At 70.7% G+C, this 56244-nt stretch carries 53 protein-coding genes (2 of these 53 cut by a window edge); 28 read left to right on the forward strand and 25 right to left on the reverse strand.

Features of this window, described 5'->3' with window-relative positions; all coding sequences use genetic code 11:
* From KQY30_RS22175 to KQY30_RS22185, 3 genes are all read right to left on the reverse strand, one after another.
* Positions 1–187, reverse strand: partial view of a lipopolysaccharide biosynthesis protein gene (locus KQY30_RS22175; protein WP_254407654.1) — the start only. It extends 1928 nt beyond the left edge of the window; the window shows 187 of its 2115 coding nt (coding positions 1–187); the start codon lies at positions 185–187; its stop codon lies off the left edge, out of view.
* Positions 188–416: 229 nt separating this feature from the next.
* Positions 417–1661 carry a DegT/DnrJ/EryC1/StrS family aminotransferase gene (locus KQY30_RS22180; protein WP_302185330.1) on the reverse strand — a complete coding sequence of 415 codons (1245 nt, stop codon included), beginning with the start codon at positions 1659–1661 and terminating at the stop codon, positions 417–419.
* 99 nt (positions 1662–1760) lie between these two features.
* On the reverse strand, positions 1761–2732 hold the full coding sequence (locus KQY30_RS22185) for an RNA polymerase sigma factor SigF (RefSeq protein ID WP_217308340.1): 972 nt from the start codon (positions 2730–2732) through the stop codon (positions 1761–1763).
* A gap of 233 nt (positions 2733–2965) precedes the next feature.
* On the opposite strand from KQY30_RS22185, the gene KQY30_RS22190 reads away from it, so the two are divergent.
* The 4 genes from KQY30_RS22190 (at position 2966) to KQY30_RS22205 (ending at position 6328) form a co-directional block, all read left to right on the forward strand.
* Complete coding sequence (locus KQY30_RS22190; protein ID WP_046504326.1) at positions 2966–3334, forward strand: STAS domain-containing protein; 369 nt, start codon at positions 2966–2968, stop codon at positions 3332–3334.
* Between the two features lie 259 nt (positions 3335–3593).
* Positions 3594–4049: an ATP-binding protein gene (locus KQY30_RS22195; RefSeq protein ID WP_046504324.1), complete on the forward strand. Its 456-nt coding sequence runs from the start codon at positions 3594–3596 to the stop codon at positions 4047–4049.
* Positions 4050–4308: 259 nt separating this feature from the next.
* On the forward strand, positions 4309–4986 hold the full coding sequence (locus tag KQY30_RS22200) for a response regulator transcription factor (RefSeq protein WP_046504321.1): 678 nt from the start codon (positions 4309–4311) through the stop codon (positions 4984–4986).
* 67 nt (positions 4987–5053) lie between these two features.
* On the forward strand, positions 5054–6328 hold the full coding sequence (locus tag KQY30_RS22205; protein WP_217308341.1) for an ATP-binding protein: 1275 nt from the start codon (positions 5054–5056) through the stop codon (positions 6326–6328).
* A gap of 57 nt (positions 6329–6385) precedes the next feature.
* Here the strand turns inward: KQY30_RS22205 and KQY30_RS22210 are convergent, their stop codons facing one another.
* Complete coding sequence (locus KQY30_RS22210; RefSeq protein WP_217311244.1) at positions 6386–6931, reverse strand: GtrA family protein; 546 nt, start codon at positions 6929–6931, stop codon at positions 6386–6388.
* A gap of 215 nt (positions 6932–7146) precedes the next feature.
* Here KQY30_RS22210 and KQY30_RS22215 point away from each other — a divergent pair, with 215 nt between their 5' ends.
* From KQY30_RS22215 to KQY30_RS22225, 3 genes are all read left to right on the forward strand, one after another.
* Positions 7147–8298 (forward strand): 5-(carboxyamino)imidazole ribonucleotide synthase, encoded by a 1152-nt coding sequence (locus KQY30_RS22215; protein ID WP_217308342.1) that lies wholly within the window; start codon positions 7147–7149, stop codon positions 8296–8298.
* On the forward strand, positions 8295–8846 hold the full coding sequence (gene purE, locus KQY30_RS22220) for a 5-(carboxyamino)imidazole ribonucleotide mutase (protein ID WP_217308343.1): 552 nt from the start codon (positions 8295–8297) through the stop codon (positions 8844–8846). Before KQY30_RS22215 ends, purE begins: the two co-directional genes overlap by 4 nt.
* 119 nt (positions 8847–8965) lie before the next feature.
* On the forward strand, positions 8966–10141 hold the full coding sequence (locus KQY30_RS22225; RefSeq protein WP_217311245.1) for a dipeptidase: 1176 nt from the start codon (positions 8966–8968) through the stop codon (positions 10139–10141).
* A 365-nt stretch (positions 10142–10506) separates the two neighbouring features.
* Here the strand turns inward: KQY30_RS22225 and KQY30_RS22230 are convergent, their stop codons facing one another.
* On the reverse strand, positions 10507–10878 hold the full coding sequence (locus KQY30_RS22230; protein WP_217308344.1) for a VOC family protein: 372 nt from the start codon (positions 10876–10878) through the stop codon (positions 10507–10509).
* A gap of 122 nt (positions 10879–11000) precedes the next feature.
* On the opposite strand from KQY30_RS22230, the gene KQY30_RS22235 reads away from it, so the two are divergent.
* Positions 11001–11519 carry a CGNR zinc finger domain-containing protein gene (locus KQY30_RS22235; RefSeq protein ID WP_217308345.1) on the forward strand — a complete coding sequence of 173 codons (519 nt, stop codon included), beginning with the start codon at positions 11001–11003 and terminating at the stop codon, positions 11517–11519.
* 269 nt (positions 11520–11788) lie between these two features.
* Here the strand turns inward: KQY30_RS22235 and KQY30_RS22240 are convergent, their stop codons facing one another.
* Positions 11789–13135 (reverse strand): UDP-glucose/GDP-mannose dehydrogenase family protein, encoded by a 1347-nt coding sequence (locus KQY30_RS22240; RefSeq protein ID WP_217308346.1) that lies wholly within the window; start codon positions 13133–13135, stop codon positions 11789–11791.
* Between the two features lie 185 nt (positions 13136–13320).
* On the opposite strand from KQY30_RS22240, the gene KQY30_RS22245 reads away from it, so the two are divergent.
* Positions 13321–14493, forward strand: coding sequence for an acyl-CoA dehydrogenase family protein (locus KQY30_RS22245; protein WP_217308347.1), 1173 nt, complete (start codon positions 13321–13323; stop codon positions 14491–14493).
* A gap of 13 nt (positions 14494–14506) precedes the next feature.
* Here the strand turns inward: KQY30_RS22245 and KQY30_RS22250 are convergent, their stop codons facing one another.
* From KQY30_RS22250 to KQY30_RS22270, 5 genes are all read right to left on the reverse strand, one after another.
* Positions 14507–14974 carry a hypothetical protein gene (locus KQY30_RS22250; protein WP_217308348.1) on the reverse strand — a complete coding sequence of 156 codons (468 nt, stop codon included), beginning with the start codon at positions 14972–14974 and terminating at the stop codon, positions 14507–14509.
* 85 nt (positions 14975–15059) lie between these two features.
* A complete protein-coding gene (locus KQY30_RS22255) occupies positions 15060–15284 on the reverse strand; it encodes a DUF397 domain-containing protein (RefSeq protein WP_217308349.1) in 225 nt (74 codons plus the stop codon).
* Between the two features lie 96 nt (positions 15285–15380).
* Positions 15381–16211, reverse strand: coding sequence for a helix-turn-helix transcriptional regulator (locus tag KQY30_RS22260; protein WP_254407276.1), 831 nt, complete (start codon positions 16209–16211; stop codon positions 15381–15383).
* On the reverse strand, positions 16208–16732 hold the full coding sequence (locus KQY30_RS22265; RefSeq protein ID WP_217308351.1) for a DUF6879 family protein: 525 nt from the start codon (positions 16730–16732) through the stop codon (positions 16208–16210). The genes KQY30_RS22260 and KQY30_RS22265 overlap by 4 nt, the downstream gene beginning before the upstream one ends.
* Positions 16716–16907: a hypothetical protein gene (locus tag KQY30_RS22270; RefSeq protein WP_217308352.1), complete on the reverse strand. Its 192-nt coding sequence runs from the start codon at positions 16905–16907 to the stop codon at positions 16716–16718. Before KQY30_RS22270 ends, KQY30_RS22265 begins: the two co-directional genes overlap by 17 nt.
* A 386-nt stretch (positions 16908–17293) precedes the next feature.
* Between KQY30_RS22270 and cutA the strand changes: the two genes are divergently transcribed.
* Positions 17294–17617 carry a divalent-cation tolerance protein CutA gene (cutA, locus tag KQY30_RS22275; RefSeq protein WP_217308353.1) on the forward strand — a complete coding sequence of 108 codons (324 nt, stop codon included), beginning with the start codon at positions 17294–17296 and terminating at the stop codon, positions 17615–17617.
* Positions 17618–17620: 3 nt separating this feature from the next.
* Here the strand turns inward: cutA and KQY30_RS22280 are convergent, their stop codons facing one another.
* Positions 17621–18724: an XRE family transcriptional regulator gene (locus tag KQY30_RS22280; RefSeq protein WP_254407277.1), complete on the reverse strand. Its 1104-nt coding sequence runs from the start codon at positions 18722–18724 to the stop codon at positions 17621–17623.
* Positions 18725–19175: 451 nt separating this feature from the next.
* Here KQY30_RS22280 and KQY30_RS37475 point away from each other — a divergent pair, with 451 nt between their 5' ends.
* From KQY30_RS37475 to KQY30_RS22290, 3 genes are read left to right on the forward strand one after another with little or no spacing between them, the layout of a single operon-like run.
* Entirely contained in the window at positions 19176–19448 is a 273-nt protein-coding gene (locus KQY30_RS37475; RefSeq protein ID WP_367997483.1) for a DUF6415 family natural product biosynthesis protein, read from the forward strand.
* Positions 19448–19900 carry an ATP-binding protein gene (locus KQY30_RS22285; protein ID WP_217308354.1) on the forward strand — a complete coding sequence of 151 codons (453 nt, stop codon included), beginning with the start codon at positions 19448–19450 and terminating at the stop codon, positions 19898–19900. Before KQY30_RS37475 ends, KQY30_RS22285 begins: the two co-directional genes overlap by 1 nt.
* Complete coding sequence (locus tag KQY30_RS22290) at positions 19897–20178, forward strand: hypothetical protein (RefSeq protein ID WP_217308355.1); 282 nt, start codon at positions 19897–19899, stop codon at positions 20176–20178. The genes KQY30_RS22285 and KQY30_RS22290 overlap by 4 nt, the downstream gene beginning before the upstream one ends.
* A gap of 86 nt (positions 20179–20264) precedes the next feature.
* Here KQY30_RS22290 and KQY30_RS22295 read toward each other — a convergent pair whose 3' ends face one another.
* Both KQY30_RS22295 and KQY30_RS22300 read right to left on the reverse strand, forming a co-directional pair.
* Positions 20265–20627: a DUF1330 domain-containing protein gene (locus tag KQY30_RS22295; protein ID WP_217308356.1), complete on the reverse strand. Its 363-nt coding sequence runs from the start codon at positions 20625–20627 to the stop codon at positions 20265–20267.
* Positions 20624–20974 (reverse strand): nuclear transport factor 2 family protein, encoded by a 351-nt coding sequence (locus tag KQY30_RS22300; protein ID WP_217308357.1) that lies wholly within the window; start codon positions 20972–20974, stop codon positions 20624–20626. The genes KQY30_RS22295 and KQY30_RS22300 overlap by 4 nt, the downstream gene beginning before the upstream one ends.
* 133 nt (positions 20975–21107) lie before the next feature.
* Between KQY30_RS22300 and KQY30_RS22305 the strand changes: the two genes are divergently transcribed.
* The gene (locus KQY30_RS22305; protein WP_217308358.1) at positions 21108–21887 is read left to right on the forward strand and encodes a helix-turn-helix domain-containing protein; all 780 of its coding nucleotides are present in this window, start codon (positions 21108–21110) and stop codon (positions 21885–21887) included.
* Between the two features lie 221 nt (positions 21888–22108).
* Here KQY30_RS22305 and KQY30_RS22310 read toward each other — a convergent pair whose 3' ends face one another.
* Positions 22109–23347, reverse strand: a complete 1239-nt coding sequence (locus KQY30_RS22310) for an LCP family protein (protein WP_217308359.1) — start codon at positions 23345–23347, stop codon at positions 22109–22111.
* Between the two features lie 286 nt (positions 23348–23633).
* Between KQY30_RS22310 and KQY30_RS22315 the strand changes: the two genes are divergently transcribed.
* Positions 23634–24182 carry an acyl-CoA thioesterase gene (locus tag KQY30_RS22315; protein WP_046494184.1) on the forward strand — a complete coding sequence of 183 codons (549 nt, stop codon included), beginning with the start codon at positions 23634–23636 and terminating at the stop codon, positions 24180–24182.
* Between the two features lie 124 nt (positions 24183–24306).
* Here KQY30_RS22315 and KQY30_RS22320 read toward each other — a convergent pair whose 3' ends face one another.
* The gene (locus KQY30_RS22320; RefSeq protein WP_217308360.1) at positions 24307–25320 is read right to left on the reverse strand and encodes an aldo/keto reductase; all 1014 of its coding nucleotides are present in this window, start codon (positions 25318–25320) and stop codon (positions 24307–24309) included.
* Positions 25321–25536: 216 nt separating this feature from the next.
* Here KQY30_RS22320 and KQY30_RS22325 point away from each other — a divergent pair, with 216 nt between their 5' ends.
* Positions 25537–26418 (forward strand): AraC family transcriptional regulator, encoded by an 882-nt coding sequence (locus tag KQY30_RS22325; protein ID WP_217308361.1) that lies wholly within the window; start codon positions 25537–25539, stop codon positions 26416–26418.
* A 137-nt stretch (positions 26419–26555) separates the two neighbouring features.
* Here KQY30_RS22325 and KQY30_RS22330 read toward each other — a convergent pair whose 3' ends face one another.
* Positions 26556–28103, reverse strand: a complete 1548-nt coding sequence (locus KQY30_RS22330; protein WP_254407657.1) for an LCP family protein — start codon at positions 28101–28103, stop codon at positions 26556–26558.
* Positions 28104–28325: 222 nt separating this feature from the next.
* Here KQY30_RS22330 and KQY30_RS22335 point away from each other — a divergent pair, with 222 nt between their 5' ends.
* Entirely contained in the window at positions 28326–29363 is a 1038-nt protein-coding gene (locus KQY30_RS22335) for a glycosyltransferase family 2 protein (protein ID WP_217308362.1), read from the forward strand.
* 153 nt (positions 29364–29516) lie between these two features.
* On the opposite strand, the gene KQY30_RS22340 is transcribed toward KQY30_RS22335, so the two are convergent.
* The 4 genes from KQY30_RS22340 to KQY30_RS22355 form a co-directional block, all read right to left on the reverse strand.
* Entirely contained in the window at positions 29517–31322 is a 1806-nt protein-coding gene (locus KQY30_RS22340) for an LCP family protein (protein WP_217308363.1), read from the reverse strand.
* 99 nt (positions 31323–31421) lie between these two features.
* Positions 31422–33305, reverse strand: coding sequence for an LCP family protein (locus KQY30_RS22345; RefSeq protein ID WP_217308364.1), 1884 nt, complete (start codon positions 33303–33305; stop codon positions 31422–31424).
* Between the two features lie 220 nt (positions 33306–33525).
* On the reverse strand, positions 33526–34791 hold the full coding sequence (locus KQY30_RS22350) for an LCP family protein (protein ID WP_367997432.1): 1266 nt from the start codon (positions 34789–34791) through the stop codon (positions 33526–33528).
* A gap of 350 nt (positions 34792–35141) precedes the next feature.
* Positions 35142–35894, reverse strand: a complete 753-nt coding sequence (locus tag KQY30_RS22355) for a TIGR03089 family protein (protein ID WP_217308366.1) — start codon at positions 35892–35894, stop codon at positions 35142–35144.
* 137 nt (positions 35895–36031) lie between these two features.
* Between KQY30_RS22355 and KQY30_RS22360 the strand changes: the two genes are divergently transcribed.
* The 3 genes from KQY30_RS22360 (at position 36032) to KQY30_RS22370 (ending at position 39986) form a co-directional block, all read left to right on the forward strand.
* Positions 36032–37483 carry a peptidoglycan recognition protein gene (locus KQY30_RS22360; protein WP_217308367.1) on the forward strand — a complete coding sequence of 484 codons (1452 nt, stop codon included), beginning with the start codon at positions 36032–36034 and terminating at the stop codon, positions 37481–37483.
* 166 nt (positions 37484–37649) lie between these two features.
* On the forward strand, positions 37650–38732 hold the full coding sequence (locus tag KQY30_RS22365) for an NDP-sugar synthase (protein ID WP_254407278.1): 1083 nt from the start codon (positions 37650–37652) through the stop codon (positions 38730–38732).
* Between the two features lie 231 nt (positions 38733–38963).
* Positions 38964–39986 (forward strand): DNA-3-methyladenine glycosylase, encoded by a 1023-nt coding sequence (locus KQY30_RS22370; protein ID WP_217308369.1) that lies wholly within the window; start codon positions 38964–38966, stop codon positions 39984–39986.
* Positions 39987–40088: 102 nt separating this feature from the next.
* On the opposite strand, the gene KQY30_RS22375 is transcribed toward KQY30_RS22370, so the two are convergent.
* The 3 genes from KQY30_RS22375 to KQY30_RS22385 form a co-directional block, all read right to left on the reverse strand.
* The gene (locus KQY30_RS22375; protein WP_254407279.1) at positions 40089–41492 is read right to left on the reverse strand and encodes a coenzyme F420-0:L-glutamate ligase; all 1404 of its coding nucleotides are present in this window, start codon (positions 41490–41492) and stop codon (positions 40089–40091) included.
* An 80-nt stretch (positions 41493–41572) separates the two neighbouring features.
* Positions 41573–42529, reverse strand: coding sequence for a 2-phospho-L-lactate transferase (gene cofD / locus KQY30_RS22380; RefSeq protein WP_046499280.1), 957 nt, complete (start codon positions 42527–42529; stop codon positions 41573–41575).
* Between the two features lie 64 nt (positions 42530–42593).
* Positions 42594–43097, reverse strand: coding sequence for a cysteine dioxygenase family protein (locus KQY30_RS22385; protein WP_217308371.1), 504 nt, complete (start codon positions 43095–43097; stop codon positions 42594–42596).
* Between the two features lie 729 nt (positions 43098–43826).
* Between KQY30_RS22385 and KQY30_RS22390 the strand changes: the two genes are divergently transcribed.
* The 3 genes from KQY30_RS22390 to KQY30_RS22400 all read left to right on the forward strand — a co-directional run bounded on the left by KQY30_RS22390 (position 43827) and on the right by KQY30_RS22400 (position 50041).
* The gene (locus KQY30_RS22390) at positions 43827–44090 is read left to right on the forward strand and encodes a WhiB family transcriptional regulator (protein ID WP_014046372.1); all 264 of its coding nucleotides are present in this window, start codon (positions 43827–43829) and stop codon (positions 44088–44090) included.
* Positions 44091–44591: 501 nt separating this feature from the next.
* Complete coding sequence (locus KQY30_RS22395; RefSeq protein WP_217308372.1) at positions 44592–48497, forward strand: glycosyltransferase; 3906 nt, start codon at positions 44592–44594, stop codon at positions 48495–48497.
* Positions 48494–50041 (forward strand): DUF5719 family protein, encoded by a 1548-nt coding sequence (locus KQY30_RS22400; RefSeq protein ID WP_217308373.1) that lies wholly within the window; start codon positions 48494–48496, stop codon positions 50039–50041. The genes KQY30_RS22395 and KQY30_RS22400 overlap by 4 nt, the downstream gene beginning before the upstream one ends.
* A 41-nt stretch (positions 50042–50082) precedes the next feature.
* Here the strand turns inward: KQY30_RS22400 and KQY30_RS22405 are convergent, their stop codons facing one another.
* Positions 50083–50511: a metallopeptidase family protein gene (locus KQY30_RS22405; protein ID WP_217311248.1), complete on the reverse strand. Its 429-nt coding sequence runs from the start codon at positions 50509–50511 to the stop codon at positions 50083–50085.
* Between the two features lie 274 nt (positions 50512–50785).
* On the opposite strand from KQY30_RS22405, the gene KQY30_RS22410 reads away from it, so the two are divergent.
* The 5 genes from KQY30_RS22410 to KQY30_RS22430 form a co-directional block, all read left to right on the forward strand.
* Positions 50786–51211, forward strand: a complete 426-nt coding sequence (locus tag KQY30_RS22410; protein WP_217308374.1) for a DUF3499 domain-containing protein — start codon at positions 50786–50788, stop codon at positions 51209–51211.
* 251 nt (positions 51212–51462) lie between these two features.
* Positions 51463–53079 (forward strand): L-lactate permease, encoded by a 1617-nt coding sequence (locus KQY30_RS22415; protein ID WP_217308375.1) that lies wholly within the window; start codon positions 51463–51465, stop codon positions 53077–53079.
* Positions 53080–53242: 163 nt separating this feature from the next.
* On the forward strand, positions 53243–54685 hold the full coding sequence (locus tag KQY30_RS22420) for a phosphomannomutase/phosphoglucomutase (protein WP_217308376.1): 1443 nt from the start codon (positions 53243–53245) through the stop codon (positions 54683–54685).
* Between the two features lie 250 nt (positions 54686–54935).
* A complete protein-coding gene (locus KQY30_RS22425; RefSeq protein ID WP_217308377.1) occupies positions 54936–55118 on the forward strand; it encodes a Trm112 family protein in 183 nt (60 codons plus the stop codon).
* A 78-nt stretch (positions 55119–55196) separates the two neighbouring features.
* On the forward strand, positions 55197–56244 hold the 5' portion of the coding sequence (locus tag KQY30_RS22430) for an SIS domain-containing protein (RefSeq protein WP_217308378.1). The gene runs 92 nt beyond the window's last position; only the first 1048 of its 1140 coding nucleotides appear in the window; its start codon is at positions 55197–55199; the stop codon falls past the right edge of the window.

The following is a 56244-nucleotide window of genomic DNA, read 5'->3' on the forward strand; positions in this document are numbered from 1 at the left end:
AGCGGACGACCGCGCCGATCATGGTGGTGGCGGTGATCGAGGCGAGCAGCCGCATGGCGGCGATGGCGGCGGAGCCCTGGCCGACCGCCTCGGGTGTGTAGTAGCGGGCGGCGACCAGCCAGAAGCCGAGGCCCAGCGCGGCGGAGACCCCGGTGGAGAGCATCAGGGCATAGGCGTTACGGAACATCGAGTCGCCGCCGGAGCCCCCGGTGTCCGCCGGTCCGGCCGCGGGGCCGGGGCCGGATCCGGGCGTGGGACTGGTGCCGGATCCGGCCGACGGCTCAGTCGGCTCAGTGTCCGGCCCGGCCGTCGGCCCGCTGTCGGGCCCGGCTGCCGGACCGGAGGCGGATCCCGCGGCCCGTCCGGGGGCGGGCCGTCCCCGGCGCGCCTTCCGTAACCGGGCGGTGTCAGCGGTGTCAGCCACCGCCGCCGGGCCCTTCCCCCTCCCCGCCCGTCATGTCCGGCGGCTCGGCCCCCAGCGCGGTGAGCACCGGGATCACCCGGTCCGCCAGGCGCGGGTCCACCGGCAGCGCGTGCCGCGCGAAGCGGGCCGCCGGTCCCGGCGCGGGCGAGGGATCGGTGAACTCCCCGCCCGCGTAGGCGTCCAGCGGCGGATCGTAGAGATAGCCGGTGGTGATGCGGTGCCGGGCGAGGGCGGCGATCGCCGCGTCACGGTCCCGGACCAGCAGCGGCACCCGGAAGAGCGGCTGTACGGGCCCTCCGCCGGCGGCCGGGGCGCCCCAGGGGGTGGCCAGCAGTTTCTCCGTACCCCGCCGGTGCGCGTCGAGCCGCGCGTCCAGACCGGCGAGGAGCCGTTCCGTACGCGCGAGCCGCACCCGGCCCGGTCGGCGGCGGTAGTCGTGCAGATCGACCCGGATCCACGGGTGGAGGGCCGGGAGCCCGGCGCCGTCCGCCATCGCCCGTCCCAGCGCGGCGGGCCGCAGCGGCATCCTGATCTCCGTGCGCTCCCGCCGTCCGAGCAGCCGCAGCGCGGCGCGCGCGGCCCGGACCAGCCGCAGTCCGCGGACCCCCGCCTCGGCGTACGGCCGGACCGCGTAGGCGAGTTCGGAGTGCGGTCGGGCCGGTTCGAGCAGGGCGTCCCGGGCCCGCGCCAGTGCCGTACGCGGGCCCGGATCCGCGACCGCGAGGAAGCCGCCCGTCCCGGCCCCCACATGCTTGGAGAGGCTGAACACGGACGCGTCGCCGAACGTGCCGACCGGCCGTCCCGCCACCTCGCTGCCGAGCGCGTGCGCGGCGTCCTCGATCAGCGGGATCCCCAACTCGTCGCACCGGGCCCGCAGTTCCGGCGCCGGGTCGGGATTCCCGTACAGATGGGTGGTCAGTACGGCGGACAGCCCGCGCCACACCGGCTCCGGCACCGCGGCCGGGTCGAGGGACCCGTCCCGCTCGTTCACCGGCGCCTGTACGGGACGCAGCCCGGCCGCCAGCACCACGAAGAGGATCACGTCATCGGTAACCGGCGACATGAGGATCCGCCCGCCGCGCGGGCACCAGTGGCGCAGCGCCACATACAGCCCCAGACGGCATGAGGGCATGTACACACACTCCCGGCCGAGGCGCTCACGCATCAGCGTCTCCAGCGCGGCGTACGGACCATGTGCCGTCTGCGCGGCATGTGTTGAGCGCACACCAAGAGCCATACGGTTCCCCCCTGCCCCCGGCTCAATGTGTCCCATACCGGACGCCCCGTCAATGGGGCGCTGGGCGGCGGCGGGCGGGGTCCCGGGCAGGCGCCGGTGCTACTCCTCCAGCGTCAGGCCCTCCCTGAGCCTGGTGAGGGTGCGGGAGAGCAGCCGGGACACATGCATCTGCGAGATGCCCAGTTCCTCACCGATCTCCGACTGGGTCATATTGGCGACAAAACGCAGGGAGAGGATTTTACGGTCCCGCTGCGGAAGGCACGCGATCATCGGCTTCAGCGACTCGACGTACTCGATGCCTTCGAGGCCGTGGTCCTCGTAGCCGATCCGGTCGGTGAGCGCGCCCTCGGTCTCGTGCTCCTCGGGCTGCGCGTCCAGCGAACTCGCGGTGTACGCGTTGCTCGCCGCCATGCCCTCGACGGCCTCCTCGTGCGAGATGCCGAGGCGGTCGGCGAGTTCGCTGACGGTCGGAGCGCGGTCCAGCCGCTGGGACAGTTCGTCGCCGGCCCGCGCCAGATCGAGCCGGAGTTCCTGGAGTCTGCGCGGCACCCGCACCGACCAGGAGGTGTCGCGGAAGAAGCGCTTGATCTCGCCGACGATGGTCGGCATCGCGAAGGTGGGGAACTCGACGCCCCGGCTGAGCTCGAACCGGTCGATGGCCTTGATCAGCCCGATCGTGCCGACCTGGACGATGTCCTCCATCGGCTCGCTGCGGCCACGGAACCGGCCGGCGGCGAACTTGACCAGGGCGACGTTGAGTTCGACGAGGGTGTTGCGGACGTACGCGTACTCGTGGGTGCCCTCTTCGAGGGATTCCAGCCGGGCGAAGAGGGTCTTGGACAGGGCTCGCGCGTCCATGGCGCGGACTTCGTCGAAGGGCGGGATCTCGGGCAGGCCCGCCGGCCCGGCCGGACTCTCCAGCCCGGCCGGACCCTCGGTGGCCGTATCGGTGTCCATGGCCGGATGTCCGGGGACGTGCTGCGTGGGGACGTGTTGTGCGGGGAGCGTTGCTGCCGACGGCGCGTGGGGGGTACGCGATGCGTCGAGCCGGGGTGACATGGTCTCCTCCATCGTTCTCGGCGTGTGGGGGCCGCCGATGGTCGGTCGGGTGTCTCTCCTGGCCTTCTAGCCCTACCCGCTCCTTCCCTCCGTTGCAAGTGTAAATTGCTTAATTTGTCCGTATTGAGGGGGACTTCGAGTACCGGTGGCGTGATGAAAGGCGTAAAGTTCGAGCGGCGATGGCAGGTGACAGACCCCATCCGCGACCCCATCCGGCACATCCGACAACGGCGAAGAGGACGGGCATGGACCGCCAGACGGTCGGCAGCACGAACCGGGGCCGGCTCCGCGTCGAGGTCAGGACCGAGGGCCGGAGCGAGATAGTGGCCGTGGCGGGTGAGCTCGATCACCACACGGCGGAGCTGTTGCGGGCGCCCCTGGACGATGCCCTCGGGCGCGGCCGGGCGCGGCTGGTCATCGACTGTTCTGAGCTGGAGTTCTGTGATTCCACCGGACTCAATGTGCTGCTCGGTGCCCGCCTGAAGGCGGACGCCGCCGGGGGAGGGGTTCATCTGGCCGGCATGCTGCCCGTCGTGGCGCGGGTCTTCGAGATCACCGGCGCGGATGCCGTTTTCACCGTGCATGACACGCTCGAAGACGCCCTGGCCGACTGAGCGCGGGCCTCTCTTCCCGTCCGTCGCGAGCGGACACCGTTCTCTCATGGGAGAAGTGGGTGTTGTCACGATTCGGACGGGCAGAAGATCCCGGGCAGGCCGCACGGGAACCCGCACTCTCTGTAGTGATGTACTTCTCTCTGTGCTGATGTCCTGCGCTGATGTGCGGATGTGGCTGATGCGCGGATGTGTTGATGAAGTTGATGAACTTCTGTGTCGATGAACTCGTGAACTGGTGAATCGGTGAGGTGAAGCGCTGATGAGCACCACCCGGCAGCCTCAGCCGGGCGACCTCGGCCCCGAGCCGCGGGAGCGGACGCTCGCGCTCTTCGGTGCCAGCGGTGTCGTCCCGCTGTCGCGCGACTTCACCCGCCAGGCGCTGCACGACTGGGGATGGCTCCCCGCCTCGACCGCGGACCGGCGGGCGGCGGCGGAGGATGTCCTGCTGGTCGTCTCCGAGCTGGTGACCAACGCCTGTCTGCACACCGAGGGGCCCGAGGGGCTGCGGGTGAGCTGCACGGCCAAGGTGCTGCGGCTGGAGGTCACGGACCGCGGTACGGGCCAGCCGGCACCCCGTACCCCGCACCGCGCGGGACGGCCCGGCGGGCACGGCATGTTCATCGTCCAGCGGCTCTGCCTGGACTGGGGAGTGCTGAGGACCCCGGGCGCGGCGGGCAAGACGGTGTGGGCGGAGCTGGCCGCGCCTCCGGCGTGACGCGCGTATACGTCCTGGTGTGGGCACGTACGCGAATGTGAACGCGCACACCCGGGCCCGACGTTGGCACCGGGGGCCTGGGCTGCGCTGCCGGGGGCCTTGCCCCGGTGCCGCGGCCGGGGCGCGGGGCCGGCACCGTGGTCGGCACCGGGCAGACCGATCCGTACAGCGATCCGTACACCGGGCTGTACCGGGATCGTTCCTGGCCGGCTCGGTACGCGCGGCCCGGGGGCCGCCCTCCGCGGACTACCATCACCCCATGACCCGTGTACTGCTCGCCGAGGACGACGCTTCCATCTCGGAGCCGCTGGCCCGTGCCCTGCGTCGGGAGGGTTACGAGGTCGAGGTCCGCGAAGACGGCCCGACCGCGCTGGACGCCGGCCTCCAGGGCGGTGTCGATCTGGTCGTCCTCGACCTGGGCCTGCCCGGTATGGACGGCCTCGAAGTCGCCCGCAGGCTGCGCGCCGAGGGCCACGCCGTACCGATCCTGGTGCTGACCGCCCGCGCCGACGAGGTCGACACCGTGGTCGGCCTGGACGCCGGGGCCGACGACTATGTGACCAAGCCCTTCCGGCTCGCCGAACTGCTCGCGCGGGTACGGGCGCTGCTCCGCCGCGGTGCCGCCGACCCCGTCCCCGCCCCCGCCACCCATGGCGTACGGATCGATGTCGAGTCCCACCGTGCGTGGATGGGCGACGAGGAACTCCAGCTCACCGCCAAGGAGTTCGACCTGCTGCGGGTCCTTGTGCGGGACGCCGGCCGGGTCGTCACCCGTGACCAGCTCATGCGCGAGGTCTGGGACACCACGTGGTGGTCCTCGACCAAGACCCTGGACATGCACATCTCCTGGCTGCGCAAGAAGCTCGGCGACGATGCCGCGAATCCGCGCTACATCGCCACCGTGCGGGGCGTCGGCTTCCGTTTCGAGAAAAGCTGACGCCGTGGGCGCCGAGAAGAGCTGACGCCCACGGGCCGTCACCGCACCACCCCGCCCGGAGGGCACCATGCGCCGTCGTCTGATCAGCTCCACGCTCGCCGTCGTCCTGGTGGTCATCGCCGTCTTCGGGTTGTCGCTCGTCATCGTCGAGACGCGGACGATCAGCAGCAGCGCCCAGGAGAGCGTGAACTACGAGGCCGGGCGTCTGGTGAGCATCGTCGACAGCCGGCTTCTCGGCGGCGACAGCATCTCCGCCAAGATCCTCTCCGAACAGATCGACGCGACCCGTTACGCCAGGATCGAGATCCCCGGGCGGGCCCCGGTCGAGATCGGGGAGCGCCCCGCGGGCAGTGTCATCCGCGGCAGGGCCGAGGGCGAGGAGGGCGAGACCGTCGTCGTCGAGGAGGCGCGCTCCACCATTACCCGCGAGGTCGGCAGAACCCTGCTGATCATCGGCGCGGTCGCCCTGCTGGCCGTCGTCGCCGCCGTTCTGCTCGCCGTACGGCAGGCCAACAGGCTGGCCTCCCCGCTCACCGATCTCGCGGAGACCGCGGAGCGCCTCGGCTCGGGCGACCCGCGCCCCAGACACCGGCGGTACGCGGTGCCCGAGCTGGACCGGGTCGCCGATGTCCTCGACTCCAGCGCCGAGCGCATCGCCCGCATGCTCACGGCCGAGCGGCGGCTCGCCGCGGACGCCTCGCATCAGCTCCGTACGCCTCTGACCGCGCTGTCCATGCGGCTGGAGGAGATCTCCGCCACCGATGACCTGGACACCGTGAAGGAGGAGGCGATGATCGCGCTGGCCCAGGTGGAGCGGCTGACGGATGTGGTGGAGCGGCTGCTCACCAATGCCCGCGACCCGCGGACCGGCTCGGCCGTCGCCTTCGATCTCGACGAGGTCGTCAAGCAGCAGATCGAGGAGTGGCGCCCGGCCTACCGCAGCGCCGGGCGCGCCATCGTCTGCTCGGGCCGGCAGGGCATGCGGGCCGTCGGCACCCCGGGCGCGGTGGCGCAGGTGCTGGCCGCGCTGATCGAGAACTCACTGATGCACGGTGGCGGTACGGTCGCCCTGCGCACCCGGGTCACCGGAAACCAGGCCGTGATCGAGGTGACCGACGAGGGTCCCGGCGTACCGGCCGACCTCGGGGCGCGTATTTTCGAGCGGACCATCAGCGGGCGCAACTCGACCGGGATCGGGCTGGCGGTGGCCCGTGATCTGGCCGAGGCGGACGGCGGGCGGCTGGAGCTGCTCCAGCAGCAGCCGCCGGTCTTCGCGCTGTTCCTGAGCCGGGAGGCGGGTGCGCGCAAGGCGCAGAAGGATCAGGACCGCCCGGTCCGCTGAGGTCGGCTGACGAGGTCGGCCGAGGTCCGCCGATTCAGGCTCGCCCGGTCCGCTGTGTCAGGACCGTCCGGTCCGCTGACGTGCCAGTGCCCGGTTCCTCGCGCTCACGTTCCTCGTGGCCGTCGCTCCCGATGCCCGGGTCTGCGCGGTGGCCGCCGCCGGCTCCGTACCGGGCAGGGTCCTGAACACCCAGGTGCGGTACGACCAGAAACGGAAGAGCGTGGCGACACCGATGCCCAGGAACTTGAACACATTGCTCTGGAGCGGGCTGTCCCAGCCGAATCCGTATGTCGCGGTGTACAGCACGCCGTTCTCGATCACCAGACCGGCCGCGCTGAACAGCAGGAAGAGCGAAAGCTCCTTCGTACGGCGGTTCTTGTCACGGTCCCGGTACGTGAAGTAGCGGAAGCCCACATAGTTGAAGGCGATCGCCACGATCGTGGCCAGGACACTGGCCCGTACCACCGGCAGTTGGGTCGTGTGCCGTACGAGATTGAAGACCAGCAGATTGACCAGCAGGCCCGCGCCGCCCACCGCCCCGAACTTGGCCACCTCGCGTACGAGCCGGTCCAGTCGCACGCGGAGTGCGCCCCGTTCGCTCATATGCCCGCTCAGCCCCGTCCGGTCGACGTCAGTTCCGACCATGCTAACCAGCGCCTCTGAGAGCCGCCTGAGCGACCGTACGTTACGTAAAGCGACGGTACGTAACAGCTCGCAGCGGGTGACGACGGGCACCGGCAGGCGCCCGCGGCCCGGTGCGACGGGGGCCGCCGACGCGCTCGCGGTCAGGGTCCGCCGGCTGCGGATACCCTGGGTGCGTGACATTCCCGGTAGTCGGCATGGTCGGCGGCGGTCAGCTCGCCCGTATGACCCACGAGGCGGGCATCCCCCTCGGCCTCAGATTCAAGCTCCTCAGTGACACCCCCCAGGACTCCGCGGCCCAGGTGGTGAGCGAGGTCGTCATCGGCGACTATCGCGATCTGGACACGCTGCGTGACTTCGCACGCGGTTGTGACGTGATCACCTTCGATCACGAACATGTTCCGATCGAGCATCTGCGGGCGCTGGAGGCGGACGGTATCCCCGTACGACCGGGTTCCGAGGCGCTGGTGCACGCCCAGGACAAGGGCGTGATGCGCGCCCGTCTGACCGAGCTGGGCGCTCCCTGCCCGCGTCACCGGATCGTCGCCGACCCCGCGGATGTCGCGGCCTTCGCGGCCGAGGTGGGCGGCTTCCCGGTGGTCGTCAAGACGGTGCGCGGCGGCTACGACGGCAAGGGCGTCTGGCTCGTACGGTCGGAGAGCGACGCCGAGCAGCCGTTCCGGGCCGGGGTGCCGGTGCTCGCCGAGGAGAAGGTCGATTTCGTACGGGAGCTGGCCGCGAACATAGTCCGCTCCCCGCACGGACAGGCCGTGGCCTATCCGGTGGTCGAGTCGCGGCAGGTCGACGGCGTGTGCGACACGGTCATCGCCCCCGCGCCCGGGCTGCCGGACGAACTGGCGGGCGAGGCCCAGCGGCTCGCGCTGCGGATCGCCGCCGAGCTGGGGGTCGTCGGGCATCTCGCGGTGGAGCTGTTCGAGGTCCGCGGCGAGGACGGGACGCCCGGCATCCTCGTCAACGAACTGGCGATGCGCCCGCACAACTCGGGCCACTGGACCCAGGACGGCGCGATCACCTCGCAGTTCGCCAACCATGTACGGGCCGTGCTCGACCTGCCGCTCGGCGATCCGCGCCCGCGCGCCCCCTGGACGGTCATGTGCAATGTCCTCGGCGGCGACTATCCCGACATGTATGCCGCGTATCTGCACTGCATGGCCCGCGACCCGCAGTTGAAGATCCATATGTATGGCAAGGACGTGAAGCCCGGCCGCAAGGTGGGGCATGTCAACACCTACGGCGACGACTTGGACGACGTGCTGGAGCGCGCCCGCCACGCCGCCGGCTACCTCCGAGGAACGATCACAGAATGAGCTCTTCTCTCGCCGGACCTCCGCACGCAGGCCCTGTCGTTGGCGTGGTGATGGGCTCGGACTCCGACTGGCCCGTCATGGAGGCCGCCGCGAAGGCCCTGCACGAGTTCGAGATCCCGTACGAGGTCGATGTGGTCTCCGCGCACCGGATGCCGCGCGAGATGATCGCGTACGGCGAGGAGGCCGCCGGGCGCGGGCTGAAGGCGATCATCGCGGGCGCGGGCGGCGCGGCGCATCTGCCGGGCATGCTGGCGTCGGTGACCACGCTGCCGGTGATCGGCGTTCCCGTACCGCTCAAGTATCTGGACGGGATGGACTCGCTGCTGTCCATCGTGCAGATGCCGGCCGGGGTGCCGGTCGCGGCGGTCTCGGTGGGCGGCGCCCGGAACGCGGGGCTGCTGGCCGCGCGTATCCTCGCGGCCCACGACCCCGAACTGCGGGCCCGGATGCGGGAGTTCCAGCAGGACCTGAACGACCAGGCGACGGAGAAGGGAAAGCGGCTGCGCGCCAAGGCCGAGGGCGCGGACCACTTCGGATTCGGAAGGTGACGGCTGTGAACGCCCAGGACGCCACGCGGCCCTCCGCTCCCTCTTCCGCTTCTTCTGCCGCCGGTTCTTTTTCCGCCGGTTCTTCTTCTGCCCGGTCTTCCGAGTTTCTCGGCGAGGCGATCGCGCTGCTCTCCGAGTTCCCCGTGGTCGACGGCCACAACGATCTGCCCTGGGCGCTGCGCGAGCAGGTCCGTTACGACCTGGACGCGCTCGACATCGCCCGCGACCAGTCCGCCCGGCTGCACACGGACATCCCCCGGCTGCGGCGCGGCGGCGTGGGCGGCCAGTTCTGGTCCGTGTACGTACGGTCCGACCAGGCCGGCGACGACGCGGTCAGCGCGACGCTCGAACAGATCGATGTCGTGGGCCAGTTGCTCGACCGCTACCCGCGCGAACTGGTCCGCGCGCTGACCGCCGACGACATGGAGTCCGCGCGGCGCGGCGGCAGGATCGCCTCGCTCATGGGCGCCGAGGGCGGCCACTCGATCAACAACTCCCTCGCCACCCTGCGCGCCCTCCACGCTCTGGGCGTCCGCTATATGACGCTCACCCACAACGACAATGTGGCGTGGGCGGATTCGGCGACCGACACGCCGGGCGTGGGCGGGCTCTCCGCCTTCGGGCGCGAGGTGGTCCGCGAGATGAACCGGACCGGCATGCTGGTCGACCTCTCGCATGTCGCCGCCACGACGATGCGGGACGCGCTCGCGGTGACCGAGGCGCCGGTGATCTTCTCGCACTCGTCGGCGCGCGCGGTCTGCGACCACCCCCGCAATGTCCCGGACGATGTGCTGGAACTGCTGCCCGCGAACGGCGGGGTCGCGATGGTCACCTTCGTACCGAAGTTCATCCTGCCCGCGGCGGTCGACTGGACGCGCGCGGCCGACGAGAACATGGCGGCGCACGGACTGCACCCGCTGGACACCACGCCCGAAGCGATGAAGATCCACGAGGCCTTCGAGGCGGCCAGCCCCCGCCCGGTCGCCACGGCGGCCACGGTCGCGGACCACCTGGACCATATGCGCGCGTGCGCGGGGATCGACCACATCGGTATCGGCGGCGACTTCGACGGTACGGCCTTCACCCCGCGCGGGCTGGACGATGTCTCGGGCTACCCGAACCTGATCGCGGAACTCCTCTCCCGCAAGTGGTCCACCACGGATCTCGCCAAGCTGACGTGGCAGAACGCGGTACGCGCGCTGCGTGGGGCGGAGGACGTGGCACGGGCGGCGCGGTCGGAACGGGGCCCGTCGATGGCGACACTGGAACAACTGGACAGCGGCAGTTCTATTTGAGGGCTCGGTTCGCCTCCGGGCGCCTCAAGCCGCTGTCGACGGTCGACCGTGCTCGATTCGCTCGTACCTCGCGAACCTCCGCGCGCTCTCTCTTTCGACAGCGGCCGGCGCCCTTCGGCTCACTCGCCGGGCGGCCGTGCGGGGCCGGAACATGTCCGTGCCCCAGGCGGCCGGGCGCGCCCGGGGGCGGCTTTCAGCGGGTACGAATCGTCAGCCGGTCGTCAGCCGGCGCAGAGACAGAAGGGGTGCCCCGCCGGGTCCGCGGCCCCTTCTTCTTGCCGTTCTCGCGCCGTTCGGCCCCGGGGGGCCTTTCGGGCTTCGAGCGGCTGTGCCGGACTCCGTCCGTCGGTTCGGTGCCCCTGCCCTCAGCCGGCGCAGAGACAGAAGGGGTGGCCCGCCGGGTCCGCGTAGACGCGGAAGGTGCGCGTACGGTCCGCCGCGTCCAGTACGGTCGCGCCGAGGGCCAGCACCTCCTTCTCCGCCGTGTCCAGATCCGTGACGTCCAGATCCAGATGGAACTGCTGCGAGCTGTCCGGCGCGGGCCAGGCCGGGGGTACGAAGCCGGGCGCGAGCTGGAACGCGAGCGTCGTCCCGCCCGTTCCGGTCAGCTCCACCCACTCCTCGCCGTCGTCCTCGATCTCCTCGATCTCGCCGCCCAGCACCTGGGCGTAGAAACGGGCGAGCGCGACGGGGTCGGGGCAGTCCAGGACGACGGTACCGAGCTTGGCGATGGCCATGGCGTTCTCCTTCTCGTGCTCTTGCTGCTGGCTCCTGCCACTGGGCCGTTACCGCTGGATGGGCTCAACCGGTAACGGTCATGGTGACTGCATGCTCCCGCACAGGAGGTAACGTCGCAACCATGAATGACAGGCCGTCCGCACCCGGAGGCCTCGCCCTGATCGAGGCCCTGGTGAACACGCTGGACATCGAAACGGGCGCCGACTCCCTGGACACGCAGGACGGCCGCGCCGCCTTCGGCCTCACCGAGCGGGACGCCGTCGCGGCCCGCGAACTCCGTGAGGCCCTGCGTACGGTCTGCCTCGCCCACGCGGGCCACCGCCCCGCGGACCGCTCGACCGCCGACCTGGACCGCCTCCTGGCCGACGCCCCGCTCCGGGTGGCCGTCGACCCCGAAGGCGGCGCCGTACTACGACCGGCCGCGACCCGCGACACGCTGGTGTCCCGGGTCGCGGAGGCGATAGCGGCGGCGGTCGCGGAGGGGACGTGGCTCCGCCTCAAGGCGTGCGAGGCCGAGGACTGCCAGTGGGCGTACTACGACCGCAGCCCGGCGGGGCGTGGCCGCTGGTGCTCGATGTCGGTGTGCGGCGCCCGAGCGAAGATGCGCGCGTACCGAGCGAGGAGGGGCCCAGCCGTGTGACGGCGAGCGTGCCGCCCCGCCCGACGGCCCCCACATGTGGCGCGCCGACCCGTCCAAGAGAGCGACTGCCCGGGTACGGAGACGTCCTGGCCCCGCACGGCCGCTCGGCGAGTGAGCCGAAGGGCGCCGGCCGCTGTCGAAAGGGAGAGCGCGCGCAGGGTAGCGAGGTACGAGCGGACCGAGCACGGTCGACCGTCGACAGGGGCTTGAGGCGCCCGGAGGCGAACCGAGCCCCCAAAAAAGGCGCGGTGAACCGAGCCCTCAAAAAATCAGCCCCGCGGGCGGCCCATCGCGCGGTACGTCCAGCCCGCCGCGCGCCACCGGCCCGGGTCCAGGGCGTTGCGCCCGTCCAGTACCAGCCGCCGCGCCGCCACCTCGCCCAGCGCCGCCGGGTCCAGCTCGCGGAACTCGCGCCACTCGGTCAGATGCAGCACCACATCCGCGCCGCGCACCGCGTCCACCGCCGAGTCCGCGTACCCCAGCGTCGGGAAGAGCCGCTTCGCGTTCTCCATGCCCTTGGGGTCGTACACGGTCACCTGGCCGCCCTGGAGATGGATCTGCCCGGCGACATTGAGCGCGGGCGAGTCCCGTACATCGTCCGAGTCGGGCTTGAAAGTCGCGCCCAGCACCGCGACCCGCTTGCCGAGGAACGACGAGTCGCCGCCCACCGCCTCGCGCGCCAGCTCCACCATGTCGCGGCGGCGGCGCATATTGATCGAGTCCACCTCGCGCAGGAAGGTCAGCGCCTGGTCCGCGCCCAGCTCGCCGGCCCGCGCCATGAACGCCCGGATGTCCTTCGGCAGACAGCCGCCGCCGAAGCCGATCCCCGCGCGCAGGAACTTGTTGCCGATGCGCTCGTCGTACCCGAGCGCCTCCGCCAGCTTCGCCACATCGCCGCCCGCCGCCTCGCACACCTCCGCCATCGCGTTGATGAACGAGATCTTCGTGGCCAGGAACGAGTTCGCGGAGGTCTTCACCAGCTCGGCGGTCGGGAAGTCCGTCACCACGAACGGCGACCCTTCGCCGACCGGTGTCGCGTACACCTCGCGCAGTATCCGCTCGGCGCGCTCGCTGTGTACGCCCACCACGATCCGGTCCGGGTGCAGCGTGTCCGCCACGGCGAAGCCCTCGCGCAGGAACTCCGGGTTCCACGCCAGCTCCACCTGGCCGCCCGCGGGGGCCAGTTCGGCGATACGGGCCGCCAGCCGCTCCGCACTGCCCACGGGCACCGTGGACTTGCCGACGACCAGCGCGGGCCTGCCGAGATGCTTGGCGAGACTGTCGACCGCGGAGTTGACGTACGACATGTCGCAGGCGTACTCGCCGTGCTTCTGCGGGGTGTTCACACAGATGAAGTGCACATCGCCGAACTCCGCGACCTCCGCCCAGTCCTGGGTGAACCGAAGCCGCCCGCTCGCCCCCTCGATCCCCGCGACGTGCTTGCGCAGCAGCTCCTCAAGCCCCGGCTCGTACATCGGCACCCGGCCCGCCGAGAGCATCTCGATCTTCTCCGGCACCACATCGAGACCGAGGACCTCGAAGCCCAGCTCCGCCATGGCCGCGGCGTGGGTGGCGCCGAGATAGCCGGTGCCGATCACTGTGATCTTGAGGGCCATGGGGTGCTCCTGGGGGACGTGGGCGGGGAGTGCGGGCCCGAGCATAGCCGCGCGTAGTGACAGCTCAGCAGGGCACTCGTACGCCATGGTCGAACGGTGTCGGCAAACTCACCTGTACCCGCGGAGGCCGCGCCCCTAAGATTGGGTTACTTAACGGTAGTTAGCATCGTGGGGAGTGGAAGACCGTGGCCGGACCGGCTGATTTCGACCTGTACCGCACGTCCGAGGAGCACGACATGCTCCGTGAGGCCGTGCGCGCGCTCGCCGAGGCGAAGATCGCGCCCCACGCCGCCGCGGTCGACGAGGAGGCCCGCTTCCCGCAGGAGGCCCTCGACGCGCTGGTCGGCTCCGACCTGCACGCCATCCATGTGCCGGAGGAGTACGGCGGGGCCGGCGCCGACGCCCTCGCCACCGTGATCGTGATCGAGGAGGTCGCGCGGGTCTGCGCCTCGTCCTCACTGATCCCGGCCGTGAACAAGCTCGGCTCGCTGCCCGTGATCCTCTCCGGCGGCGAGGACCTCAAGAAGCGGTATCTGGGGCCGCTGGCCAAGGGCGACGCGATGTTCTCGTACTGCCTCTCCGAGCCGGACGCGGGCTCCGACGCCGCCGGGATGAAGACCCGGGCGGTCCGGGACGGCGACCACTACGTCCTCAACGGGGTGAAGCGCTGGATCACCAACGCCGGTGTCTCCGAGTACTACACGGTGATGGCCGTCACGGACCCGGAGAAGCGCTCCAAGGGCATCAGCGCGTTCGTGGTCGAGAAGGGCGACGAGGGCGTGTCCTTCGGCGCCCCGGAGAAGAAGCTCGGCATCAAGGGCTCCCCGACCCGCGAGGTCTACCTCGACAACGTCCGTATCCCCGCCGACCGCCTGATCGGCGCCGAGGGCACCGGCTTCGCCACGGCCATGAAGACCCTCGACCACACCCGCATCACCATCGCCGCCCAGGCCCTGGGCATCGCGCAGGGCGCGCTCGACTACGCCAAGGGGTACGTCCAGGAGCGCAAGCAGTTCGGCAAGCCGATCGCCGACTTCCAGGGCGTCCAGTTCATGCTCGCCGACATGGCGATGAAACTGGAAGCGGCCCGCCAGCTCACCTACGCCGCCGCGGCCCGCTCCGAACGCACCACCGCGGGCGCCACCAAGGAGGACCTCACCTTCTTCGGCGCCGCCGCCAAGTGCTTCGCCTCCGACGCGGCCATGGAGATCACAACGGACGCGGTCCAGCTCCTCGGCGGCTACGGCTACACCCGCGACTACCCGGTCGAACGCATGATGCGCGACGCCAAGATCACCCAGATCTACGAGGGCACGAACCAGATCCAGCGCATAGTCATGGCGAGGAACCTGCCGTAGCGGTTTTCGCAGGTCAGGGGAGAGGGCAGACGAGTCCGGGCTTCGAGCGGTTCGGGGAGCACGTCACCAGTGCCAGGGACAGATACGAGGGACGTTCAAGGTAGAAGCCGAGCGACACATCGGCGCCTGCCTCCAGCCGCTCAGCAGCGGAGTTCACCAGGAGGGCCAGACGGGTCGTGTCCCGGTCCGTCTCGGAGGCGACCCGGTGCGTGTACTCGGCCAGTCGTTCCCCCAACCACGCCACCGCTTCCTTCGTCTCACCCCATGTGCCATGAATCGAAGAAGTCGGCTTGATGAGCCAGTACGCCGTCTCCAGGGGTGGCAGATCAGACGTGGGGAACTCGGCGGCCACCTCGCGGTAGCGCTGGATCAGTTCCGGCCTGCTTCCTGCCGGGGGTGGCTCCGGGTGTGGGGAACGTCGTAGAGCCTCGTTGTCGAAGCGCTCTTTCGGCCCGGTCCACAGATAGCCGTGGTGGTGCACCGGTCGTTCTCATTTCGAGAGGAGCCAACCGGGCCGGACCCGAGGGCGGGGAATGAGACCGGCCCGGCCGGCGGGAGAAGGAGGATCAGACATTCAGGCCGAACCGCTCCGGAGCGATACCGGCCGCGTCCAGTTCCTCCGTGGTGAACCGCAGCGGCTCAGCCTCCGGCCGCTTGCTGTCGCCCAGTGCCCAGAGGTCGTCACCGATTCGGGCCAGAGTCACACACCCCTCGGTGCAGGGACCTCCACACGCCTTCACGAACGAGGCCCCGCTGATGTCGAGCGCGTACAGGTCGGTTCCGTTCTGCATCACTGCGCCTTTCTGCTCGGCTGATCGCGGTCACGGCAGACCGCCGCTGCCCGATCGGGCGGCAGGCCAAGTCTTCGGCAGACGACGTTGGAGCCTCTAGCCTCTTTCCTGTTCCCGCAAAAAGTCGTCGCGGATACCTTCGATCAGATCCAGCATTTTTTCGCCCACCAACGCTACTTGCTGGAACCTCTCGAACTTTTCTACATAGAGACTTACGTCACGGGGGTCTGTAACGACGACCTCGGCGTGGACGGTTTCAACAGTCACCATGCGATCGTCGCGGATGACGAAGGCATGATTTGCGATGTCGTTTTGCTGGACCCACAGGGGAACTATCCGGATGTCCACGTGGGGGAGACGTGAGAAAGAAACGATGCGATCAAGCTGGGCGGCCATCATCTGCGGTCGTACGATGCGCCATCGGAGAACAGGCTCGGTGAGGATGAACCGCAGCGACTTCGTGTTGTCGTAGAGGACTGCTTGCCGTTCAAGTCGCCCGTTGATTGTTCGAGTCAGTGCGTCTTCACTGAGGTTGTGGCGTTGCAGAATGGCCCGGATGTACTCCGGAGTCTGCAGCAGGCCCGGAACCAGCGCGGGTTGAAACAACCGCAGCACGGACATCTGGGCTTCCAGGGCCTTGGCGGCCTGCTGACCTTTGTGAACGCCGATCCGTTTGAGCAGGCGCCACGCCGTGGCCTCTGTCGCCGACGCGCGTGCGGCTTCCGCATACTCCGTCTTGACCTCGTCCGAGACGCCGATTGCGGTCAGGATGCGCTCGACGTCCGTGGCGCTGGGTGCCAGTTTCGCATTCTCGATCTTTGACAGCTTGGACGGAGACATGAGGGCGCTGCGGGCCACCGCTTTGGCCTCCTTGCCGGATGCCACTCGCAGAGCCCGCAGCGCGGCTCCAAGCCGTGCTCTGTTCACGTCCCGTACTCGGCCCACCATTCGGTGAACGGTTCCGCGTGTGCGAGTGCCACGTCGCGGTACCGTGTGAATTCCGCCACTCGTTCTGCCGGCACGACTTCCGAACCCAGGTATTTCCCATTTCGGTCGTAGTTCATCACGGCTGCGGATTCCGTGTCGAAGAACCAGAAATCCGGAACACCTTTCAAGGGGTTTGGCTTGTCGGTGATGTCGAGGATGAAGAACTCCTCGCCCCCGGCCATGTTTCTGTGGTAGCCCCAGCCGAGTTCGAACCTGAGGTAGTCCGTAAGCGGGCGGGACAGGATATGGACCCGATAGACCCGCTGTCCCTTCTCGGTGTGCGAGCGCAGTTCTTCGATCCAGCCGGCGTTGTAGTCGTCCGGCTGTGGCTCCCCCGCCAGAAATGCCTGATAGGCATCGACACTCCCGGACTTGCTGTAGTCGTCCAGGGTTTCGAGCCGGAACGCCTCGTGCTGGAACGAGTCGAAGAGGTCGCCGAGATTCCTAGATGAGGTTGTCACGGATGGCCTTCTTGATCAGTTCCGTCGGGATCTCGACCAGGGTTTCGTGCGCGGGAATCTGAAGTCCGTGGTCGGCCGGCGTCTCTCCCTGCACCAGCAGGGTGCCGCGATCCGTCGCGTAGATCGTCGGGCAGTCCTTGATGTCGCACGTGCTGACCAGCTTGGTGACCTTCATGATCCGGGGTCCCCTCTCCCATGCCGCTGCCAGTACCTCGCATCTGGCTCGATGGTCCCGAGGGCCGGGCGCACCGGTCAAGCGATCATGGTTGACGGAACGGGAAACCGCGCGACCTGCGCCGGGCCTGCTCGTTCGCCGCGCGACCTCCTGTCCGGCCCTTCGCGGGCTGCGCAGCCCGCTCGCCTTCAGCCACGCTCCCGTTGATGCACAGCGCGTAATCTCGGAAGTGCCCGCTGATGCTCGTGATTCCCGCAGTGTTGGCGTCACTCCACGAGAGTCGGCAACTGGGCGCCGCGGGGGAGGCGGACGCTGCGGGTGCGCTCGTTGTCGCGGTGACGAGACCGCCTCCAGTTATAGCCATTGGGCTGGGTAGGCTCCCGGCCATGGCTGACCTTGTACAGGTGTCCACCGCTACCGAGACCCGTGACCAGGCCCTCCAACTCGCGCAGTCCGTCGTGCGCGAGCGCCTGGCCGCCGGGGCGCAGATCATCGGCCCCGTGACGTCTGTGTTCTGGCACCGCGGCGAGTTCGGTACGGGCGAGGAGTGGCAGCTCCTCATGAAGACCCGCGCGGACCGGTACCCGGCCCTCGAAGCGCACCTGCTGGAGCACCACCCATGGGACAGCCCCGAGGTGAGCGCCGTTCCCATCGTGGCCGGCGCGGAGACATGCCTCCGGTGGGTGGCGTCCAGCACCGAACCCGAGTAGCCGTCAGCCCGCTGCCTTTGCCAGCGCGTCGTCCACGGCAGGAAGCCCACGATGGGCACCGAGGCGCTTGAGCACTGGCGCGAGACGGTGCCGTGGCCGCACGGATGCAACTCCGTGCGACAGATCCAGCGCGCGGCTGGTCACAGATGCGGCTTGTTCAACCTCACCGCCGCTCAGATAGGCGTCGGCCAGCCATGAGAGGTACAGCGCCTTGTCCCGAGCGTGGCTGTCGTCGTACCGGGCCAGGGCATTTTCCAGCACGGGGACCGCCCGGAGGGGCCGACGCAGCTCTGTCCAGCAGCGGCCGGACATGATCTGTAGCTCGGTGGGGTCGACCCACGCCACCCAATCGGGCTGGGGTGCGCTGCCCGCGTCGCGCAGCGCGGCCTCGGCGCTCTCCAGCGCGCTCTCCGTCTGGGAGGCCAGCCCGGCCACGGCGCACGCCCACGCCTTGCGCTCGTGGAGCAGCGCCCGGACACCGGCTGGCGCGTCTGGTCCGATCGTCTCGCAGGAGCGGGTCGCTATCTCCACGCCGGTCCGCCGGTCTCCGGGCACGGTCTGATACGCGAGGAACGCGAGCGCGTTTCCGGCGAGGTCGGTGTCGCCTGCCTCCGTCGCCGCCTGATAGCTGTCCTGGTACAGCCCCGCGGCGTCGGCTTCCCGCCCTGCGTCGAATGCGGCCCACCCGGCTTGTTGGGCTTGCTCGGCAAGGACGGAGAGCAGCGCGCGCCCAGTGTCCTCCGTGTAGCTCGCTGTGCGGAGCAGAGCCTTCGTGGCCTGGTACTCGCCGAGGTACACCCGGTAGGTGTCTCCGCCGCCGAGCACATCGTCCAGGCGGCGCAGACGGGCGGTCCGGCGGCGTAGCTTCTCGGGCTCGCCTCTGCCCAGTCTGGTGCCGGTGGTGGGCTGGTGGAGGGCGGGGAGGCTCACGGCCAGGCCCGTGCTTGCTCGGAGGAAGTGCCTGCGCCGCATGTCGTTCCTGTCTTCCGTAGTGCTGGTGGGAGCAGGGGGCGCGCTCACCTCCCACGGCCGGGCGGCGAGGCCGAGCATGTGCCCAGGGATGCGCAGCGCGTCGGCGATCCTCACGATCTTCTCAAACGTCGTCACGCTTCCGTGCCCGCGTGCGAGTGTCCCAACCCGTTCAGGTTTGATGTCGCACTCGGCTGCGATCTTCGAATAACTGATTCCTGCTTCGCTACGGGCCAGCCGAAAGACCACTCCGAAGTCGTGCGAGGCGAGCGCCGCTTGTAAGTCCGGCCTCTCCAACAGCGCGCGCGGAAGAGCGGTTGGTGGGTCGTATCCGGTCATCAGTTTCCCGTCGTACCTGCCCGGCCGAGTATGAAGTACACAGGGGGCAACGAGCCTACCTATCAAGGGGATACCCGCACAGGGGAAGCACTCACCGCTCCACATCGCGACATTGGCGCTTGGAACCCCCGCGACCGTAGCGACCGGTCCGGGGGCGTGGCCGACGCTGATGAGGAGCGACGACATGCCTGAAACTACGGCGAGAGAACCCGCGCCCGACATCGATTCCCCGCCGCTCGACTTCGCCACGATGACGGACACGGCCCGGAGCGTGGTCGCCTTGGATGACCGACTGCCGGACGAGGACCTGGAGACGGCCACGCTCTGGCTGCGTGGCCACCTCACCGTGCTGATGCCGGAGGCGGAGGACCGTCTCGGGCCTCGTCCCGGTGGATATCGAGGAGGCGCGACGGAGCCTGGACGCCGCCCCGGGACTGCTCGGCCCGGGGCGGTACGCGCGCTGCCTGGCGCGGTCCGTTCTCACGCTGTCCACACACCTGGGCCATGGCGGGGAGGGCTGTGATGCCTGAGTTCCCGGAGCCGTGGCGGCCGTCGGCCTGCGGGAGTGTGGTGCTGCGGTGGAGCAGTCACCCGAGGTGTGTGGCGTTGGCGCGGATGGAGTTGCGGAAGGCGTTGGCCGATTGGGGGCTGTCCGTGCTGGAGGACTCGGCTGTTCTGATTCTGTCCGAGTTGCTGAGCAATGCGAGCTTGCATGCCAGGGTCTCGCCGGAGCAGGTCATCGAGACGCACTACTTCCGCAGTTCGGGTGGGTTACGGATTGAGGTGCACGACGGTTCGCCGGACCGGCCGCAGCCGCGTACCCCGGATGCGGAGGCGGCTGATGGGCGCGGGCTGCTGCTGGTCGATGCTCTGGCCGACGAGTGGGGGGTGGCCGACCAGTGTGGGCCGGGGAAGGTGGTCTGGGCCACGCTGTCCGTGCCGGTCGTGCGGCCCAGCGAGAGGGACTGCCCGTGACCGCGCCAGCCGGGAAACTCCCGGTCGTCCCGTACATCGCCTGCTGGTCCTCCGAGCACCGGCCCCAGGGCACGCTGGTTGTACGGGGCGGCGGTATCGCGTACGTCGATGAAGGGCCGTACGAGCGTGATGACCTGGGTGTGCTGTGGAAGCGGGTGGGGCTGAGCCCGGGGAAGGGGCGGCCCGAGTTCGGCAACGTCCACTTCCTGCGCCAGCGCCACGCCATAAGCGCCATGTCGAAGCGAGCGGCGGTGCGGAACGCCCCCGAGCCGTCCTGACAGCCGCGCCACCAGGGCGGCATCGGGGCCAGCGACGGCGACGGGGCCGTGGCGCGCCGCCGAGTGGCCGCACGCGCCCGGCTCGCCTACTCGGCCGAGGCGTCCCGGTACGGAAACAACTGCGGGATCTTGTCGGCCGCGCGATGGCCGTCGGGTACTCCCTCGACCAGCGCGACCTTTGACGTCGAATGCTCGGTGCGGAGCGGCAGGATCGCCTGGTACTCCGGCGACTCGTACCACTCCTGCGCGTGGGCCAGACCGGGAAACTCCAGTATCACGATGTCACCGTTCCAGGTTCCCTCGTGTCCGACGAGCTGTCCGCCGTGTACGAGAAAGCGACCGCCGTACGGCGCCAGCGTGGCCTCGATCCGCTCGATGTACTCCGCGATTTCCGGGCCGACCTCGACATCTTCCAGGTAACCGATCGCATACGCGCGTGGCGCCGTCATGCCGGCACCTTGTCCAGGAAACCTCGTACGTCCTGGATCCGGCCCGACTCGTCCAGCACCAGGACGTCGAATCCGATCGCCAGCGGCTCGGCTCCCTCCTGCCCCAGACCCCAGCGGAACCGCACCTGGCGATGGTGGGCGTCGGCCTCGCCGACCTGGGTGAACACAAGCCCCGGAAACCGTGCGTGGACACCGTCGACGACTGCCGCGATCCCCGCGTGACCGGAGACCTCGGCCATCGGGTCGGTGTAGGTGGCCCCGGGCGACCAGTACTGGGAGAGCAACGTCGCCCGTGCGTCGCCCGTCGCGTTCCAGGTGGCCAGGTACTGCTCGATGACATCCTTCATGATGATCTTCTCCCGTGCGTTTCGGTCGGTCGTTTCGATCGGCCGATGTCTGGAATCCTGGCCTGGGCCGGCCGTCCATTCCATGACTTCACAGGTCATGGCCGCCCGGATGCGGCCCCTTAAACTCACGGACATGAGCGTCGCAGTCGAAGGCCCGCCGGTCGGTGCGCTGTTGCGGACCTGGCGGGAACGACGCCGGCTCAGCCAGCAGGAGTTGTCCAACCGGTCGCGCGTCTCCACGCGGCACCTCAGCCGGGTGGAGACCGGCAAGGCGCACCCGACACCGGAGATGGTCATGCACCTCTCCGACAACCTGGATGTGCCGCTGCGGGATCGCAACCGACTCCTGTTGGCCGCCGGCTACGCGCCGCGCTATCGAGATCACCAACTGGACGACGCATCGATCGCGGTGGTGATGGATGGTCTGCGTCGGCTCCTCGACGCCCATCTGCCCTACCCGGCAATGCTGTTGGACGACTACTGGGACATCGTCGACGCCAACGCCGCCGTTGATCGGCTGCTGGCCGATTGTGCGCCGGAGTTGCTGGAGCCGCCGGTCAATGCGGTCCGGGTCTGTCTGCATCCGGACGGGCTGGTCCGTCGGATCGCCAATATCGGGGAGTGGGGCAGTCATCTGCTGCGGCAGGTGAGCCACCGCGCCGAGCGCACCCATGACCGGCGTCACCACGAGCTTGCCGCGGAGATCGCCGGGTATCTCGGCACACCCGATGCCGCCACTCCCCTCACGGGACCGGTGATCACCCTTGAAATCGATGCCGGCGGCAGCCCGCTCCGGTTCTTCAGCACCTCCGCCACCCTCAGCACGGCCACCGATGCCGCCTTGGAAGGGCTGCATCTGGAGACATTCCTGCCGGCCGACGACGAGACGCGGCGTCGATTCGACCAGCGGTAGGCCAGGGCGGAAGGGGCCTGCCGCAGGCCCGGAACCGCCCGCGCCCCTAAGTGCCCCGGGCACGCCGAGCCGCACCGGGAGCGGAAAGACCGCCCCGGGCACTCGCACCGGGGCGGTCGTCGTCGCTGTCGGCGGGCTCGCGGCGGGCTCGCGGCGGGGCCGGGCGGCCGTGTCGGCCGGGCCGTCCGGCCCTTCGTACGCGCTGAGCCGTGCGCCGGAACTCAGTCGCCCGAGACCGTGACCTTCTCGTCGTTGTTGAGTTGGTTCACCAGCTCCTTGACCTTGGCCTTGTCCCAGACGAGGTTGCCGCCGACGCTGCCCGAGATCGGCATGTTCATGGACTTGCCCTCGCCGCCCGTGACGCCCTTCATCGCGAAGAACATCTGGCCCAGCGACCACAGGGACATGTCCTTGTCCACGATCAGCGTGTCCAGGCCCGCGCCCATGGTCGGGTAGAGCTTGAACGGGTTGAGGATCGTGCCCGGGGTGGCGGTCTGCGAGGCCAGTGCGGCGAGGAACTTCTGCTGGTTCTTCGTACGGTCCAGGTCGCTGTTGGCGAAGGCGTACCGGGTCCGTACGAAGGCGAGGGACTGCTCGCCGTTCAGGGTCTGCTTGCCCGCCTGGAAGTCGGCGCCGGACTTCTTGTCCTTGAACGCCTTCGGGATGTCGATCTCCACCCCGCCGATCGCGTCCACGATGTTGGCGAAGCCCGCGAAGCCGATCTCGACGTAGTGGTCGATGTGCAGCCCGGTGTTGAACTCGACGGTACGGACGAGCAGTTCGGGCCCGTCCTCCGCGTACGCCGCGTTGAGCTTGGTCTGCCGGCCCTGGTTCGGGAAGAGCTTGCCGGACTCGGAACCGCGGAACGAGGGGATCGTCACATTCGAGTCGCGCGGCAGTGAGATCAGCGTCGGCCCGTTCGACCCGTCGTGCAGGATCATCATCGAGTCGGTGCGCTTGCCCTCGGCGGAGCCCGTGTGCAGCTTCTTCTTGTCCTCGGCCGTCATGCCCTCACGGCTGTCGGAGCCGACGATCAGATAGTTGGTGCCGTCGCCCTCCGCCGGGCGCTCGATGACCTTGGAGAGATCGACCTCGCGCTTGAGCTTGCCGTCGGCCCAGAAGTACGTACCGATGGTGACGCCGAGGAACACCACGACCAGCACCAGCGCGCCGACCTTGATACGGCGGCGCCAGTCCGGGGCGTACCGGGGTCCGGGCGGGCCGCTCGGCGGGGGCGGGGGGCCGCCGTTGCGGCCGCCGGGGGGCGAGCCGTACACCTGGCCCGTGTTGTAGCCGCTGTCGTACCCCGGGTCGTACCCCTGCGACTGCTGCGGGACGCCACGCGGCTGCACATGCGGCATCACACGCGCGCCCTCGGGCTGCGCGCCCGCGCTGCCGCGCCCGTAGCGGTCGCCGCGGCTGCCGCGGTCGCCGGTCCATCCATCGGGCCAATCATTCATACGGACCAGTGTGCCGGGCAGGGCTGTCGGCCAGACAGGGGAGAGGGGAAATCGGGTCGGGCCTGTTGCCAAGCTGATGCAATGCGCACCGTGTCCTTACCGGGCCGGGCTCGTTCGGGGTCAGGGCCTGCCCAGGACCCGCACAGGATCCCGCCCGGCACCGCGCACAGAACCCCCGCCCGGCACCGCGCACAGAACCCCCGTCCGGGCCCCTGCCCGCACCCCGCCCGGCCGCCGTACGGAGGCCGCATAAGCCCCCGTACAGAGGCCGCATAAGGTGGGGCACATGACAGATCAGGCCACCCGGCCGGAGTCCGGGATACCGGGCAAGCCCACCTCCGCCTCCCGTACCACGCTCAGCCACATCATGACGGCCAGTGACACGAACCTGCTCGGTACGGTGCACGGTGGCGTGATCATGAAGCTCGTGGACGACGCGGCGGGCGCCGTCGCGGGGCGTCACTCCGGCGGCCCGGCGGTGACCGCCTCCATGGACGAGATGGTGTTCCTCGCACCGGTCCGCGTCGGCGACCTGGTCCACGTACGCGCGCAGTGCAACTGGACCGGGCGCAGTTCGATGGAGATCGGTGTACGGGTCCTCGCCGAGCGCTGGAACGAATCGACCCCGGCGACCCAGGTCGGCAGCGCCTATCTGGTCTTCGCGGCCGTCGACGCGGACGGCAGGCCCCGGCCCGTACCGCCGGTGATCCCGGAGACCGAGCGGGACAAGCGCCGCTACCAGGAGGCCCAGATCCGCCGCACCCACCGGCTGGCCCGGCGCCGGGAGATCCAGGAGCTACGGGAGAAACGGGCGGCGGAGGGCATCGACAACTAGTGCCCCTCCCGGCACCGGATCCCGGACAGGACTGGACTGGACTGACTGGACAGGCCGGGACGGGGTCCAAGAACCAGGACCCATGCCCTACGACGACCTGCCCGGCCGCGGCAGCGGCCCGGCCTCAACGGCGGCGGAGCCTCGGGTTCTCCAGCGCGGGCGGCGTGGTCCCGTAGTTGTCCGCGGGGTCGAGGTCCGTGCCCGGCGTGATGATCGCGTCGATACGGTCCAGCACATCGTCCGGCAGGTCGATGTCCGCACCCGCCAGGACCCCGTCGAGCTGTTCCGCGGTGCGCGGACCGATCAGTACGGACGTGACGGCCGGGTGCGCGCGGGCGAAGGCGACCGCGAGATGCGGCAGTGTGATGCCCATCTCGTCGGCGAGGGCGGTGAGGCCGGTGAGCGCGGTGGCCTTGAGCCTGCCGGTCGGCGTCGTTGAGTCGTAGTGCGCGGGCCGCGACGAGGCGCGGTGGCTCGACGCCGGGTCGGCCCGGCCGGAGAGCCAGCCCCCATTGAGCGGGCTGAAGGTGAGCATGCCGAGCCCATGGCGCTGCGCGGTCGGGAACACCGACCTCTCGGGCCCGCGGGTGAAGAGGGAGTACATCGACTGCTCGGTCAGGAACCGGTACGAATCCTGGCGCTCCGCCGCCCACTGGGCCTCGCTGATCAGCTCCGCGGGGAACATCGAGGAGCCGAACGCCCGGATCTTCCCGGCGCGGACCAGGTCGGTGAGGGCCGCCAGTGTCTCGCCGACATCCGTCCCGTGGTCGGGGCGGTGCATCTGGTAGAGGTCGATGTAGTCGGTACCGAGGCGGCGGAGGCTGTCCTCGACCGCGCGGACGATCCACCGCCGTGAGCCGCCTCGCCGGTTCGGGTCCTCGCCCATAGGCAGCCCGAATTTCGTGGCGATGACGAGATCGTCACGGCGGCCCCTGACGGCCTTCCCGACGATTTCCTCGGACTCGCCCAGCGAATAGACATCGGCGGTGTCGACGACATTGATTCCGGCGTCCAGCGCGCGGTGGATGACACGGACCGAGTCCTCGTGGTCCGGATTTCCCATGCGGCCGAACATCATCGCGCCCAGCGAGAGCTCGCTGACGGATATTCCGGTCTTCCCCAGGGTCCTGCGTTGCATCGGCGCGCGCCTTTCGACTTGACCGGCCGTGATTCTTTCCCGGCCGGAGTTCTCCCGGGCATGTATCCCGGGTCGTACGGACCCGTCCATCGCACCACGCGTATTCGCCGGGGCGTGAACCCGATCCTGCTGCCGCCTTGCACGATCCCGTCAACCTCGCGAGTACCGTGCCGAGGCGCGTGGTGGCGCCCCGGCGCCAGGTGGTTCGCTGGAGGCATGGACCTGCTCGATGAACTGCGCACGCTGATCGTGCGCCACGCCGACGGCGGACCGCTGGGGCGGAGGACGCTCATGGACGGTGTGACCGTGATGGTCACGGACCGGCCCACGCCCCCGGAGAGCGCGATGACGGAGCCGTCGTTCGCGGTCGTGGCCCAGGGTGTCAAGCGCACCGTGCTCAACGGGGTCCCGTACGACTACCGCGCCGGCCAGTACCTCGTCGTGTCGCTGGACCTCCCGGTGATCGGCCAGGCGCTGGAGGCAGGGCCGGACGAACCGTTCAGCGTCTTCTCCATGCGGCTCCGGCCGGCGGCGATCGCGCCGCTGCTGCTGGAGACGACCGGGTCCGCGAAGCCGCCGGCGTTCTCCGGTCTCGCGATCAGCGACGCGACGCCGGAGCTGCTCGATCCCGTCGTGCGGCTGCTCCGGCTCGTCGACCGCCCGGACGATCTGCGCGTGCTCGGGCCCGCGTACGAGCGGGAGATCCTGTGGCGGCTCGTCACCGGCGACCAGGGCGCTCTCGTACGGCAGATCGGCCTCGCCAACAGCGCTGTCGCGCATATCTCCCGGGCGATCCGCTGGATTCGCGACCATTTCCGCGAACCCATCCGCGTGGCGGATCTGGCGGCGCTCTCCGGAATGAGCGAATCGTCCTTCCACCGGTATTTCCGTTCCGCGACATCGATGACACCGATCCAGTTCCAGAAACAAATCCGGCTCCAGGCGGCCCGCGTCCTCCTCATGACCCGGTCCGGAAGCGTCGCGGAGATCGGCTATCGCGTCGGCTACGAAAGTCCGTCGCAGTTCAGCCGCGACTACCGGAAGACATTCGGCATCTCACCGGGCAGGGACACCGAGCGCCTGTCCGCCGCACGATGAGGACGCTCCAGAGCCGGGGAGGACGCTCCAGGGCCGGACAGCACGTGCCAGGGCCGGGGAGCACACGCCAGGGCCGGGGAGCACGCGCCAGGGCCGGGGAGCACGCTCCAGGGCCGGGCGAGTCGGCGCCGGGCGGCTCAGGGGCAGACGACCTCGTCCCCGGTCACCGTCCCGAACTGGTCGTCCTGCTCGTTCTTCGGCGGTTCCCCGGCCCGCACCGGAGTCACCGCCTTGTAGTCCGTGCCGATCATCACCCTGAGCGTCGGGCCCTGCTGCCGTGCCGGGCGCAGTTCACTGCCGGGCAGGGCGGCTGCCAGGGACTTCGCCGAGAGGTCCCAGCGCGGGTCGTACTGCACGACCGTCCGCGCCAGATCGCGTTCATCGGCGTTGAGCGGGGAGCCGGTGGTCGCGAAGCCGGTGGCGCGCAGGGCGTCGTCGGCGCGGCGGCCGAGCCCGTCCTTGCGTGTCGCGTTGTAGACCTGCACCCGGATCTGTTCGGGCGCCACCTCGACCAGCGCCGTCTGCTGCCCGCTCCCATGCTGCCCGCTCCCGTACTGTCCGCTCCCGTACTGCCCGCTCGCCTGCTGTCGGCTCCCCTGCGGCCCGTTCGCCGTCGAAGCCACCGGTCCGGACACCGGCTCCTGTTCCGGCCGGCTCTTCCGGCCGGTCAGCGGTCTGTCCTCGCGCAGCGCCCGGAACAGCGCCTTCGACTTCACCGGATCCCACTTCACCGTCGAGCCGACCCCCTTGACCGCCACACCGTGCCCCTTGCGCGCGAGCGGCACCGAGGTGAATTCGGACGAAGAGGGTGAGAAGCCGCGCATCGCCTCGTTGAGAGCCAGCATCTGCTCCGTACCGAACCCCGCGTCCGCCCGTACGGAGCTGAGCATCGTCGACGTGACGTCCCGGAACTTCACCGGGTTCAGCAGCACACCGCTGGAGGTGGCCCGGCTGATCAGCGCGGCCAGGAAGCGCTGCTGGCGCCGCATCCTGCCGAGGTCGGCCGCACCGTCGACATGCCGCGACCGTACGTACTGGAGAGCCTGGCCGCCGTTCAGCTTGTGCGTACCGGGGGTCAGATCGAGACCGGTGTACGAATCCTTGAGCGCCTTGGGCGTACAGATCTCCACCCCGCCCAGCGCGTCCACCGTCTTCATGAAGCTCGCGAAGTCGACCTCCAGATAGTGGTTGATCTTCACACCGGTCATGTGCTCAAGGGTCCTGACCGTCAGATTCGGCCCGCCCTCCGCGTACGCCGCGTTCAGCTTCACCACGTGGGAGCGGTGCTGCTTGCCGGTGGCGGGGTCGGTGTGCTCGGGCAGCTCCGCGTAACTGTCGCGCGGCACGCTCACCACGCTCGCGCGCTCCCCGTTCTCCGAGAGGTGCACCAGCATGATCGTGTCGGTGCAGTGGCACGGCGCCCCGCCGAGCCGATACGCCCGCCGCTCGTCCTGGGTGATCCGGTCGCGGCCGTCGGTGCCGACGAGCAGCAGATTCAGGCCCTGGCCCGCGGCGGGCCGGTTCTTCATGTCCTTGAAGGCGTCGACCCGGCCGATCCCGGTGTCCAGGCTGGTCATCACCGCGTGACCGATCCCGCCGGCCCCCAGCACCAGCACGGAGAGCGTCGTCGCCGCCCGGGTCCCCCAGCGCGGCCGCTCCCGCCGCTGCCTTCCCGCGTCCGGCAGGTGGCGCACGGGCCGGTAGGCGGGAGGGGGGACGGCCGGCCGGGGCGGACGGCGGGGGGAGCGGGGCGGGGTGGTCAACGGGGTACACCTCTGCGGCAGTCGGGCAGTACGCCCATACGATCAGCGCCTCCGGGTGCCGCACGGGCGGCGCGCGTCGCTGTCCCCCGTACGCGGTAACGTGGCTGGCCGTACCGCCGTCTCCCGAAGGACCCAGAAGCCTCCATGCCTGCCCAGCCCCCCGCGGTCTCCGTGATCATGCCGGTGCTCAACGAGGAACGTCATCTCAGGAACTCGGTCCGGCACATCCTTGAGCAGGAGTACGAAGGCGAGATGGAGGTGGTGATCGCGCTCGGGCCCTCGACGGACCGTACGGACGAGATCGCCGCCGAGCTGGTACGGGAGACCGCGTCGCACCCGCGCGCCAGTGTCCGTACCGTCCCCAACCCCACCGGCCGCACGCCCGCCGCGCTGAACGCCGCGATCAAGGCGTCCAGCCACCCGGTGGTGGTACGGGTCGACGGCCACGGCATGCTCTCGCCCGACTACATCGCGACCGCTGTACGGCTGCTGGCGGAGACCGGCGCGCAGAACGTCGGCGGGATCATGCACGCCGAGGGCGAGAACGACTGGGAGAGCGCGGTGGCCGCCGCGATGACCTCGAAGATAGGGGTCGGCAACGCGGCGTTCCACACGGGAGGCCAGGCGGGGCCCGCCGAGACCGTGTATCTGGGGGTCTTCCGGCGCGAGGCCCTCGAAGAGCAGGGTGGCTACAACGAGGAGTTCATCCGCGCCCAGGACTGGGAGCTGAACTTCCGTATCCGCGAGGCCGGCGGCGGGATCTGGTTCTCGCCCGAGCTGCGGGTGCGGTACCGGCCGCGGCCCTCGGTCAGGGCGCTCGCCAAGCAGTACAAGGACTACGGGCGCTGGCGCCATGTCGTCGCCCGCTACCACTCCGGCTCGATCAATCTGCGCTATCTCGCCCCGCCGGCCGCGGTCTGCGCCATCGCCGCGGGCATCGTGGTGGGCGCGGTGCTCACGCCCTGGGGGCTGATCGTCCCGGCCGGCTATCTCGCCGCGATCGTCGCGGGCTCGGTGCCGGCGGGCCGGGGGCTGCCGCTGAAGGCCCGGCTCCAGATCCCGGTGGCGCTGGCGACCATGCACATGTCGTGGGGGTACGGCTTTCTGACCAGCCCGCGCTCCCTGGCGAAGAAGGTCATCGCGAGCCGCCGCCCCGCCGTACTGCCGACGGTCGAGGCGTAACCGCACGTACGGGTCGAGGCGCGACCGTACGTACCGGGCGAGGCATACGTACAGAACGCGGGCGCGCCCGGCCAGCGGCAGAGCGCGGACACGCCCGGTCAACAGTGGGACGCGGGCACGCCCGGTCGCCAGTGGGACGCGGGTGCGCCCCGGTCAGAAGCGGTACGGCGCGTACACCGGCATGCACTTGTCCTTCTCCGAGCCGTTGAGCGGGTCCGCCGACTTCGGAATCCCGCCCGCCACGGGCTTGGACGCCTTGGGATACGACGCCCCCTCGCGCCAGTCCGCGCCCACGACCAGCGTGACACCCGAGACGTCCGTCGACCGCTTCACCGAACTCAGCGGGATCCCCAGGGACTTGGCCACCGCCTGCGCGTCCCCCTCCAGATCCGCGCTGGGGAAGGTGACGGACGTCCGCTCCTGCGGACTGGGCGTGGAGTCCGCCTCGGCCAGGGTGTAGCCCTTGGCGTTGAGCCGCGCGGCGATGTCGGCGGCGCGGCGCGGTACCGCGCTCTGCTGCTCGCTGCCCGTGCCGTTCCGTACGATCACGCCCGTCTCGGCGGGCGGCGCCGCCGGGTCCTTGGAGACCGGCTCGGCGGGCTCGGTGGTCTTCTTGGCGTCGGCGGGGCCGCCGTTGCTGTCGAAGGCGACATCCTCGCGGAGCATCTCCCAGACCTTGTCGGCGTCGGGCTCCAGGGGTATCAGGTGGTTGCGGTCGAGGGGGTCCTCGACGGACGGCATGGTCGTCATGGTGAGACGGTTCGTCGGCACGCTCTTGAGCTGCATGGCGAGGTCGTACAGCTTCTTGACCGTACCGATCTCCTCGGACACCTCAAGCGACTTGGTGGCCGCCTCCGCGAGACCGGTCAGCCGCATCGTGTCGGTGAAGACGTTCTGCGACTTCAGCTCACGGATCATCGCGTTCATGTACATGTGCTGGGCCTTGGCGCGGCCGAGGTCGCTCTCGAAGGCGTGCCGGGTGCGCAGCCACTGGAGGGCCTGCTTGCCCTGGATCTGGTGCGTACCGGCGGTCAGTTTCAGTCCCGAGCCGCCCGGGACGCCGGGCAGCGGCCGGTCCCAGACATTGTTCTGGACACAGACCTCGACGCCGCCTATCGCGTCGGCCATGCTCACCACACCGGAGAAGTCGATCGTCATCCAGTGGTCGATATAGACGCCGGTCAGCTTCTCCCAGGTGCTCAGGGTGCAGCCGGCGCCGCCGCGGGCCAGGCTCTCGTTGATGATCGCGTTGGTCTTCGGCCAGACCTTGCCGGTCGTGGCGTCCTTGCACTCGGGGATGTCGACCCGGGTGTCGCGCGGGATGCTCACGACCGAGGCGTTCTTCCGGTCGGCCGAGACATGGACCAGCATCTGGACGTCGCCGAGGGGCGGGTTGCCCGCGGTGTCCTTGCTGCCGCCGAGCTTGACGTTCTCGGCCGTGGCGCGGCTGTCGGAGCCGATCAGCAGGATGTTGAGGGGGGTCTGGCCGGCGCCGTTGGCATCGGGCTTCTTGACCCCCGTGGAGCCGTTGCTGCGGTCGCCGCTGCGGATATTGGCGTTGAGGTGCCGGTAGTAGAGATAGCCGGCGCCGGCGGTGCCGAGCAGGAGGAGTACGAGGACGCCGGCGATCCAGCGGAGTATTCGCCAGGGGCCGCGCCTGGAGCGGCGGCGGGCGGAGGCGCCGTTGGCGGTCCTGCCCCGGCCGCCCTTGCCCTTGCCCTGGGCCTCGGCTTCGCTTTCCTCGGCGTCCGCCGGAGCGGCGCCGCCCGCCTGAGCGGTGCTGCTCAGAGCCGTGTCCGGGGCCGCGTCGGGGCCGTCGCCGCGGTCCGTCGGGCCCGAGCCCTCCGTATCCGCCGCGCCGGTCCCGTCGCTCTCGTACAGGCTGTCGTCCCAGCCCAACTCCCGGGGGTGCGGTACGCGTTCGTCCGCACCCTCCCGCTGCACACTGCTCTGACGCACCAAGATCCCCCCGTCAGCCCGTCCGTACAAGCCGTCTGGGCCGTATGAGCCGGACAGGCCGCGTAAGCCACATCAGCCGCACAAGTCTTCGGTGCGCCGTCACTTGGCGCACACCTGCTTGTCGGCTTCCACCTTCTGCACACCCTCCGGCGCCTTTGCCGGTCCGGTGATGGGTATCCCCGCGCCCTTGAAGTCCGCCCCGAGGGTCAGCGTCATCGCCTCAAGCCCCACGGCGTCCTCCGTACCCGGCTTCAGAGCCGCGGCGGGCAGCCCCATCATCGCCGCGAGGGCCCGCGCCTGGTCCGCCTGGTTCGGCGCGTACTCCAGGCTCGTCCTGGGCAGGTCGGGGCCGGGGGAGTTGCCCTTGTTGGTGGACTTCGGCACGCCCTCGGTGTTCTGGAGCCAGGCCAGGGTCTCCTGCGCGGAGCCCTGCGGGCCGCCGCCGTTGTACACGTCGACCCGTACGTCCTCGGGAGCGGCCTTGGGGCCCTTCAGCAGCGCGGCCTGCTTGCTCTTGGCCGCTGCCTCCTGCTGCTTCACCTCGGTGAGCGACGTGTCGCTCTGCATCATCGCGAACAGCGGCTTCGCCCTGGTGTCGTCGACGACCACCGTGGCCTTGACGACCTCCGCCGGGTTGTCGACCACCGGCAGCGTGGTGAAGGTGATGTTCTTCGGGTTGACCTTGGCGAGTTCCTTGGCGAGGTCGCTGAGCTTCTGGATGCTGCCGATACCGGTGTCGACGGTGAGCGCCTTGGTCGCGGCCTCCGCCAGACCGAAAAGCTTCTGCGGGTCCGTGAGCGTGTCGCCGGACTTGATCTTCCGGATCATCGAGCTGAGGAACTGCTGCTGCGTCTCGATCCGGCTGAGGTCGCTCTCGTTGCCGAAGGCGTGCCGTGTCCGTACGAAGGCGAGGGCCTGCTCGCCCTCGATGGTGTGGGTGCCCTTGCTCAGCTTGAGATGGGACTTGGGGTCGTCGACGTCCTTGGCCACACACACCTCGACACCGCCGACCGCGGTCGACAGCGTCTTGACCGCGTTGAAGTCGGCCATCATGAAGTGGTCGACCTCGAGTCCGGTGATCTCCTTGACCGTACGCATCGTGCAGCCCGGGTCGCGGCCGTCCTGGCCGAGGCTGGTGTTGAACCGGACCTGCGAGGTCCCGGGGATGACCTCCGTGCCCTCGGCGGTCTTCGTCTCGCAGTCGGGGATGTCCGTGATCAGGTCGCGCGGAATGGACAGCACCGTCGCGTTCGTACGGTCCTTGGAGACATGGAACAGGAGATTGGTGTCGGCGTGGCCGACACTGCCCGCGTCCCCGTACCCCTCGTTGCCGGCGCCGGTCCGTTTGTCCGTGCCGATCAACAGTATGTTGATGGCCTGGTCCTTCTTGAAGCCGCCGCTGCCCGCGCTGCCGATGTCGATCTTCGCGATGTTGCCGTTGAGGTGCTGGTAGTAGGCGTATCCGCCGATGGAACCGGCGACGAGCAGGACCGCCAGCGTGCCGCCGGTCCAGACCAGCGCCTTCTTCTTGCCCGACTTCTTCGCCTTGCGCTTGCGCCGGCCGGCCGCGGCGGGCCCGCTGTCGGGCTGGCCCTTGCCCGCGCGGCGGCTGCGCTGCCCGGGTACGTCGGCGCGAGTGCCCGCGCTCGTACCCGTGCCCGTGGACCGGCTTTCGGTGACCGTGCTCGTACCCGTACGCGCGGAACCGTTTCGCGCGGCGCGGGGGGCGCCGGTACGTGCCGTACCGCTACGGGGAGTGCCCTCGGCCGGTGTGGCGTTCTCGGCGCTCTCGCGCGGGGCGCCCGCTCTTCTGGCCCCCGGCTGCCCGGTACCACCGCGTCTGCCGGCGCCTCGTGGGCGGGAGGCGGGCGGCTGCCCTGTGGAGTGGTCCAGTCGCAGTTCGTAGTTACCCGTCTGCGGGTTGAGGACCCACTGGTCGGCGGGGTCGATTCCGTCCGCCTGTCCACGGCTTTGCGCATCCACGGTTGCTTGAATCCTCCGTCGGTGCCACGCGAGGCGCCTCCCCCAAGGCGCTCGGTCTTTCGATCCGTCAGTGCACGGCCTCGTGGGCCAAAACACCGGATCGCGTCACACTATCCGTCCGGTTCAGTGTCGAGCGACGCCAGTGACAAATTCCACGGACCTTACAAGCGGGCAATCCGCTCAATCTTCATAGACTGAAGGTCTCTCTTTGGACATCGTTTTACTCACACAGGCCCGCCGCGGCGTTTGAGCCCTCGAAAGTGGGGGTGGAGCCCGGACTCGGGTCGGTGCTGGGGGCGGTGGTGGGAGTGGGGCTGTTCCGGTCCGTGCCACTGCCCTTCGCGTCCTCGGTGCCCTTGGGCGACTCCGTACCACTGCCCGTGGGGGGCGGGGAGATGGAGACGGGTTCGTCCTCGCGCAGCCGCTCGAAGAGATTCTCCGCGTCGGGCTCGACGAGTTCGTCGCGATTCGGGTCCGCGCTGTAGGGCTGGCGCGGCACCGTCATGAATTGCACCTTTTCGGTCGGTACGCTCTGCATGGAGCGCGCCAGTTCATAAAGGTCGGTCAGGGTGGAGAGTCCCGGATCGGTGGTGAGGGACTTCGTCGCCGCGTCCAGCACCGGATAGAGCCGGGTCGGATTGAGCAGTACGCCGTTGCTCCGCACCTTCTTGAACAGCGCCCCGAGGAAACGTTGCTGCCGCTCCATGCGCTGGGTGTCGCTGCCGTCGCCGATGCCGTGGCGCGCCCGTACGAAGCCGAGTGCCTGCTCGCCGTCCAGGGTCTGTGTGCCGGCCGGCAGTCGGAGCAGTGCCTGTACGTCGTCGACCGGCTCCTTGAGGCAGACCTCGACGCCGTCGACCGCGTCCACCACGTCCTTGAAGCCTGTGAAATCAATCACCATGTGGTGATCGATCCGTATGCCTGTCAGCTTCTCGACCGTACGTATGGTGCAGGCGGCGCCACCGAACTGGAACGCCCAGTTGAACTGGGCGAACTGGGCCGTGCTGCGGGTGCCGTCCGGCTTGCGGCAGCTCGGGACGTCCACCATCAGATCGCGCGGCAGGGACACGGCCGTGGCGCTCTGCCGGTCGGCGGCGAGATGCAGCAGGATCGTGGTGTCGGAGCGCTGTGAACCGCCGTCGTCCTGCCCGTACTTGCCATTGCCCTCGCCTGAGCGGGTGTCCGAACCGATGAGCAGGATGTTCTTGGCATCGAGCACGATCGGGGTGGGACGTTCCTTCTCGTACGTACGCAGCTCGGCGGCGGTGGTGGTGTCGGTCCTGATGTTGCCGTCGAGTTTCTTGTAGAACCACCAGCCCACACCGGCGGCGGCGAGCACGACGACGGAGGTGCCGAGCGCGGTCCAACGCAGCCAGTGGTGCCCGCGGTTGGGGCGCGATGCGGCGGTCCCGGCATCGTTGTCGTCGTCGGCGCCGTCGCCGGTACCGGCCGGTTCGGCCGGCGCTCTGCCAGCACTGTCGGTCACGTCTGCGTCCATCCTTCAAGGCGTCGGCGGCGCGCTGAGCCGCCGGTTGCAGGGGTAGACGGGCGAACGCGGCGGTTGGTTGTGCTGTGAGTTGTGTGAGTTGCTGTGAATCGCAGGTATCCCCGAATCGTCCACCGCTCGGTGACGGTGCGTGTTACGCGGAGGTTCGGGGGTGATGACGACGGTGTGTTGACGGTGACGGGGTGTGGTGGTGCCGGTGTGCGTTGTGACGGTGACGGTGTGTTTTCCATTGGTGACGGGTGCGCGCTGCCCGCCGATGACCGCTGCCCGTTGCCCGGTCCTGCCGTCCGTCCGGCAGCCCGGTCCCGTCGTCCTGCCCGTTCGGTGGTTCAGAGCGCGCGGTGGGTCACCCGCTCGCTCTCGGCGCGCTTTTCGAGGCCGTCGGCCGGGAGCCGGTCGAGATGGCGGCAGAGTACGGCGGAGGTGCCCGCGGCGAGCGGTGCGAACAGCCCGGCCGACAGCCCCTCCCAACTCCCGTACGAGAGGCCCGACATCAGCCGGGATCCCGCCGTCAGACCGCGCCCGTCGGCGTCCTCGCGCGCCCGCGCGACGAGTTGGGCCGAGGTCAGTTCCGTACCGGCCACGCGCAGCGCGGGTTCGTCCGGGTCCACGGGTGCGTACGGTACGAAGCGGTCGCCCTGGCCCGGCACCTCGACCGCGTAGTCGATGAAGCCGCCCGGCGGCTGCGGGAACCGGCCGCCGAGCGGACGCAGCGCGAGCGCCACCCGCTCCCCGCCGCAGGCGCGTGCCGCGTCGAGGGTGTCCGGGCCGCTGACGACGAGGTCGGCGCCGGCCGGGTCGCCCCCGATCTCGACGGTCACACCGACCGAGGAACAGGCGAGCAGCCACACCGCGCTCTGCCAGTGCGCGGGCAGGAGCAGCGCGAGCCGGTCGCCCGGCGCGGCGGCGAGATTGCCCTGGAGGAGGTTCGCGGTCTTGGACACCCAATTGGCGAAGGTGGCGACGGACAATTCGACGCGCTCACCGGTGGCATCGTCGTAGAAGGTGATCAAGGGGCGGGCGGGATCCGTGGCGAGAGCGGATCGCAGCAGGTCGGCGGGGGTGCGGTCGCTGGCATTCACCCGGGAAAGGGTACGCGGCGGAGCGCGGCGGTCACGGCCGTACCGGTGACGCGGTCCACCGGTTGGACCGTCGCGCGCCCGGCTTTCCGGCCGCTCCCCGGCGGGCGGGTACGGCGACCCGCCCCCAGGATCGGCACATGCGTGCCTACTTCGCCACCCCGGTCGCCCTGACGTACACCGTCACCCTGACCCTTCCGCTGGCCATCCCGCTGTCCCTGCCGCTGTTCCTGCTGCCGGCGAACGCGGCCGCCCGGGACCGCGCGGCTGCCGGGGCCGATGCATCGGTGGCGGTCGCGTTGCGGCAGGACGCGGGGCGGGAGGCCGCTGCGGCGGCGTCGCGGACGGCGCCCGCCGAACTCGGACCCGAACGCGGACCCGAGCCCGGCCCTGAACGCGGACCCGAGCCCGGCCCCGGTTCCACGCGGTCGCTTCCGCTGACGGCCCTCGCTTCCGACCGGTTGTCCGGCACCGCCCCCGGTATGGGGCTGGCCCGCCGGAATGTGCGGCAGTTCTCTCTGCTCGGTGTCGTCTGGGACGACGCCGACGCGGAGCTCCGGGGCACAGCCGAGGTCCGTACCCGCTCGGCCGCCACCCGTGCCTGGTCCGGCTGGCAGAGTCTGCGGACCCACAACCGCGAGCACGGCGCCGACCCCGGTACGGCCGAGCGCGCCGCGGCCGGTGTGCGCGGGGCCACCGCGCCGCTCTGGGTGGGGCGTTCGGACGGCGTCGAGGTCCGCGTACGGCCGACGGAGCGGCCGGGCCGGGCAGGACCGTCCCATCTGCCGCTGCCGCACGGTCTGCGGCTGGACCTGGTCGACCCGGGCGAGGATCCCGTACGGCACGGCCGGGCCGGAGCCCCGGCGGAGGCCGCACCCGCCGAGGCCGTCTCCGCCGTGTCCGTCCGCGCCGACGCCGTCTCCGCAGCGTCCGTCGCTTCCGACGCCAACTCCGCCGCGTCCGTATCCGCCGCGTTCGCGAGGCCGTACATCGGACCACGTCCCCGTATCGTCACCCGCGGTGGCTGGGGCGCCGACGAGTCGCTGCGCGAGCGGCGGTTCGGCTACAACCACACGGTCACGGCGGCCTTCATCCACCACAGCGCGACCGGGAACAACTACACCTGCCGGCAGTCCGCGTCCGTTCTGCGCGCCATCTACCGCTATCACGTCACCAGCTCCGGCTGGCGCGACTTCGGCTACAACTTCGCCGTCGACAAGTGCGGAACGATCTACGAAGGCCGTGCGGGCGGCATCGCGAAGCCCGTCCTGGGCGCGCACACGCTCGGCTTCAACAAGAACACGGTGGGCATCGCGGTGCTCGGAACGTACAACGGCACCAAGCCCCCGACGGCCGCCACGACCGCCGTCGCCAGGCTCACCGCCTGGAAGCTCGGCCTCCATGGCATCGACCCGCGCAGGACGGTCACGCTGACGTCCGCGGGCAGCGGCAAGTACAAGAAGGGGACGAGAGTCGGCCTCCACGCCATCGCCGGGCACCGCGACGGAGTGAACACCGACTGCCCGGGAAGCCGGCTGCACGCGAAGCTCGGTACGGCACGGGACAAGGCGGCGCAGTACCAGGGCCGTTGACGTGAGGCCGGTGACGCGAGGCCGGTGATACGGGGCAGTCGGGAAGCGGGAGACGGCAAACACTGGTCGGTTCCGTGTACGGACGCCGGTATGCATGTACGTGCGGATCCCCGCAGGTACGAACGGAAGCCGTACGGCGGCCCCAGTGGGAAGCGGAGACGACACGGTGACAGAAGCGATCCTCCTGGTCGGCGGCAAGGGCACCCGGCTGCGGCCGCTCACGGTGCGCACGCCCAAGCCGATGGTGCCCGCGGCGGGCGTACCGTTCCTGACTCATCAACTCGCCCGCGCCCGTGAGGCGGGCGTCGAGCACATCGTCCTCGCGACCTCCTACCTGGCCGAGGTGTTCGAACCGTACTTCGGCGACGGTTCGGCGCTCGGCCTGGAGCTGGAGTACGTGACCGAGCGCGAGCCGCTCGGCACGGGCGGCGCCATCCGCAATGTCGCCTCCCGGCTGCGTTCCGGGCCCGGCGACCCCGTACTGATCTTCAACGGCGACATCCTCACCGGCCTGGACATCCGCGCGCTGGTCGGCACCCATACGCGGTCGGGCGCCGACATCTCCCTCCATCTCACCCGGGTCGAGGACCCGAGGGCGTACGGGCTGGTGCCGACGGACGCGAACGGGCGGGTGACGGCGTTCCTGGAGAAGCCGCAGACACCGGAGGAGATCGTCACGGACCAGATCAACGCGGGCGCGTATGTCTTCCGGCGCTCGGTGATCGACGCGATTCCGGAGGGGCGGCCGGTGTCGGTCGAGCGCGAGACCTTTCCGGACCTGCTGGCGGCGGGCGCGCATCTCCAGGGCATGGTCGACTCCACGTACTGGCTGGACCTGGGCACCCCGCACGCCTTCGTCCGCGGCTCCGCCGACCTGGTCCTGGGCCGCGCCCCGTCCCCGGCGGTCCCGGGCCGCTGCGGCGAACACCTGATCCTCCCGACGGCCTCGGTGGCCCCGGACGCGAAACTCTCCGCGGGTACGGTGATCGGCCCCGGCGCCGTCATCGGCCCCGGCGCCCGCCTCACCGCCACCGCGGTCCTCCCGGACGCCGTCGTCGAACCGGGCGCCCAGATCACCCACTCCCTCATCGGCAGCAAGGCCCGCGTGGGCGCGCGCACCGTGCTGGCGAACGCGGTGATCGGCGACGGCGCGACGATCGGCGCGGACAACGAACTGCGGGACGGCATCAGAATCTGGTGCGACCGCACCCTCCCCCCGGCCACGGTGAGATTCTCCCCGGACGAGTAGGTCCCGGCCCGGGGACCCCCGTTCTGTCCTCGATCGCCGGACGGGCTGAAAATCAGCCCGTCCGGCGATCGAGGACACGAACAAGCCTGTCCGGCGCTTGAGGACCCGACGCCGCCCTGGGGGCCCGGGGGCCTGCCCCCGGTTTCGGGAAGGGGCGGGTCAGGGGAGAACCCACCGGCCCGTACGCTCGGCGGAGACACCGACCCCGACCCCCAGGACCGGACCCCACCCGTGGCAGGCCGATTCGTACCCCGCCCCGCACACCCGCACCGGCACCCCCACCCGCACGCACAGCCCCACGCCGCACCAACCGCACCGGCATCCGCACCCCCCACCCCGCAAGGCACCCGCCGATGGGTGCCCACCGGTGCGTACGATCTCGGGCTCGTCCTCGGTCCCCTCCGTCGCGGCCCCGCCGACCCCGCCTTCCGCGCCGTACCGGACGGCTCGTACCTGCGGGCCTGCCGTACGCCCATGGGTCCCGGCACCCTCCGGCTCAAGGCCGCCGACGGCGCCGTGGAGGCCGAGGCATGGGGCCCCGGCGCCGGCTGGATGCTGGAGCAGCTCCCCGAGCTGCTCGGCGCCGCGGACGAACCGGACGCCTTCACCCCCCGCCACCGCCTTCTCGCCGAGACTCTCCGCCACCGCCCCGGCCTGCGTCTCTGCCGTACCGGACGCGTGATGGAATCGCTGATTCCGTCCGTTCTTGAGCAGAAGGTCACCACCGTCGAGGCGTACCGTGCCTGGCGCACGCTCGTACGGAAGTACGGCGAACCCGCCCCCGGCCCCGCCCTCCCCTCCGGCGAGCGGCTGTATGTGATGCCCGACGCCCGGACCTGGTCGCTGATCCCCTCCTGGGAGTGGCACAAGGCAGGCGTCGACTCCAAACGCTCCGCCACGATCCTGCGTGCCGTCCGCGTCGCCCGCCGTCTGGAGGAGGCCGCGGCCATGGACCCGGTCCAGGCCGCCGCCCGGCTGCAACTGATCCCCGGCATCGGCCCCTGGACCGCCGCGGAGGTCGTCCAGCGTTCGAACGGCGCCCCCGACGCCGTCACCGTCGGCGACCTCCATCTCCCCGGCATCGTCGGCCACGCCCTCGCCGATGACCGGTACGCCGACGACGCGGCGATGCTGGAACTTCTGGCGCCCTACGAGGGCCAGCGTCACCGCGCGACCCGGCTGATCCTGCTGTCCGGCCGCACCCCGGCCCGCCGGACCCCGCGCACGCCGATCAGAAACATCGCCCGGCTGTGAGCACCGCCCGGCTGTGAGCGTCAACCCGCCCTGCCCACAAGCCGCCCTGCCCACCTGCCCACAAGCCGCCCCGCTCACAAGTCACGGTGCTCACAAGCCGGTTCAGCGCACCTCGATGTACTGCCCCGCGTCCCGCTCCGCCCGTTCCCTCGGCGCCTCCGCCGCATGCCCCACCGCCACCGCGCCCATCGGGTCCCAGTGCGCGGGCAGCGACAGCACCTCCCGTACGACCTCACGGCAGAACATGGTCGACGAAACCCAGGCGGAGCCCAGCCGTTCGCCCGCCAGCGCCACCAGGAAGTTCTGCACGCCCGCGCCCATGGCGACCGTGAACATCTCGCGCTCCGCGGTGTCGCGGCGCGGATCGCCGTAGCTGTGCGAGCCGTCCATCACCAGGCAAGGAACCACCAGGTACGGCGCCTTGCGCAGCACATCCCCGCGCCGGACGCGCTTGGCGACGGACTCCTCCGACCTGCCGTCCGCGCGCAGATCGGCGATCCAGGCGTCGCGCATCGCGTCGAGGAGACGCAGCCGCGACTCCGGTGACTCCAGAAGGACGAAGCGCCACGGCGTGGTGTGGTGCGGCGCCGGAGCCGTGATGGCCGCCGCGACGGCGCGGCGGACCGCGCCCGGGTCGACCGGTTCGCCGGTGAAGTCGCGGACGGTACGGCGCTGGGTGACGGCCTCCCGTACCGCCTCGGACGTACCGAGCCGGAACATGTCGTCCGCCGGGCTCCGCACCAACGCCCGCGCGCCGCCCGTCCCCACACTGTCGGCACCGCCCGTACCCGCGCCGCCACCACCCGCGGCACCCGCGCCATCCGTACCCGTACCCGTGCCCGCGTCGCTCACGAGATGCGCCAGACCGCTCACCACCGCGACCGGCAGCCCCGCGGCCTTGCCCTTCACCAGATCGCCCGCGGCGGCCAGTTCGTCGGCGAGGGCGACCACCGTCGCGCTCAGCGGATTGCCGTGCGCGTCCGTCCCGCCGCGCAGATCGTCCAGGACCCGCACCCCCGCGGCCCCGATCGCCACATCCGTGAGTCCATTGCGCCACGGCCGCCCGAAGGTGTCCGTGACGATCACACCGATGTCGACCCCGAGCGCGTCCCGCAGCCCGTCCCGCAGCGCCCGCGCCGAGGCGTCGGGGTCCTCGGGCAGCAACAGCACTGTCCCGACGGGGGTGTTGGAGGCATCCACCCCGGCCGCCGCCATCACCAGACCCTGCCGGTTCTCGACGATACGAAGGGTCCCGCGCCGCGCGACGACCCGTACCGTCTCCGCGTCGATCGCCGCCTCGCGATCCGCCGCCTCGACGATCCTGCCCTCGGCCTTGGAGACTATCTTCGAGGTCACCAGCAGGACGTCCCCGTCGGCCAGCCCCGGCTCGGCGGCCGCGATCAGCTTCGCGAGATCGTCCCCGGGCCGCACCTCGGGCAGTCCGGGCAGGGCGCGTACACGGTACGAGGCGACGGCGGCCGGAGCGTGGCCCGCGCCCGGGTCCACCGACCCGCCGGAGGACCCGCCCGAAGCCGACGTCGAAAAAGGCGTCGAAAACGGCGTTGAGGACGAAGACAAGGGTGCCGTCATGCCCGTACCTCCTCGGCCAGCTTCAGCGCCTCGCGCGCCATCTCCGCCGCCGCGTCCACATCCGTCATCATCAGCGGCACCGCCCGGCTGCGGATGCCCGCGCCCTCGATCTCCGGCACCGCCCCCGCGTCCACCGTGTCCACGAGCCAGCCGTCGAGCAGCCCCGAGCCGTAGTGCAGCGCGACCGCCGCCGCCGTCGCCTCGACACCGATCGCGGCGAGCACCTTGTCGGCCATCCCGCGCACCGGCGCGTCCCCCACGATCGGCGAGAGCCCGACAACCGGCACGCCCGCCTCGGCGATGGCCTCCCGGATCCCCGGAACGGCCAGGATCGTGCCGATGCTCACCACCGGGTTGGACGGCGGGAAGAGGATGACATCGGCGGCGGCGACGGCCTCCAGCACCCCCGGCGCCGGCTTGGCCTGGTCCGCACCGACCGGGACGACCGCCTTCGCGTCCACCGAGGCCCGCATCCGCACCCAGTACTCCTGGAAGTGCACGGCCTTGCGCTCCCCGTCCACATCGACCGCCACATGCGTCTCGATACGGTCGTCCGACATCGGCAGCAGCCGCACTCCCGGCTGCCAGCGCGCGCAGAGCGCCTCGGTGACGGCGCTCAGCGGATAACCCGCGCCGAGCATCTGCGTACGGACGATATGGGTGGCGAAGTCCCGGTCGCCGAGGCCGAACCACCCGGGTCCGACCCCGTACGCCGCCAGCTCCGCCTTGACCTGGAACGTCTCGTCCGTACGCCCCCAGCCTTGCTCTTCATTGATGCCACCGCCCAGGGTGTACATCACCGTGTCGAGGTCGGGGCAGACCTTCAGCCCGAACAGATGGATGTCGTCACCGGTGTTGCCGATCACTGTGACGTCCGCGTCGGGCGCGGCCTGCTTGAGGCCACGAAGGAAGCGGGCGCCGCCGATACCGCCGGCCAGAACCACAATGCGCATAAATACATTGTCTCAGCCGGAGGCCGGTCGTCGGGGGCCGGTGGCCGGGCGGTGGACGGGACTCTCAGGCGGGTACGACATCCTCCTGCGCCGCCGGGGAGCACAGGGCCGTGTGCATCGGCATCTCGGTCAGACCCGGGTAGTAGATGTGCAGGCTCACGGCGGGTTCGATCGCGTCATTGACGACCTCGTGCACATAGCCGGGCGCGAAGATCCGCTGCGCCCCCGGAGCCAGTGAGCGGCGGCCGCTCCGCGAACGCTCCGTCAGTTCTCCCGCCAGCACGGTCAGTACGCCGGAGGACGGGCCGTGGTCGTGCGAACCGGTGCCCTGGCCGGGCACCCAGGAGAGCAGCCACACCTCATATCCGGGTCCGGTGCGCAGCCGGTGGTACCAGCGGCTGGTGGCGTCGTACCGGACGAGCGGCGCCCACTCCGCCCGGTCGGCGGCGAGCGTCCGGGCGAGACCCGCGAACTCGGCCACGGTGGCGGGATGCTGACGGACCGGCTGGAGAAGATGCCGGACCTCAAGGAGATCGCCGGCGATCTGGATGTCGCTGTCGCTGTTCATGGGTGCGGTGGTTCCTCGGCAGAAAAGACACATCGGCAGAAAAGGCAGAAGAGAAGCGCGATCAACCGCGCACGGCGTGTACGGCGTACGCCGACAGTGGTCGCGGTGATCGGGATCAGTCGGTGATCAGGGTCAATCAGAGAGAAGACCGGGGGCGATCAGAGCGATCGCGGCTTCCCCGTCAACAGCCGGAGCGGCGACAGCGACAGCGAGCCTGAACAGCGCTGCGGAATCCACGGACGTGGGTCGCGGTGTGCGCGGGGATCACTGGCATGACCTCAAAGGTGGCGAACCCGGTTGCGGGTGTCAACTCGATGGCCGATTTGGTGGCAATGTTTCACCTCATCCGGTTACTCCGGCGAGGGAGAGGTTTGTCCGCCCTCGCTCGCGGAGACATGGGGCAGCGACTGTGCTCGCAAACATCGTCACGCCCTTGTGATCAGACTGTGATCCGGATCGCTTCCGTTGCCGGGACGGCACCGGGGCCGCGGTCCGTGGCGTCTCTCGTGGTGAGAGGTGGTGGATGTGGGCAGGCCAGTGGCATGTGTCAGGTTTTTGGTGATTTGAACACTTTCCGCATAGCCTTGGTTCCGCAGAGTGAATACCGGGCCCAATAGCAGATCTCGGCTTGACCGGCCCAGAGCACGCACTTGTAATTTCACTCGTGTCGTTCGGCCGAAATCGACAACGGCCAGATCACGGGGACGCGAAGACAGACGAGGGGCGCACATGACCGAGCTGTTCCAGCAACTGCTGGTCGAGGACGCGGACGAGGAACTCGGCTGGCAGGAGCGCGCCTTGTGCGCCCAGACCGATCCCGAGTCCTTCTTCCCCGAGAAGGGCGGGTCCACCCGCGAGGCCAAGAAGGTCTGCCTTGCCTGTGAGGTCCGTTCCGAATGTCTTGAGTATGCCCTCGCCAACGACGAGCGATTCGGCATCTGGGGCGGACTGTCCGAGCGTGAACGGCGGCGACTGAAGAAGGCCGCGATCTGACCGCTCGCGCCCACTCGCGACAGTTCCCTTCCTGTTTCCGCCCGATCCCGGCGGATCCCTTCCGCCCATCCCGCCCGATCCCCGGCCGCTCCCGCCCGCTCCCCTCGGGTGGACCGCCACCCGGTGACGCCCGCACACCCCTGCCGGGCGCGCCCCGCCTCGTAACCACCGGCCCACCCCGTGCCGGCCGAGGCGTTGACCGAGGTGTTGACCGAGGCTGACCGCGGTGTTGACCGAGCCGCCCGTCGTCACCGCACCCGAGCGCCGTTCACCCCGCCCCCGGCGTGCTCCCGCAGGTGCTGTCCCGCGCCAAAGCGCCCATTCACCACCATCACCACCAGCCCCGAACGTCACAACCTCGTCCCTGTCGAACGGTCCGCCGCCCGCGCCTTCCCCCGCGGGCGGCGGACCGTCCTGTTGCCAGCCGTTAGTGTGGGGCCCCGTCCCAGACGCTCCACGCCCCTTCGGGGCGACCCCTCGGCCGGAGGGCCCGTTACCTCAATGTCCCCCACCACCGCCGCGTTCGTTCCCGCCACCGCCCCGGAGTTCCCGAGGCACGTCGTGACCGCCGTACTCGTCTCGCACGACGGCGCGCGCTGGCTGCCCGACGCCCTCGCCGGGCTGCTGGGCCAGGAACGCCCCGTACAGAACGTCATGGCAGCCGACACCGGCAGCGCCGACGACTCCGCCCGGCTGCTCACCGAGGCCCTCGGCGACGACCGCGTCCTGCATCTCGCGCGCCGCTCCGGATTCGGTACGGCCGTCGACGAGGCGGTCCGTACCGCCGGGGTGCTCACGCCCGACGATCTGCCGTATCTCAAGCGGCCCAGCGGCTGGGACCCGGTCACCAGGAGCTGGCGCGACGACACGTACGACATGCCGGAGCTGCCCCACGGCGAGCCCGTGCAGTGGCTCTGGCTCCTGCACGACGACTGCGCGCCCGAGCCCGACGCCCTCGCCGAGCTGCTGCGCGTCGCCGACTCCGACGAGTACGCCGCCGTCATCGGCCCCAAGCTGCGCGGCTGGTACGACAGGAAGCAGCTCCTCGAAGTCGGCGTGTCCATCGCCAACAGCGGCCGCCGCTGGACCGGGCTCGACCGGCGCGAACAGGACCAGGGCCAGCACGACCAGGTCCGCAGCGTCCTCTCCGTCTCCAGCGCCGGCATGCTCATCCGCCGCGATGTGTGGGAGGAGCTGGGCGGCTTCGACCGGCGGCTGCCGCTCATGCGCGACGACGTCGACCTGTGCTGGCGCGCGCACGCCGCGGGCCACCGGGTGCTCGTCGCCCCCGACGCCGTCCTGCGGCACGCGGAGGCGGCCGCCCGTGAGCGCCGTACGGTCGACTGCGCGGGCCGCTCCGTCGTCAACCCGCACCGGGTCGACAAGGCCGGCGCCGTCTACACCATGCTCGTCAACGCACGGGGCGCCGTCCTCCCGTACGTGCTGCTCCGCCTGGTCGTCGGCACCCTGCTGCGTACGCTCGCCTATCTGGTGGGCAAAGCGCCGGGGCAGGCCGTCGACGAGGTCATGGGCCTCTTCGGCACCCTGCTGAGGCCCGGCAGGATCATCGGCGGCAGGCGCCAACGCGGCAAGGGCGTCGTCGAGCCGGCCGAGCTGCGCCCGCTCTTCCCGCCGCCCGGTGCGACCGTACGGGCCACCGTCGAGCAGATCGCCGCGAGCCTCGGCACCGGCAACGAGGCCGACGCGGGCGGCTCACGGCACGGCGCCGTCGAGTCGGGACCCGGCGGGGACGACGCCGACTTCCTGGAGGTCGAGCAGTTCGCCCGGCTGAAGAAGCTCGCGCACAAGCCCGGGCCCGTGCTCTTCGCGATCCTTCTCGTCGTCTCGCTCGTCGCCTGCCGCGGACTGCTCGGCGGCGGCGCGCTGGCGGGCGGCGCGCTGCTGCCCGCGCCGGGGGACGTCTCCGACCTCTGGTCGCGGTACGCGGACGGCTGGCACGCCGTCGGCACGGGAAACACCGAGACCGCGCCGCCCTATCTCGCCGTACTGGCCGCGCTGTCCGTGCTCTTCCTCGGCTCCACCGGCTTCGCGCTGACCCTGCTGCTCGTCTGCTCGGTGCCGCTCGCCGGACTGACCGCCTACTTCGCCTCGCGCCCGCTCGTCGAGTCCCGGCTGCTGCGCGCGTGGGCGAGCGTCGCGTACGCCTTCCTGCCCGCCGCGACCGGCGCGCTGGCGACCGGGCGCCTCGGTACGGCCGTCCTCGCCATTCTGCTGCCGCTGATCGCGCGGGCCGCGGTCGCCGCATACGGAATGCGCGCCGGAGCGTACGCCGAGGGCGTGCGCGGGAGCTGGCGCGCCACCTGGGCATACGCCTTCCTGCTGACCTTCGCGATGGCCTTCACCCCGGTGGTCTGGCCGCTGGCACTGCTGCTCGGCCTCGGGGTCCTGGTGCTGCGCCGCGACGACATCGCCGCGTACGGGGCGCGCGTCCTGGCCGGGCTCGGCACGCCCGTACTGATGCTCGCGCCCTGGTCGCTGTCGGTGCTGACGAGTCCGTCCGCGTTCTTCCGCGAGGCGGGCCTGGAGTTCGGTACCGGCGAGGCCTCCGCGTTCGATCTGCTCGGGATGAGCCCCGGCGGCCCCAAGGCCGCGGGCGGTGTCCTGCTGATCGGGATCGTGCTGGCCGCGCTGGCCGCCCTGCTGCGCGGCGAGCGGCAGTTCGCCATCCGTACCGCCTGGGCCGTCGCGCTCCTCGGGCTGGTCTTCGCGGTGATCTCCAACAACTCCGGCTGGGCCGGACCCGCCACCCTGGTCTACGGCATCGCGCTGATCGCGGCCGCCGTGCTCGGCGCGGACGGCGCCCGGGAGCGGGTCGCCGCCGAGAACTTCGGCTGGCGCCAGCCCGTCGCCGTACTGATCGCCGCCGCGGCCGTCCTCGCCCCGCTGCTCGGTGCCTTCGGCTGGATGATCAGCGGCGCCGCGGGTCCGCTGGAGCGCCGCGACCCGGTGCAGGTCCCGGCGTTCGTCGCGGAGGAGAGCATCACCCGCGACCAGCCGCGCACCCTGGTCCTCGGCGGCACCTCGCCGGCGGAGGTCTCGTACACCCTGGTCCGCGGCTCCGGCGGGCGCCTCGGCGACGCCGAGCTGGCCGAGTCCGGTGGCAGCGACCCACGGCTCGACAAGATCGTCGCGAATCTGGTCGCGGGCTCCGGCGCGGACCAGACCGACCAGCTCAGCGGGTTCGCGATCCGCTATGTGCTGGTACGGGACGGGGCGCCACGGCAGATGAGCCGTGTCCTCGACGCCACCCCGGGGCTGACCCGGCTGAGCCAGCTCGACGGCAGCGCGCTGTGGCGCGTGGACCGGCAGATCTCCCGGGCCGTGATCGTCGACGGCAAGGGCGCGGGCGAGCCGCTGGCCGTGGCCGCCGGGCCGGTCGAGGCGCACACGGAGATCCCGGCGGGCGCCGCGGGACGGGTACTGCGGATCGCGGACCGGGCCGCCGAGGGCTGGCAGGCCACGCTCGACGGCGAGGTCCTGCCCAAGAAGACCGTCGACGGCTGGGCACAGGGATTCGAACTGCCCGCCGAGGGCGGCCGGCTGGACCTCACCTACGAGGACCCGATCACCCACACCGCGTGGATCTGGGCGCAGGGCGCGCTCGCCGTCGTCCTGCTGGTCCTCGCGCTGCCGGGGCGCCGCCGGGAGATCGACGACGACCTGCCCGAGGAGGAGGCGGAGATTCCGGCGGAGGCGCCGGCGGGCGAGGGCCGCAGGGCCAGAAGGCTGCGGGCGGCGGCGGAGGCCGCGGATGCCGGGGACACCGGGGATCCCGAGGAGACCGGCGCCGCGCCCGGGACCCGTGAGGCTCCCGAGGCCGGTGAGCCTTCGGAGACCGGGGCCCGGGAGTACGGCGGGGAGTACGGGACGGACCGGGCGGGCGCGTACGAGACGGGTCCCCAGGCGGCCGTTCCGCCGATGCCCGACGCGGCTCCGGCGGCCGATCCGTACGGTTCCGTTCCCCAGCAGCAGACGTACGACTGGGACGCCAACGCCGCGGCGGGCGCGGGTGTCGGCTACGCCCAGGACCCGTACCAGAACGGCCAGAACAGCCAGCAAGGCCAGCACGGACAGAACGGCCAGTACGCCGACGGCGGTCAGTACGGCGAAGGCCAGTACCAGCAGCAGCCGTACCAGCAGTACCCCGCGGGCCAGTACCAGGACGGCCAGTACCAGCAGGTCCAGTACCCGGCCGGTACGTACGAGCAGGGCCAGTACCCCGACGGCTCGTACCAGCAAGGCGGATACCAGGACGGCCAGGCGCAGATCCCCGGCCAGTACGACCCGTCCCAGTACGACCCGTACGGCTACGGCCAGCAGCAGCCCTACGCCGACGGCCACGAGAACGACCGGCGTCCGCGCCCCGACGGGAGCAGCAACCAGTGAACCGTACGACTCTCTCCCTCATCGCGGCCGCCACCGCCCTCGCCGCCATCACCGGATTCGCCTCGCTGACCGCGCCGGACTCCACGGACACGGCGGTCGCGCAGGCCCCGGCGCTGCTGCCCGTGGAGCGCACCACGCAGCTCTGCCCGGCGCCGAGCGTGTCGGACGTCGCCGAGACGACCTACACCTCCTTCACCCCCGCAGGTACGGCGGGCACCTCCGGCGGTGACGCGGCCGGCACCGCCGAGCTGCGGGAGTCCGTGGTCACCCTGGCCGACGCGGCGGACAGCACGGCCAAGAAGGACGACAAGAAGAAGGACCCGGCCAAGGCTCCCGCGCAGGACAAGGCCTTCATCACGCTGAAGGAGCCCGGCAAACCCGTCGCCGGTGAGGCGAGCGGTGCCGACGCCCCCGCCCTTGTCGGCAGCGCCACCGGCCGCTTCGCCCCCGGCTGGACCACCCAGCAGACCACCACGGTCGGCGTCGGCGGCGCGCGCGGGCTGCTCGGGACGGCCTGCGCGGGACCGGACACCGACTTCTGGTTCCCCGGCGCGAGCACCGAGGCGACACGCCAGGACTATGTCCATCTCACCAACCCCGACGACACCGCCGCCGTCGCCGACATCGAGGTGTACGGGAAGGACGGCGTCCTCAAGTCGGATGTCGGCGAGGGCATTCCGGTGCCCGCGAAGTCGAGCGTGCCGGTGCTTCTCTCCACGCTGACCAGCGAGGCGGCGCCCGATGTGACCGTGCATGTCACCACCCGTACCGGCCGGGTCGGCGCCGTGCTGCGGGTCGCCGACGAGAAGGCGGGCAGCGACTGGCTGGCGGCCTCGGGCGATCCGGCGGGCCGGGTGGTGCTGCCCGGCATCCCCGCCGACGCCACGGACGTACGGCTGGTGGCCTTCGCGCCCGGCGAGGACGACGCCGATCTGAAGGTGCAACTGGCGGGCGCCGACGGCACGATCGTCCCCGCCGGGAACGAGACCCTGCACGTCAAGTCCCGGATGACCGCGTCCGTCGACCTCGCGGACGTCACCAAGGGCGCGGCCGGATCGCTGATCCTCAGCCCGGCCCAGAGCGGGCGCGCGACCCCGGTGGTCGCGGCGCTGCGGGTGGTCCGTGGCAAGGGCTCGTCGCAGGAGATCGCGTTCATCCCGGCGACCGCGCCGATCGCCTCGCGCGCCACCGTGGCCGACAACCGCGCCAAGGGCACGACACTCTCGCTGACCGCGCCGGGCGCGACCGCGAAGGTCAAGGTCACGGCCTCGGCGGGGACCGGCGGCGGCGAACAGGCCGAGAAGACATACACCGTCAAGGGCGGTACGACGCTGGCCTTCACCCCGCCGGTGCCGGCCGGGCTGAAGGGCTCGTACGCGCTGACGGTCGAGCCGGAGCCGGGCGGCGGCCCGGTCCACGCGGCGCGCACACTCGCGCTGCCGGAGGACGGGGTCCCGATGTTCACGGTGCAGACGCTGCCGGACGACCGGGGGACGGTGTCCGTACCGAAGGCACGAGAGGATCTGTCGATCCTGGGCGACTGAGCGTGCCGCGGCGGGGCTCCGATGGGGGTCCCGCCGCCGCGTTACTCCTGCCCGTACCGCGGGTCGACCGACTCCGGCGCCAGCCCCAGCAGCTCCGCCACCTGCTCGACCACGACCTCGTGCACCAGCATGGCGCGTTCGTCGCGGTTCTTGGTCCGGATCTCCACCGGCCGCCGGAAGACGAGGATGCGCGCGGGCTGCTCCTTGTTCGCGGGCATCGAACTGCCCAGCGGTACGGTCTCCTCCTGAGTGGTGGGCACGTCCATCACCATGAACTCGACATCCGCGAGCTGCGGCCAGCGCCGTTCGAGCCGGTCCACGGAATCCCGGACGAGATCACGGAACGACTCCGAGCGACTGCTGGAGAGCGGCACCTGAGGAGGTGCGACGGGTCCGCGCATTCCGCGGCCGTGTCGGTCGCGCCGGCGCGGTCGTGGTTCGATCGGGCGGGGCGGTACGGGACTGTCCATCACTGACGCAGGGTAGCCCTCCCCGGCGCCGGTCGAACGCGCCGTCGTCCTGCTCGTACCTCATGTCGCATATTGAGCATTCCGGCCAAGGTTGGGCTCGAATGCATACGGTGCTGCGATCGCCGATCTCATTGCTCTTGACAGGTTTTGTACCAAGTGGTGACTGGGTGACAGCTTGTCGCTATCCCGTCACGCGTCTTCCCATGCAGGTCAGAGGGGTCGCTTCCAGCCAAGTTGTGGCCGAAGTCACGGTGCGACACGGGGGAGTGACCTGGTGGAGAGTCGTCGCGGCCCGCTCAAGAGTGCGGTACCGTCCAACGTCGTGAGCCCTGTACGTCGCTGTTCGCGCACCGCGTGCGGCCGCCCTGCTGTCGCGACACTGACGTACGTCTATGCCGACTCGACCGCGGTCCTCGGCCCGCTCGCCACCTACGCCGAGCCTCACTGCTACGACCTGTGCGCGGAGCACAGCGAGCGGCTGACGGCGCCGCGCGGCTGGGAGGTCGTCCGGCTGACGGACGGCTCGGCTCCGGCGCGCCCGAGCGGGGACGATCTGGAGGCGCTCGCCAACGCCGTACGGGAAGCCGCCCGCCCCCAGGAGCGCGCGGCCGAGGGCGGTGGCAAGCCGGCGCGCGGGGCGGATCCGATGGAGGTCGGGCGCCGGGGGCATCTGCGGGTGTTGCGCTCACCCGATTCCTGAACCGCTGTTTTTCTCTGAGTGCTTCTCCCCGAGCCCTCTCCCCGGTGCGAGTCCCCTGCCCGCCGGTGTGATTCCTCTCCCCGCTGGTGTGGGTCCCCTCCCGGCCGGTGCGGGTCTCCGCCGGTATGAGTCCCCGCCGCGATTTCCGCTACGGATCCTGTGCGGGCCATTGACCTTCACTTGTCGCGGACACGACCATTCCTGCACTCGTGAGAGATCAGTTTCCGTATCGCGGAATCCGGAGGACTGTCGTGTTCGTACAGCAACTCGAACCTGTCGCCGACTCACTCGCACTCTCCGCACTCGTCGCCGCGTTACCTCTGGCCACCGTGCTGATCCTGCTCGGTGCCGTACGGATGAAAGCGCACCTCGCGGGGCTCATCGGCCTCGCCGTCGCGGTCGCGGTCGGCTGGCTCGCGTACGGAATGCCCCTCGGCCAGACCCTCTCCGCCGGTGCCCAAGGGGTGCTCTTCGGGCTCTTCCCGATCATGTGGATCGTCGTCAACGCCCTGTGGGTGTACCGGATGACGGTTCGTACCCAGCACTTCGACATCCTGCGGCGCTCCTTCGGGCGCCTCTCCGACGACCCCCGGATCCAGGCGCTCGTCATCGCCTTCTGCTTCGGCGCGCTGCTCGAAGCGCTCGCCGGCTTCGGGGCGCCCGTCGCGATCTGTTCGGTGATGCTGGTCGCGCTCGGCTTCGACCCGGTCAAGGCCGCCGTCGTCTCGCTGGTCGCCAACACCGCGCCCGTGGCCTTCGGCGCGATGGGCACGCCCGTGGTGACACTGGCTCAGGTCACCGGACTGCCGCTGGACACGGTCGCGTCGGTCGTCGGCCGGCAGACCCCGCTGCTTGCCCTGGTCGTACCGCTCGTGCTGATAGGGCTCGTCGACGGCAGGCGCGGGCTGCGCGAGACCTGGGTGCCCGCGCTGGCCTGCGGAATCGCCTTCGCCGTCGCGCAGTTCGCCGCCTCCAACTTCGTATCCGCCCAGCTCGCCGACATCGGCGCCGCGCTGGCGGGGGCTGCGGCCCTGATGGCGGTGCCCTCGGCGCGCAAGCCCGCGGCGGAGCCGGTACGGGTGGCGGTCCTCACGGGCGTACGGAGCGAGGACCTGGACCGTGAGGACCCGCGCCCGGAAGTGCTGCGCGCCTACGCGCCGTACGGACTGATCGTGGTGATCTTCTCGGCCGCCCAGATCCCGCCCGTCAAGGACCTGCTGGCGAAGGCGACCCGGCTCTTCGACTGGCCCTTCCTCGATGTGGCGGACTCGGCCGGGAAGCCGGTCGGCGCCAATGTCTTCTCCCTGCCGCTCGTGGCCACGGGCGGCACCCTCGTCCTGCTCGCCGGTGTGTTCACGGCCGCCGTACTGGGCGTACGGGCGGGGGACGCGGCACGGGAGTGGGCGGCCACGGTGCGCGAACTGCGCTACGCGATCCTCACCGTCACCTCCGTACTGGCCCTCGCCTATGTCATGAACCTCTCCGGACAGGCGGCCACCATCGGCCACTTCGTCGCGGCGGCGGGCGCCGGGCTGGCGTTCCTCTCGCCGATCCTGGGGTGGTTCGGAGTCGCTGTCTCGGGCTCGGACACCTCGGCCAACGCGCTCTTCGGCGCGCTCCAGGTCACGGCGGCGAGCGAATCCGGCCTGTCGCCCGAGCTGCTGGCCGCGGCGAACAGCTCCGGGGGAGTGCTCGGCAAGATGATCTCGCCACAGAATCTGACGATCGCGTGCGCGGCGGTGGGGCTGGCGGGGAAGGAGGGGGATCTGCTGCGCAAGGTGCTGCCATGGAGTCTGGGGCTTCTCCTCGTGATGTGCCTGATCGTGGTCGGGCAGAGCACGGCTGTGCTGGGATGGATGCTGCCCTGACGTCTCTGGGGCGCGGCCTGACGTCCCTGGGTCCTGGCTTCACGTCCCTGGGTTCTGGCCTGACGTCCCTTGGTCCTGGCTTGACGTCCCTGGGGCCCCGGCTTGGGTAGTTTGTCGTGGGCTGCGTCGTGGGCGCAGTGGCAGCACATATGGAGGGGTGGCCATGGCCGATTTGTCGCAGCTCGTGAAGGCGTACGACGTGCGCGGGGTGTACCCGGACCAACTGGACGACCGGCTCGCGGAACTCTTCGGCGCCGCCTTCGTCCAGGTCACCGGCGCCGACGCGATCGTCATCGGCCATGACATGCGGCCCTCCTCGCCCGGACTGGTGTCGAGCTTCGCGCGGGGAGCCGCCTCGCGCGGAGCGGACGTCACGGTCATCGGGCTGTGCTCCACCGACCAGTTGTATTACGCGTCGGGGAGCATGAAGCTGCCGGGCGCGATGTTCACGGCCTCGCACAATCCGGCCCAGTACAACGGCATCAAGATGTGCCGGGCGGGCGCGGCTCCAGTCGGGCAGGACACGGGCCTGGCGGAGATCCGGACGCTGGTGGAGGGCTGGCTGGACGCGTCGGACGCGGGCGCGCGGGGCTCTGTGGCTTCCGTACCCGATTCTTCGGCGGGAGCGGGGGCGGGGGCGCGGCTGGGGGAACGGCCGGGGGAACGGCCGGAGGTGCGGCCGGGAACCATCACGCAGCGTGACACGTTGTCCGAGTACGCCGCGCATCTGCTGTCCCTGGTCGACCTCTCCGCCATCCGCCCGCTGAAGGTCGTCGTGGACGCGGGGAACGGCATGGGCGGACACACGGTCCCCACCGTGTTCGCCGGCCTGCCGCTCGACGTGGTGCCGATGTACTTCGAGCTGGACGGTACGTTCCCGAACCACGAGGCCAACCCGCTGGACCCGAAGAACATCGTGGACCTCCAGGCCCGCGTCCTGGCCGAGGGCGCGGACCTCGGCCTGGCCTTCGACGGCGACGCCGACCGCTGCTTCGTCGTCGACGAGCGCGGCGCCGGCGTCTCCCCGTCGGCGATCACCGCGCTGGTGGCGGCGCGCGAACTGGCCAAGCACCCGGGCTCCACGGTGATCCACAACCTGATCACGTCCTGGTCGGTCCCCGAGGTCGTCAGGGAGCAGGGCGGCACCCCCGTCCGCACCCGCGTCGGCCACTCCTTCATCAAGCAGCAGATGGCCGCCACCGGCGCGATCTTCGGCGGCGAGCACTCCGCCCACTACTACTTCCGCGACTTCTGGAACGCCGATACGGGCATGCTCGCCGCGCTCCATGTCCTCGCGGCCCTCGGCGGCCAGCCGGGACCCCTGTCCGCGCTGGTCTCCTCGTACGACCGCTATGCCGGTTCCGGGGAGATCAACTCCACGGTGGACGACCAGCAGGCCCGTACCGCAGCGGTCCGCGAGGCCTTCGCCGTCCGCGAGGGCGTGACCTTCGACGAACTCGACGGGCTGACGGTGACGGGCGCGGACTGGTGGTTCAATCTGCGCCCCTCCAACACGGAACCGCTGCTGCGCCTGAACGTGGAGGCGCGCGACCCGGCGACAATGGCCAGGATCCGGGACGAGGCATTGGCGCTGATCCGCTCCTGATCGGCTCCTGATCCACTTCTGGCCCGCTTCTGGTTCACTTCCGAGGCGGCGGAACCGGTTCCTGCGATGGCGACTGCGGCCGGGCACGCCCTGTCTCTGTGCCAGTCACTCACCTGCGTCAGCCTCAGCCACCCATATGCGTCAGCCACCGCGGAAACCATCGGGTGAGCCCCACCCCGGCCCTCGGCGGTAGGCTGACGTGGCCCGATCCACCCGTTTCTGCCCGCCTGTTCGAAGGGACACCACTCCCATGCCGCTCGAAGCCGGCCTCCTGGAGATCCTCGCCTGCCCGGCCTGCCACGCGCCGCTCAGCGACCACACGGCGGCCGACACCCCCGAGCTGATCTGCACCGGTGAGGACTGCGGCCTGGCCTATCCGGTACGGGACGACATCCCCGTCCTCCTCGTGGACGAGGCACGCCGCCCCGCCTGACCCGACCCCCTGCCAGGCCAGGCGCCCCACCCAAGCGCCACCACGGCGTCCCGCGCCGGGCGATCGGAGGCCCACCCCATGCTCGACGAGTCGCTGCTCGACGCTCCCGACGCGCTGGCCCGCGCCGACCGCCGCGGACTGCTCCGCGGCGCCGCCGAGGCCGGGGCCCGGGTACGCACCGCCCTGCGGCACACCGCCGAGGCCGGAATCGCCGCGCTCGCCCCCGAGGGCCGCCCCCGCGCCGTACTGATCGCGGGCTCCGGAGCCGCCGCCACCGGTGTCGCCGATCTGATCGGCGCCCTGGCCGGCGGCACCGCGCCCGTCACCCGGCTGCGTCCCACGGGCGTCGCCCCCGCCGCCGGCGCGCTGCGCTGGGCCCTCCCGGGCTGGGCCGGCCCGGTGGACCTGCTGCTGATCGTCACCACCGACGGCGGCGAACCCGGCCTCGCCCTCCTCGCCGAACAGGCCTACCGCCGCGGCTGTACGGTCGTCGCCGTCGCCCCCCGGCAGTCGCCGCTGACCGAGGCGGTCGACGGTTCGCGCGGTCTGCTCCTGCCGATGGCGGCCGCGCCGAACGAGTGGCTGGAGCGGGAACCCGTCCAGGTCGCCGGACCCGGCGCGCTCTGGGCCCTGCTCGTCCCGCTGCTCTCGCTCCTCGACCGCGTCGGCCTGATCAGCGCGCCGACCGGAACGCTGCAACTCGTCGCCGACCGGCTGGACCGTACGGCCGAGCGCTGCGGCCCCGCCATCGCGACGTACAGCAACCCGGCCAAGACCCTCGCCGCCGAACTGGCCGAAAGCCTCCCGCTGATCTGGACGGAGGGCACGGCCGCGGCCCCCGCCGGGCGCCGCTTCGCCGCCGTACTGGCCGAGCTGGCCGGCCGGCCAGCTCTCGCCGCCCAGCTTCCGGACGCCCTTCCCGCCCATGGCGCGCTGCTCGCCGGTGACTTCGCGGGCGCCGCCGACCCCGACGACTTCTTCCGCGACCGGGTCGAGGAGCGCCAGCCCCTGCGCGCCCGGATCGTCCTGCTCCGTGACCGCCCGGTCGGCGGGCTCACCGCGGCCCCCGCCGCCCGCGAACTCGCCCTGGGCCATGACACCGCCATCAGCGAACTCGAACCCGAAG

This window comes from Streptomyces sp. GMY02 (assembly GCF_019056675.1).
GTDB classification, from domain to species: domain Bacteria; phylum Actinomycetota; class Actinomycetes; order Streptomycetales; family Streptomycetaceae; genus Streptomyces; species Streptomyces odonnellii.

Coding starts and splice junctions, on each gene's coding strand:
- KQY30_RS22180 (WP_302185330.1), bottom strand. CDS start 1,661: ATGGCTCTTGGTGTGCGCTCAACACATGCCGCGCAGACGGCACATGGT.
- KQY30_RS22315 (WP_046494184.1), top strand. CDS start 23,634: ATGACAGATCAGGCCACCCGGCCGGAGTCCGGGATACCGGGCAAGCCC.
- KQY30_RS22270 (WP_217308352.1), bottom strand. CDS start 16,907: ATGAAGGTCACCAAGCTGGTCAGCACGTGCGACATCAAGGACTGCCCG.
- KQY30_RS22185 (WP_217308340.1), bottom strand. CDS start 2,732: ATGGAGGAGACCATGTCACCCCGGCTCGACGCATCGCGTACCCCCCAC.
- KQY30_RS22320 (WP_217308360.1), bottom strand. CDS start 25,320: ATGCAACGCAGGACCCTGGGGAAGACCGGAATATCCGTCAGCGAGCTC.
- cofD (WP_046499280.1), bottom strand. CDS start 42,529: ATGCGCATTGTGGTTCTGGCCGGCGGTATCGGCGGCGCCCGCTTCCTT.
- KQY30_RS22190 (WP_046504326.1), top strand. CDS start 2,966: ATGGACCGCCAGACGGTCGGCAGCACGAACCGGGGCCGGCTCCGCGTC.
- KQY30_RS22295 (WP_217308356.1), bottom strand. CDS start 20,627: ATGACGGCGCCACGCGCGTATGCGATCGGTTACCTGGAAGATGTCGAG.
- KQY30_RS22335 (WP_217308362.1), top strand. CDS start 28,326: ATGCCTGCCCAGCCCCCCGCGGTCTCCGTGATCATGCCGGTGCTCAAC.
- KQY30_RS22390 (WP_014046372.1), top strand. CDS start 43,827: ATGACCGAGCTGTTCCAGCAACTGCTGGTCGAGGACGCGGACGAGGAA.
- KQY30_RS22235 (WP_217308345.1), top strand. CDS start 11,001: ATGAATGACAGGCCGTCCGCACCCGGAGGCCTCGCCCTGATCGAGGCC.
- KQY30_RS22325 (WP_217308361.1), top strand. CDS start 25,537: ATGGACCTGCTCGATGAACTGCGCACGCTGATCGTGCGCCACGCCGAC.
- KQY30_RS22195 (WP_046504324.1), top strand. CDS start 3,594: ATGAGCACCACCCGGCAGCCTCAGCCGGGCGACCTCGGCCCCGAGCCG.
- KQY30_RS22425 (WP_217308377.1), top strand. CDS start 54,936: ATGCCGCTCGAAGCCGGCCTCCTGGAGATCCTCGCCTGCCCGGCCTGC.
- KQY30_RS22420 (WP_217308376.1), top strand. CDS start 53,243: ATGGCCGATTTGTCGCAGCTCGTGAAGGCGTACGACGTGCGCGGGGTG.
- KQY30_RS22310 (WP_217308359.1), bottom strand. CDS start 23,347: ATGAATGATTGGCCCGATGGATGGACCGGCGACCGCGGCAGCCGCGGC.
- KQY30_RS22200 (WP_046504321.1), top strand. CDS start 4,309: ATGACCCGTGTACTGCTCGCCGAGGACGACGCTTCCATCTCGGAGCCG.
- KQY30_RS22230 (WP_217308344.1), bottom strand. CDS start 10,878: ATGGCCATCGCCAAGCTCGGTACCGTCGTCCTGGACTGCCCCGACCCC.
- KQY30_RS22210 (WP_217311244.1), bottom strand. CDS start 6,931: ATGAGCGAACGGGGCGCACTCCGCGTGCGACTGGACCGGCTCGTACGC.
- KQY30_RS22395 (WP_217308372.1), top strand. CDS start 44,592: ATGTCCCCCACCACCGCCGCGTTCGTTCCCGCCACCGCCCCGGAGTTC.
- KQY30_RS22255 (WP_217308349.1), bottom strand. CDS start 15,284: ATGCAGAACGGAACCGACCTGTACGCGCTCGACATCAGCGGGGCCTCG.
- KQY30_RS22360 (WP_217308367.1), top strand. CDS start 36,032: ATGCGTGCCTACTTCGCCACCCCGGTCGCCCTGACGTACACCGTCACC.
- purE (WP_217308343.1), top strand. CDS start 8,295: ATGAGCTCTTCTCTCGCCGGACCTCCGCACGCAGGCCCTGTCGTTGGC.
- KQY30_RS22240 (WP_217308346.1), bottom strand. CDS start 13,135: ATGGCCCTCAAGATCACAGTGATCGGCACCGGCTATCTCGGCGCCACC.
- KQY30_RS22385 (WP_217308371.1), bottom strand. CDS start 43,097: ATGAACAGCGACAGCGACATCCAGATCGCCGGCGATCTCCTTGAGGTC.
- KQY30_RS37475 (WP_367997483.1), top strand. CDS start 19,176: ATGACGGACACGGCCCGGAGCGTGGTCGCCTTGGATGACCGACTGCCG.
- KQY30_RS22285 (WP_217308354.1), top strand. CDS start 19,448: ATGCCTGAGTTCCCGGAGCCGTGGCGGCCGTCGGCCTGCGGGAGTGTG.
- KQY30_RS22300 (WP_217308357.1), bottom strand. CDS start 20,974: ATGAAGGATGTCATCGAGCAGTACCTGGCCACCTGGAACGCGACGGGC.
- cutA (WP_217308353.1), top strand. CDS start 17,294: ATGGCTGACCTTGTACAGGTGTCCACCGCTACCGAGACCCGTGACCAG.
- KQY30_RS22205 (WP_217308341.1), top strand. CDS start 5,054: ATGCGCCGTCGTCTGATCAGCTCCACGCTCGCCGTCGTCCTGGTGGTC.
- KQY30_RS22305 (WP_217308358.1), top strand. CDS start 21,108: ATGAGCGTCGCAGTCGAAGGCCCGCCGGTCGGTGCGCTGTTGCGGACC.
- KQY30_RS22405 (WP_217311248.1), bottom strand. CDS start 50,511: ATGGACAGTCCCGTACCGCCCCGCCCGATCGAACCACGACCGCGCCGG.